At 72.0% G+C, this 49131-nt stretch carries 47 protein-coding genes (1 of these 47 cut by a window edge); 22 read left to right on the top strand and 25 right to left on the bottom strand.

The window, feature by feature from the left end; translation table 11 throughout:
- Positions 1 to 96: 96 nt before the first annotated feature.
- On the bottom strand, positions 97 to 942 hold the full coding sequence (locus ACFV8H_RS18250; RefSeq protein WP_380400890.1) for a hypothetical protein: 846 nt from the start codon (positions 940 to 942) through the stop codon (positions 97 to 99).
- Between the two features lie 238 nt (positions 943 to 1180).
- On the opposite strand from ACFV8H_RS18250, the gene bioB reads away from it, so the two are divergent.
- From bioB to ACFV8H_RS18230, 4 genes are all read left to right on the top strand, one after another.
- Positions 1181 to 2410 carry a biotin synthase BioB gene (gene bioB / locus ACFV8H_RS18245; protein ID WP_380400888.1) on the top strand — a complete coding sequence of 410 codons (1230 nt, stop codon included), beginning with the start codon at positions 1181 to 1183 and terminating at the stop codon, positions 2408 to 2410.
- 47 nt (positions 2411 to 2457) lie between these two features.
- The gene (locus tag ACFV8H_RS18240; RefSeq protein ID WP_380400886.1) at positions 2458 to 3762 is read left to right on the top strand and encodes an adenosylmethionine--8-amino-7-oxononanoate transaminase; all 1305 of its coding nucleotides are present in this window, start codon (positions 2458 to 2460) and stop codon (positions 3760 to 3762) included.
- Entirely contained in the window at positions 3759 to 4499 is a 741-nt protein-coding gene (gene bioD, locus ACFV8H_RS18235) for a dethiobiotin synthase (protein WP_380400884.1), read from the top strand. Before ACFV8H_RS18240 ends, bioD begins: the two co-directional genes overlap by 4 nt.
- Before the next feature lie 72 nt (positions 4500 to 4571).
- A complete protein-coding gene (locus ACFV8H_RS18230; protein ID WP_380400883.1) occupies positions 4572 to 5018 on the top strand; it encodes a hypothetical protein in 447 nt (148 codons plus the stop codon).
- Between the two features lie 43 nt (positions 5019 to 5061).
- Here the strand turns inward: ACFV8H_RS18230 and ACFV8H_RS18225 are convergent, their stop codons facing one another.
- Positions 5062 to 5388, bottom strand: coding sequence for a putative quinol monooxygenase (locus ACFV8H_RS18225; RefSeq protein ID WP_380400881.1), 327 nt, complete (start codon positions 5386 to 5388; stop codon positions 5062 to 5064).
- Positions 5389 to 5484: 96 nt separating this feature from the next.
- On the opposite strand from ACFV8H_RS18225, the gene ACFV8H_RS18220 reads away from it, so the two are divergent.
- Positions 5485 to 5808, top strand: a complete 324-nt coding sequence (locus tag ACFV8H_RS18220) for an ArsR/SmtB family transcription factor (RefSeq protein WP_380400879.1) — start codon at positions 5485 to 5487, stop codon at positions 5806 to 5808.
- A gap of 34 nt (positions 5809 to 5842) precedes the next feature.
- Here the strand turns inward: ACFV8H_RS18220 and ACFV8H_RS18215 are convergent, their stop codons facing one another.
- From ACFV8H_RS18215 to ACFV8H_RS18190, 6 genes are all read right to left on the bottom strand, one after another.
- Positions 5843 to 6112: a hypothetical protein gene (locus tag ACFV8H_RS18215; RefSeq protein WP_380400877.1), complete on the bottom strand. Its 270-nt coding sequence runs from the start codon at positions 6110 to 6112 to the stop codon at positions 5843 to 5845.
- Positions 6113 to 6400: 288 nt separating this feature from the next.
- Positions 6401 to 6886, bottom strand: a complete 486-nt coding sequence (locus ACFV8H_RS18210; protein WP_380400875.1) for a DUF6086 family protein — start codon at positions 6884 to 6886, stop codon at positions 6401 to 6403.
- Between the two features lie 12 nt (positions 6887 to 6898).
- Entirely contained in the window at positions 6899 to 7909 is a 1011-nt protein-coding gene (locus ACFV8H_RS18205) for a hypothetical protein (RefSeq protein WP_380400873.1), read from the bottom strand.
- A 229-nt stretch (positions 7910 to 8138) separates the two neighbouring features.
- Positions 8139 to 8564, bottom strand: coding sequence for a hypothetical protein (locus tag ACFV8H_RS18200; RefSeq protein ID WP_380400872.1), 426 nt, complete (start codon positions 8562 to 8564; stop codon positions 8139 to 8141).
- A gap of 260 nt (positions 8565 to 8824) precedes the next feature.
- Positions 8825 to 9439: a GNAT family N-acetyltransferase gene (locus ACFV8H_RS18195; RefSeq protein WP_380400895.1), complete on the bottom strand. Its 615-nt coding sequence runs from the start codon at positions 9437 to 9439 to the stop codon at positions 8825 to 8827.
- 23 nt (positions 9440 to 9462) lie between these two features.
- Positions 9463 to 10869, bottom strand: coding sequence for a hypothetical protein (locus tag ACFV8H_RS18190; RefSeq protein ID WP_380400870.1), 1407 nt, complete (start codon positions 10867 to 10869; stop codon positions 9463 to 9465).
- Between the two features lie 305 nt (positions 10870 to 11174).
- Here ACFV8H_RS18190 and ACFV8H_RS18185 point away from each other — a divergent pair, with 305 nt between their 5' ends.
- The 9 genes from ACFV8H_RS18185 (at position 11175) to ACFV8H_RS18145 (ending at position 19642) form a co-directional block, all read left to right on the top strand.
- The gene (locus ACFV8H_RS18185; RefSeq protein ID WP_380400868.1) at positions 11175 to 11432 is read left to right on the top strand and encodes a hypothetical protein; all 258 of its coding nucleotides are present in this window, start codon (positions 11175 to 11177) and stop codon (positions 11430 to 11432) included.
- Between the two features lie 84 nt (positions 11433 to 11516).
- Positions 11517 to 12257, top strand: a complete 741-nt coding sequence (locus ACFV8H_RS18180; protein ID WP_380400866.1) for a hypothetical protein — start codon at positions 11517 to 11519, stop codon at positions 12255 to 12257.
- Positions 12258 to 12259: 2 nt separating this feature from the next.
- Positions 12260 to 13564 carry a UDP-N-acetylglucosamine 1-carboxyvinyltransferase gene (locus tag ACFV8H_RS18175; protein ID WP_380400865.1) on the top strand — a complete coding sequence of 435 codons (1305 nt, stop codon included), beginning with the start codon at positions 12260 to 12262 and terminating at the stop codon, positions 13562 to 13564.
- A gap of 2 nt (positions 13565 to 13566) precedes the next feature.
- Complete coding sequence (locus ACFV8H_RS18170; RefSeq protein ID WP_380400863.1) at positions 13567 to 14610, top strand: serine hydrolase domain-containing protein; 1044 nt, start codon at positions 13567 to 13569, stop codon at positions 14608 to 14610.
- A gap of 11 nt (positions 14611 to 14621) precedes the next feature.
- Positions 14622 to 15656 carry a UDP-N-acetylmuramate dehydrogenase gene (locus ACFV8H_RS18165; protein ID WP_380400861.1) on the top strand — a complete coding sequence of 345 codons (1035 nt, stop codon included), beginning with the start codon at positions 14622 to 14624 and terminating at the stop codon, positions 15654 to 15656.
- 26 nt (positions 15657 to 15682) lie between these two features.
- Positions 15683 to 15853: a hypothetical protein gene (locus ACFV8H_RS18160; RefSeq protein ID WP_380400859.1), complete on the top strand. Its 171-nt coding sequence runs from the start codon at positions 15683 to 15685 to the stop codon at positions 15851 to 15853.
- A complete protein-coding gene (locus tag ACFV8H_RS18155) occupies positions 15850 to 16413 on the top strand; it encodes a peptide deformylase (protein WP_380400857.1) in 564 nt (187 codons plus the stop codon). The genes ACFV8H_RS18160 and ACFV8H_RS18155 overlap by 4 nt, the downstream gene beginning before the upstream one ends.
- Positions 16414 to 17679: 1266 nt before the next feature.
- Positions 17680 to 18981 carry a GNAT family N-acetyltransferase gene (locus ACFV8H_RS18150; RefSeq protein ID WP_380400856.1) on the top strand — a complete coding sequence of 434 codons (1302 nt, stop codon included), beginning with the start codon at positions 17680 to 17682 and terminating at the stop codon, positions 18979 to 18981.
- A gap of 175 nt (positions 18982 to 19156) precedes the next feature.
- Positions 19157 to 19642 (top strand): hypothetical protein, encoded by a 486-nt coding sequence (locus ACFV8H_RS18145; RefSeq protein WP_380400854.1) that lies wholly within the window; start codon positions 19157 to 19159, stop codon positions 19640 to 19642.
- Between the two features lie 82 nt (positions 19643 to 19724).
- Here the strand turns inward: ACFV8H_RS18145 and ACFV8H_RS18140 are convergent, their stop codons facing one another.
- The 3 genes from ACFV8H_RS18140 to ACFV8H_RS18130 form a co-directional block, all read right to left on the bottom strand.
- Positions 19725 to 20084, bottom strand: coding sequence for a hypothetical protein (locus ACFV8H_RS18140; protein ID WP_380400852.1), 360 nt, complete (start codon positions 20082 to 20084; stop codon positions 19725 to 19727).
- A gap of 501 nt (positions 20085 to 20585) precedes the next feature.
- Positions 20586 to 20813, bottom strand: coding sequence for a hypothetical protein (locus ACFV8H_RS18135; protein ID WP_380400850.1), 228 nt, complete (start codon positions 20811 to 20813; stop codon positions 20586 to 20588).
- Between the two features lie 8 nt (positions 20814 to 20821).
- A complete protein-coding gene (locus tag ACFV8H_RS18130; RefSeq protein ID WP_380400848.1) occupies positions 20822 to 21046 on the bottom strand; it encodes a hypothetical protein in 225 nt (74 codons plus the stop codon).
- A gap of 204 nt (positions 21047 to 21250) precedes the next feature.
- On the opposite strand from ACFV8H_RS18130, the gene ACFV8H_RS18125 reads away from it, so the two are divergent.
- Both ACFV8H_RS18125 and ACFV8H_RS18120 read left to right on the top strand, forming a co-directional pair.
- Positions 21251 to 22297: a Scr1 family TA system antitoxin-like transcriptional regulator gene (locus ACFV8H_RS18125; RefSeq protein WP_380400846.1), complete on the top strand. Its 1047-nt coding sequence runs from the start codon at positions 21251 to 21253 to the stop codon at positions 22295 to 22297.
- A gap of 27 nt (positions 22298 to 22324) precedes the next feature.
- Entirely contained in the window at positions 22325 to 25189 is a 2865-nt protein-coding gene (locus tag ACFV8H_RS18120) for a BTAD domain-containing putative transcriptional regulator (protein ID WP_380400844.1), read from the top strand.
- Here the strand turns inward: ACFV8H_RS18120 and ACFV8H_RS18115 are convergent.
- The 3 genes from ACFV8H_RS18115 to ACFV8H_RS18105 all read right to left on the bottom strand — a co-directional run bounded on the left by ACFV8H_RS18115 (position 25173) and on the right by ACFV8H_RS18105 (position 29197).
- Positions 25173 to 25391, bottom strand: a complete 219-nt coding sequence (locus ACFV8H_RS18115) for a hypothetical protein (protein WP_380400842.1) — start codon at positions 25389 to 25391, stop codon at positions 25173 to 25175. The two genes, ACFV8H_RS18120 and ACFV8H_RS18115, sit on opposite strands and share 17 nt — an antisense overlap.
- 253 nt (positions 25392 to 25644) lie before the next feature.
- A complete protein-coding gene (locus ACFV8H_RS18110) occupies positions 25645 to 26052 on the bottom strand; it encodes a hypothetical protein (RefSeq protein WP_380400840.1) in 408 nt (135 codons plus the stop codon).
- Positions 26053 to 26137: 85 nt separating this feature from the next.
- Positions 26138 to 29197 carry a hypothetical protein gene (locus ACFV8H_RS18105; protein ID WP_380400838.1) on the bottom strand — a complete coding sequence of 1020 codons (3060 nt, stop codon included), beginning with the start codon at positions 29195 to 29197 and terminating at the stop codon, positions 26138 to 26140.
- Positions 29198 to 29409: 212 nt separating this feature from the next.
- On the opposite strand from ACFV8H_RS18105, the gene ACFV8H_RS18100 reads away from it, so the two are divergent.
- Positions 29410 to 30927 carry an aminopeptidase P family protein gene (locus tag ACFV8H_RS18100; protein WP_380400836.1) on the top strand — a complete coding sequence of 506 codons (1518 nt, stop codon included), beginning with the start codon at positions 29410 to 29412 and terminating at the stop codon, positions 30925 to 30927.
- 57 nt (positions 30928 to 30984) lie between these two features.
- Here ACFV8H_RS18100 and ACFV8H_RS18095 read toward each other — a convergent pair whose 3' ends face one another.
- From ACFV8H_RS18095 to ACFV8H_RS18060, 8 genes are all read right to left on the bottom strand, one after another.
- Positions 30985 to 32385, bottom strand: coding sequence for a pyridoxal phosphate-dependent aminotransferase (locus ACFV8H_RS18095; RefSeq protein WP_380400834.1), 1401 nt, complete (start codon positions 32383 to 32385; stop codon positions 30985 to 30987).
- 299 nt (positions 32386 to 32684) lie between these two features.
- Positions 32685 to 33149, bottom strand: a complete 465-nt coding sequence (locus ACFV8H_RS18090; RefSeq protein ID WP_380400832.1) for a GNAT family N-acetyltransferase — start codon at positions 33147 to 33149, stop codon at positions 32685 to 32687.
- An 83-nt stretch (positions 33150 to 33232) separates the two neighbouring features.
- The gene (locus ACFV8H_RS18085; protein ID WP_380400830.1) at positions 33233 to 33904 is read right to left on the bottom strand and encodes a class I SAM-dependent methyltransferase; all 672 of its coding nucleotides are present in this window, start codon (positions 33902 to 33904) and stop codon (positions 33233 to 33235) included.
- A gap of 70 nt (positions 33905 to 33974) precedes the next feature.
- Complete coding sequence (locus tag ACFV8H_RS18080) at positions 33975 to 35243, bottom strand: sugar ABC transporter permease (protein ID WP_380400893.1); 1269 nt, start codon at positions 35241 to 35243, stop codon at positions 33975 to 33977.
- Positions 35244 to 35314: 71 nt separating this feature from the next.
- Positions 35315 to 36094 carry an ATP-binding cassette domain-containing protein gene (locus ACFV8H_RS18075; protein ID WP_375886383.1) on the bottom strand — a complete coding sequence of 260 codons (780 nt, stop codon included), beginning with the start codon at positions 36092 to 36094 and terminating at the stop codon, positions 35315 to 35317.
- A 92-nt stretch (positions 36095 to 36186) separates the two neighbouring features.
- Entirely contained in the window at positions 36187 to 37317 is a 1131-nt protein-coding gene (locus ACFV8H_RS18070) for a sugar ABC transporter substrate-binding protein (protein WP_380400828.1), read from the bottom strand.
- Between the two features lie 181 nt (positions 37318 to 37498).
- A complete protein-coding gene (locus ACFV8H_RS18065) occupies positions 37499 to 38905 on the bottom strand; it encodes a sensor histidine kinase (protein WP_380400826.1) in 1407 nt (468 codons plus the stop codon).
- An 85-nt stretch (positions 38906 to 38990) separates the two neighbouring features.
- The gene (locus ACFV8H_RS18060) at positions 38991 to 39668 is read right to left on the bottom strand and encodes a response regulator transcription factor (protein WP_375886375.1); all 678 of its coding nucleotides are present in this window, start codon (positions 39666 to 39668) and stop codon (positions 38991 to 38993) included.
- Between the two features lie 125 nt (positions 39669 to 39793).
- Between ACFV8H_RS18060 and ACFV8H_RS18055 the strand changes: the two genes are divergently transcribed.
- Together ACFV8H_RS18055 and ACFV8H_RS18050 are read left to right on the top strand one after the other, a co-directional pair.
- Positions 39794 to 40483 (top strand): PepSY domain-containing protein, encoded by a 690-nt coding sequence (locus ACFV8H_RS18055; RefSeq protein ID WP_380400824.1) that lies wholly within the window; start codon positions 39794 to 39796, stop codon positions 40481 to 40483.
- A 1-nt stretch (position 40484) separates the two neighbouring features.
- The gene (locus tag ACFV8H_RS18050) at positions 40485 to 41306 is read left to right on the top strand and encodes a hypothetical protein (RefSeq protein WP_380400822.1); all 822 of its coding nucleotides are present in this window, start codon (positions 40485 to 40487) and stop codon (positions 41304 to 41306) included.
- A gap of 124 nt (positions 41307 to 41430) precedes the next feature.
- Here ACFV8H_RS18050 and paaK read toward each other — a convergent pair whose 3' ends face one another.
- Positions 41431 to 42765: a phenylacetate--CoA ligase PaaK gene (paaK, locus tag ACFV8H_RS18045; RefSeq protein ID WP_380400820.1), complete on the bottom strand. Its 1335-nt coding sequence runs from the start codon at positions 42763 to 42765 to the stop codon at positions 41431 to 41433.
- Positions 42766 to 43042: 277 nt separating this feature from the next.
- Between paaK and ACFV8H_RS18040 the strand changes: the two genes are divergently transcribed.
- From ACFV8H_RS18040 to ACFV8H_RS18030, 3 genes are all read left to right on the top strand, one after another.
- On the top strand, positions 43043 to 44641 hold the full coding sequence (locus ACFV8H_RS18040) for a hypothetical protein (RefSeq protein WP_380400818.1): 1599 nt from the start codon (positions 43043 to 43045) through the stop codon (positions 44639 to 44641).
- Positions 44642 to 44666: 25 nt separating this feature from the next.
- Entirely contained in the window at positions 44667 to 44969 is a 303-nt protein-coding gene (locus tag ACFV8H_RS18035; RefSeq protein ID WP_380400817.1) for a hypothetical protein, read from the top strand.
- A 343-nt stretch (positions 44970 to 45312) separates the two neighbouring features.
- Positions 45313 to 46476, top strand: coding sequence for an ROK family protein (locus ACFV8H_RS18030; protein ID WP_375886360.1), 1164 nt, complete (start codon positions 45313 to 45315; stop codon positions 46474 to 46476).
- Between the two features lie 10 nt (positions 46477 to 46486).
- Here the strand turns inward: ACFV8H_RS18030 and ACFV8H_RS18025 are convergent, their stop codons facing one another.
- Together ACFV8H_RS18025 and ACFV8H_RS18020 are read right to left on the bottom strand one after the other, a co-directional pair.
- Entirely contained in the window at positions 46487 to 46912 is a 426-nt protein-coding gene (locus ACFV8H_RS18025; RefSeq protein WP_380400815.1) for a hypothetical protein, read from the bottom strand.
- Between the two features lie 31 nt (positions 46913 to 46943).
- Positions 46944 to 49131 carry the 3' end of a DUF6531 domain-containing protein gene (locus tag ACFV8H_RS18020; RefSeq protein WP_380400813.1) on the bottom strand. Its footprint extends 5414 nt past the window's final position, so the window shows 2188 of its 7602 coding nt (coding positions 5415-7602); its start codon lies off the right edge, out of view — the gene reads right to left on this strand; it ends in the stop codon at positions 46944 to 46946.

The following is a 49131-nucleotide window of genomic DNA, read 5'->3' as shown; positions in this document are numbered from 1 at the left end:
GTGTACCGGATCGGCGGCTGACCTGCGCCTCTACAACGGCCAGGGGCCCGGCGCGCGATCCGCGCCGGGCCCCTGGCCGTTCGTCACACCGCCGCTCTACATCCAGACGAACGGCTGCCCCGCCGCGTAGGACAGCGCGCGGGTGGCCTCGTCCAGGTTCGGTTCGCCGCTGCCGGTGGAGGTCGGCGTCGGGCCGGTGGCGCCGGGAGTGCCGGGGGCGGTGGCGCCGGCCGGGCGGGAGCTGGCGACGGTCACGTAGTGCCCGACCGCCTCGATCCGGGCCTCGCTGCCGGGCTTGCCGCCGCCGGACTGCGCGGGCGCGATGTTGGTGTCGGCGAGGATGAAGGCGACCGCGCCGGGCTTGGAGCGCAGGGCGTCGGCGGCCTTGGCGGCGGTGGACGGGTCGGCGAAGCGCAGCAGGGTGACGCTGGAGAGCACCGGGCGGTCGACACCGGTGAAGCTGACCGTCAGATAGGCCTGGCAGCCGCTGTCCTTGAGCAGCTCCTGGGTACGGTCCTGGAGCACCTCGTCGCACTTCTCGCCCTGCCGGATGCCGTTGCGCCGGGCCTTGTAGCCGATCGCCTCGACCGGGCGCTGGGCGGGGAACAGGTTGTCGGCGTTGAGGCCCTCGGGGTCGGTGGTGGGCGGCGGGGAGCCGACGACGGGGGGCGTGCGGGCGGAGTCCGCCTTGGACGGGCCCAGGCCGGGTATGTAGTCGCCGGGCGTGGGGCGGGTGATGACCCAGCCGCCGGCCACGACCACACCGATCACGACGACCCAGCCGACCGCCCGGCGGCCGGTCAGCCGCGGGCCGCGCCTGCGGGCCGCCGCCGTGGCGCCCGCGGTACCCCCGGTCCCTCCGGCACCCCCGCCGGTCCGCTGTCCTGCCCGGCCGTCCTGGCCCTCTCCCGGAGTCGGGGTGCGCTCCCCCTGCGTGGTCATGGCGCAGATTCTAAGCATCCGCCGAGTGGCCCTGGTCACTGGGTCGGGCGCTTGTCGATCTTCCCCCGCCCCGCCTCCGACCTACCCGCTGGTAACCGTCCGCCGACGCCGCCGTCAAGCGCGTGACCAGCGCCGACGCCGTGAGCTTCGACACTGTGGCAATCGGCACATCCTTCCGGGGATCTTCTGGTGGGTTTGCTCTGGCGCCATTCGAGCGCCAGCAGGCAGGATCGGCCCCATGGATCTGCTCGATACCCTCACCGCCAAGGGCCTGCGCGGCGAAGTCCCGACCCGCGAGGAGGCCCTGGCCGTCCTCGCCACCACCGACGACGAGCTGCTCGACGTGGTCGCCGCGGCCGGCAAGGTGCGCCGCCGCTGGTTCGGCCGCCGGGTCAAGCTCAACTACCTGGTGAACCTCAAGAGCGGGCTCTGCCCCGAGGACTGCTCCTACTGCTCGCAGCGGCTCGGGTCCAAGGCCGAGATCCTCAAGTACACCTGGCTCAAGCCGGACCAGGCCGCCGACGCCGCCCGCGCCGGGGTGGCCGGCGGCGCCAAGCGGGTCTGCCTGGTCGCCAGCGGCCGCGGCCCGACGGACCGTGACATCGACCGGGTCACCGACACCATGGCCGCCATCAAGGACGCCGACCCCGAGGTCGAGATCTGCGTCTGCCTCGGCCTGCTGTCCGACAACCAGGCCGAGCGCCTCAAGGCGGCCGGTGCCGACGCCTACAACCACAACCTCAACACCTCCGAGAACACCTACGGGGCCATCACCAAGACCCACACCTACGCGGACCGGGTCGACACGGTGCAGAAGGCGCACGGCGCCGGCCTGTCCGCCTGCTCCGGCCTGATCGCCGGCATGGGCGAGACCGACGAGGACCTGGTCGACGTGGTGTTCGCGCTGCGCGAGCTCGGCTCGGACTCCGTCCCGGTCAACTTCCTGATCCCCTTCGAGGGCACCCCGCTCGCCAAGGAGTGGAACCTCACCCCGCAGCGCTGCCTGCGCATCCTGGCGATGGTCCGCTTCGTCAACCCCGACACCGAGGTGCGGATCGCCGGCGGCCGCGAGGTCCACCTGCGCACCATGCAGCCGCTCGGCCTGCACATCGCCAACTCGATCTTCCTCGGCGACTACCTGACCAGCGAGGGCCAGGCCGGGCAGACCGACCTCGACATGATCAAGGACGCGGGCTTCGAGGTCGAGGGCGCCGGCGAGGCCACCCTGCCCCGCCACCGCGCCGACGTCGCCGCCGCTGCCACCGGCTCCGGTTGCGGCACCGCGGCCTCGGCCTGCGGCAGCGGCGGCGGCTGCGGGCCCTGTGGCGGGCACGAGCACGCGCCCCTCGCCGGGACCGCCCCGGCCCCGGCCTCGGAGGGCGCGGACGGCGCGAACGGCGAGCTGCGCGACGACCTGGTCAAGGTCCGCCGCCGCGGCGCCGGCACCGAACTCGCGCCCAACGCCTGACCCGCCCGACCCGCCTGACCCTCCAGCACCCTCCGGAGAGACCCACCATGTCCCAGCTGTCCGCGGACACGCTGCTCGCCCTCGACCGGGCGCACGTCTGGCACCCGTACGGGCCGATGCCCGGCACCGCCACCCCGTACGTGGTCGAATCCGCCGCGGGCGTCCGCCTGCGCCTGGCGGAGCCCGTCGCGGGCGGGCGGCGCGAACTGGTCGACGGCATGTCGTCCTGGTGGGCGGCGATCCACGGCTACCGCCACCCGGTGCTGGACGAGGCGGTGCGCGAGCAGCTGGGGCGGATGAGCCATGTGATGTTCGGCGGGCTCACCCACGAGCCCGCCGTCCGGCTGGCCGCCCGCCTGGTCGAGATCACCCCGGAGCCGCTCCAGCACGTCTTCCTCGCCGACTCCGGCTCGGTCGCGGTCGAGGTCGCGATGAAGATGTGCCTCCAGTACTGGCAGTCCACCGGCCGGCCCGGGAAGCGCCGACTGCTGACCTGGCGCGGCGGCTACCACGGCGACACCTTCCACCCCATGTCCGTCTGCGACCCCGACGGCGGGATGCACCACCTGTGGGGCGGGGTGCTGCCCGGGCAGCTCTTCGCCCCCCAGCCGCCGGCCGGCTTCGACGCCCCGCTCGACCCCGGATACGCTGCGGAGTTCGAGGAGTTGATGGCCCGTCACGCCGACGAGCTGGCCGCCGTCATCGTCGAACCGGTGGTCCAGGGCGCGGGCGGCATGCAGTTCCACTCCCCCGCCTACCTGCGGATGCTGCGCGAACTCTGCGACCGGTACGGCGTGCTGCTGGTCTTCGACGAGATCGCCACCGGCTTCGGCCGCAGCGGCACCCTGTTCGCCGCCGACCACGCGGGCGTCTCCCCGGACGTGATGTGCCTCGGCAAGGCGCTCACCGGCGGCTACCTCACGCTGGCCGCCGCCCTGTGCACCGGCGAGATCGCCGACGGCATCAGCCGCGGCGAGATGCCCGTCCTCGCCCACGGCCCGACCTTCATGGGCAACCCGCTGGCCTGCGCGGCCGCCAACGCCTCGCTGGACCTGCTGCTCGGGCAGGACTGGGCGGTCGAGGTCAAGCGCATCGAGGGCGGGCTGCGGGACGGCCTCGCGGCGGCGGCCCAGGTGCCGGGCGTACGCGACGTACGGGTCCAAGGGGCCATCGGCGTCGTGCAGTTGGACCACCCGGTGGACGTCCCGGCGGCCACCGAGGCCGCCGCCCGGGCGGGCGTCTGGCTGCGCCCCTTCCGGGACCTGATCTACACCATGCCCCCCTATGTGACGGAGGACCAGGACGTGGCACGCATCGCTGCCGCCGTGACCGCCGCGGCGGTGGCCGGATGACCGCGCGCATCCTGTTCGTGACCGGCACCAACACGGACGTCGGCAAGACCGTCGCCACCGCGGCCCTCGCCTCGGCCGCCCTGCACGGCGGCCGCAAGGTAGCCGTGCTCAAGCCCGGACAGACCGGCGTCGCGCCGGGCGAGCCGGGCGACGCCGCCGAAGTGCGGCGCCTGGCAGGCGAACTGACGATCCGTGAGCTGGCGCGCTACCCCGAGCCGCTGGCCCCCGACACCGCCGCCCGGCGGGCCGGGATGCCCTACCTCTCCCCCGCCGAGGTGGTCGCCGAGGTCACCGACCTCGCCGCCACCCACGACCTGGTGCTGGTCGAGGGCGCGGGCGGCCTGCTCGTCCGCTACGACGACGAAGGCCGCACGCTCGCCGACCAGGCCCGGGCCGTCCGGGCGGCGGGCCTGGACGCCGAGGTGCTGCTGATCGCCTCCGCCGGCCTGGGCACCCTCAACATCGTCTCGCTCACGGCCGAGGCCCTGGCCGCCCGCGAACTCCCGCTCGCCGGCGTCGTCATCGGCTCCTGGCCCGCCGAGCCCGGCCTCGCCGAACGCTGCAACCTCGCCGACCTGCCCCGCTCGGCCGGCGCCCCGCTGCTCGGCGCCCTGCCGGAGCGGGCCGGCGCGGCCGAGGACTTCGCGGCCCTCGCCACCGCCTCCCTGGCCCCCACGCTGGGCGGCCGCTGGAACGCGGAGCACTTCGCACACGTCCATCGGCCGGAACGGCCCTGACTTCGCTCGATGGAGTGATCCTGGCACCCGAATTGCAGATTCGGGCACCGGATGCTCAATAGCGTTGCCCGCATGACAGACGGGCTGAGCATGGACGAGGCCCTCCGGGCCTTGGCCGCCCTGGAGGCGGCCTGGAAGGACGACGACGAGGCGCTGGTCGCCCTCGCGACGGGCACGGCCGGGGAACGGTCGCTGCCGGCGCTGGTCGCCGCCTACGGCGAGCACGCGATGGACACGCTGATGGCCCTGGCCTTCGGGCTGCGCTCCAGCATGAGCGACGAGGAGATCGCCGAGCTCTCGGACGCCGTCAGCGCCAACATCGGCGCCCGGATGAGCGCCCTGCTCACCCAGACCCTCAAGGCCTGGGGCACCCTCACCCCGGCCGGCGACCTCACCATCACCAAGGTCATCGCCCACACCGTCATCGACGCGATGCGGGCCGTGACGGAGGACCCCAACAAGACCGAGGTGCTGCCACTGCTGGCGACCTTCCGCAACTACGCCCTCAACGGCGTCTGAGGAGCGGTCGGGGCCATGACCCCGCCGAGCGGCGGCGCCACGTTCATCGGGCGAGGGTGGAACGCCCCTCGTACGGGCTGTGCATGGTGAGGTAACGGATCTCCAAGTCCCGCTCCAGGTAGTCCATTCGGTGTTCCCAGAAGTCCCGGAGGTGCGGGAGGGCGAGGTGGGCGTCGAGGTCCTCCTGACTGCGCCAGGCCTCGTAGAAGACGAACACGCCCGGCTCGTCCCGGTCCTCGTGGAAGTGGTACTCGAGGCAGCCGGGTTCCCGGCGGGTCGGCTCGACGAAGGAGAGCAGGAGCCGGCGCAGGTCCTCCGCGCGCTCGGGCTTGGGGCGGGCGGTGCCGACGAGGGTGAAGGGCTGGTCCACAGGGGTCTCCGATCCAGAGGTATGACATTCGTCGTACCTCCCGTACGGTAGGGCCGCAGCAAGGTACGATGCAAGCCGTACCTGGAGGTGGTCACGATGCCCGACGACGAGGGGCACCCCGCACCGGAGGAGATCGAGCTCGGCAAGGTGCTGAGCGCGCTGGCCGACCCGCTACGCCGCCGCGTGGTGCGGGAACTGGCCGCCGGACCCGCCGGCGAGGCCCGCACCTGCAGTTCCTTCCAGCTGCCGGTCAGCAAGGCCACGGTCACCCACCACTTCCGGACCCTCCGCGAGGCCGGCCTCGTCCGCCAGGTCGACCGGGGCAACAGCCGGATGGCCACCCTCCGCCGGACCGACATCGAGCAGCGCTTCCCCGGCCTGCTGGCCCTCCTCACGGCGGAGGACGCGCCGGGCGGATGACCGATCGCCGGGCGGGCCCGGGCCCGGGCCCGGGTCAGCGGCGCTGGGTGGCGGGGCCGAAGCAGGCGACCAGGAAGCACAGGACGGCGGCGACCGCGGCGACGACCGGGCCCGCCTGCATGGACGGGGCGAAGCCCCCACCGTCCTGGAGCACCTTGTGGAACTGCACCAGCGAGCCGACGGCGGCCCCGGCCACCCCGGCCGCCAGCAGCAACGACAGCCCCGCCAACCGGACCTCCCGCGTGAGCAGGCGCAGCACGGACAGGCCGACCAGCACCAGGCCGAGCCACTGCAAGGCACCCATCCAGACATCGGCGCCGTCGGTCAACTCCCCCACCCACCGCGGGCTGTTCAGCAGATCGAAGCCGGACCACGACAGGTCACCGCTCTCCCCACTGTAAGAGGCCCACGGCAACGCCAGCGAGCCCACGGCCCCACCCGCGAGCAGCAACACCGCAACAGCATTGGCCCGGGACCCACCGGGACGCGACCGAGGAGCATACGACGGCTGCGGAGGCACAGTCATGCCCCCGAGGATCCGCCAACCCCCTTAGCCGGTCAAGGTGTTGAGCGCCGATCCCGTACGACCTCGTCAACGCGCCATGGCTCGGTCCAACTCGTGCACCTTCCTGCGCAGTTCCTCTCCCCAGGTCCATTGCTCCTCACTGCCGGATCCAGCAACGGTCATGGGGATCTGCACGTCTCGAAGGTCAGCAGCAGAAGTAGGGCCGGGCGGCTCTTCCCAGTGGATCTCGGCGCCTGCCCGCTCGGCGAGGGCCAGCGTCGTGAGGACGAATCCCTCGGTCAGAGCGCGCACGACGGCATGTCGAGTCCGTCGGTGCCGAGCCAGGATCGCATTGGCGAAGACCCCGAGCACGGCTGGTTCGATCTGACATTCGTCCGCCTCCATCGGGCCGATGCCGGACGGGAGGCCGAGTTCCTCCTCGAAGATCTCCACCTGGCGGAGGAACAACCGGGATGCCCCAGTGGACGGATTCCAGAGGGGGCCTTCGTCGCCTCGTGGTCGCCGCTTTGGTTGCAGTTGCCTCGGCGGTCGCCGGAGTTCACCGCCAACCACCCGACCCGGGCCTCACGAACCGTGACGCCAGAGCTTCATCACATGCTCAGCCTTCTCGGGCCCGTACATCGCGACGAAGGGCGCCGCGAAGGCGACAACTTCTGCCAGCGTGCCCGTCGTACCGGACAACCCCCACGTGCTCACCCACCAGAGGATGAGCACACCAGACACCGCACAACCGAGCGATCGGAAGCGCTCCCAGTCCCTGGCCGGGGACTCGACCAGCTTGTCCTCTGGGTAGAGGGCAGCGAGCTTCCCAGATGAGAAATTCTCCGAGATTGTCGCCAACATCGTGGCAAGCTCACGGCGCCCCTCCTCCGGCGACGTATCGATCTTGAGCTCTGCGGCGTACAGGGTGGCCGCGACACGGGCCCCATGGCGCTTGATCTGCCGTCGCCGGGCCTTGGCGAGGTGCAGGTGACTACGGTGCATCCGCAGCAAAGCCCGCCCCGCAGCATTGACTGTGGTGGAGACCGTAGGAACAGCCAGGAGGCCGTTGGGCCCCTCAAGGACGAAGCCCGGGGGGTTCGAGTTCGTGTCTATACGCACAGCTCGCTGCATGCCGGCATCCAACGCGCACGCGATGATTGCATTCGCGCATTTGACTGGTACGGCATTTCGAGGAAAGAGCGCAAAAACGCCGTATGGCGACCGGGACGCCATCCAGTAGATCAACACGGCGCCCATCACCGCTCCGATGGCCCGTCCAAGTGCCAGATGATCAAGTACCCGGCGAGGGAAGTCCGGGTCTGCGGCCTGCAGAAGGCCGACTTGCACGCCTACCCAGTCGACCGCGCTCAGGCAACCAAGGGCAAGACTCCGACTTGGCGAAGCGGAACCACCAGCGCTTGGGAGCACGGCAAACCCCACTGGAGCCACCATGACCAGCATGAGTGCCGCCTCGCCTCGTGACGAGTCGGACAGCTTTTGACCCGTTGCCTCCATCTGAAGGTCACGAATCCCCAACCCATCCAGGGCACGGAGCATATCGGCCCACCTCTTGCGGGCCATCGAATCCGTCATGCGACGCCACCTGGCGCGCGGGGTTCGAGCAACGCGAACAGCTTGTGACACAGCTACCTCCCCCGGCTCCTTGCTGCCGCAATAACCGCGCACAGTCTCACACAATGGAGCTGTCCGGACCGGGAGTTCACGACAAGCCAGTTCAGGTCAATCCGGATTGTGGCCGCACGTAACAAGGGTCCAGCGTCCAACCGGGCAGGGAGGTTGGAACCTGGACCCTCGACCGCGACTACCAGTCGCTGGTGTCGCCGAACTTCCCGGGGTTCCGGGCTCGGTCGGCGGCCTGCTCCACCGCCTCCGCGAATGCCGCCGCGACGGCGGACTTGTCCGTACCGCAGACCTGGGCCTCGACGAGTTGCTCAGGGCTGGGTCTGCGGGCCGTACGCCAGGACATAGAGCGATCGGTGTAGAGGTCTGCCCCGAAGTCCCAGGCGGCCACCGACCACTGCTCAGGCAGCGACAGGTCCACCCGCTCACCGCCTGGGCGGAACACCGCGTAGGCGTGGAAGACGACCTGCTGGTCGGACTCGCAGTCCCGAACCGCCCGAGGTCCGCCGGGGCCTTCTTGGTCCCACTTCTCCTGCTCCCAGACCTCGACCTCGGCTGGGTGGCCGTGCCGTTCCCGGATTCCAGTACTCGACGAGAGCCGGGGCATGCTGGTCGAGCCGGAACGGAACGAGCCTCTGGCCGACGTTGGCAACGAAGACCGCCGCCTGTCCCGAAACGGGCGCCGACGACGCTGGCCGGGCCGATCCACAGGACCCGCGCCCACTGCTGCCGCAGTAGAGCCAGCAGAACCCGTCGACCCACTGGTTGCCGTCGTCGGTGGTGGGCGGGGCGGGTACGCCGCCCCGCGCGAACTCGGCGATGCCGGGGATCACCATGTATGGCACGGCCAGCTCGGTCACCGCGGGTTCACCTCCCCGGTACGGTCTCGCCGCCAGGCGGGGCGGTCGATCGGTCGAGCGCGCTCGTCGTGTCGAGCCCGCCGATCGGTGTCCACTCATGCTCCAGGATCGAGTAGATGATCGAGTCGCGCCAAGCACCACGGACGAAAACGTGGTCGCGGATGCGACCGTCCTCGGTCATACCGGCGCGCAGGAGCGTCCGTGCGGATGCTTCGTTGAGTGGGGCGCGGGCGGCCCAGATGCGGTGCAGACCAAGGACGTTGAAGCCGAACGCGCACAGCAGGCGGACGGTCTCGGTGCCGAGTCCCTTACCCCACTCGGCGGCGTGGAGGGCGAAGCCGATGGTGGCGGCCTCCTGCGGCTCGGTGGCCAGGCGGGCATACCCGATCAGCCGGTGTTCGCCGAGGCGGGTGATGGCCAGGCAGTACTCGGTCCTGGGGCTGGCGTTCGCGGCGGCGATGGAGCGGTCCGTGATCGCCTGGACCTGCTCGCGGGTGCGGGGTTCGAAGCTGAGGTGCCGGGTGGCCTCGGGGTCGCCATAGACGGCCAGGAGGTCGTCGGTGTCCTCGGGTTCGACTTCGCGCATCGCCAGGCGGGGGCCGGCCAGGTGAACTGGGTTCATGGCCGCGGAGCCTACCTGCGCGTTCACCGGATGAGGACGGACGTCGGGCTGGCGGTGAACGCCTCGATCTCATCGCGCAGGTCGGCCGCCACGCCGGTGGCCCGTCGACCGCCGGAGGGCAGCGCGGCGTGGACGCGCTGGGCACTGCTGGTGATGCCGAAGTTCCGCTGCTCGACGGGGAGGTCGAGCACGGGGCGGACGGCCTCGGCGGCTCCGTCGATCTCGCCGCGGGCGAGGCGGGCGAGCGCGAGGTCGCTCTGGGCGCCGGCCTCGTCGCCGAAGGCCCATTCCTCCTCGGAGGCGGTGCGGTAGGCGGTGACGGCGGCCTCGGACTGGCTCTCACCGAGGGCGGCGTCCTCGCCGAGCTGCACGGTGGCCTCGGCTACGTAGTAGAGCTGGCGGGGCTCCGGGAAGGTCATGATGCCGCCGAAGCCGTCCAGGTCGTCGGGCTGGACGGTGGCGCGGGCATCCTCTGCGCGCTGGATGGCGGCGCGGGTGGCCTCCCCGTCACCGAGGAGCGCATGGGCGCGGGCGGAGAGACAGGCCAGCCACACGCTGGTGGTGCCCCGAACGCTGCCGGCAGCAGCCTGCCCGAGGTCGGCATAGTCGGCGGCCTCAGCCGGGCGGCCGGCCCAGTAGGAGATGAGCGACTGGAGCGAGCGGACCCAGGCGCGCATGGCGTGGTGGTCCGCGTTGTCGGCGCAGACGAAGGCGGTGCGGGCCTGCATCATCGCGGCGCTCGGGTTGCCCAGGTCGTGGCTGGCCTTGGCGAGCATGCCGGAGGTGATCCCGGCGAGCAGGTACAGCTCGCGGGCCTGCAGGGGCTTGACCCGGCCGTGCTCCAACAGCCGGAAGGTGAGGTCCTGGACCTCGACCAGGTCGCCGAGCAGGGTCGGCAGCGCCAGCTTCGGGTAGGCGACGGTCAGCCGCCGGACCTCGTCGTGGATCTGTCCCAGAGTCTCCGGGCCGATGCTGCTGCCCTCCGCCATCGCGGTGAACCGAAGTGCACGACGAGCCGCCATTGCGACCTGCCTTTCCAATTCCGTGGTGCCCGCGTCGAAGCGGGTCTCGCTGTTGGACGGGCCACCAGCAGGCAGTACCGCTGCCTGCTCGGAGGGGAGAAGGACAGGGACCGGCCGTGGCGGCGGGACGACGAACGAGGCGGCGGTTGCGGGCGCAGGCAGCGAAGCGGCCGGTGCGGGCGCGAGAAGCTGCGCGACGCTGACACCGAACATGGCCTCCAGCACTCGGCACTGATCCGGGTAGGGGCGGGTCTTCACCGCGCCGCCGTACCAGCGCTCGAACTGCCGCTTGGAGACCGACAAGCCCCGGAGCCGGGGGTCGTTCTCCTGCTCGGCGGCCGAGTTCGCCGTCGCCTCGAACCGGAGGCGGAAGGTCTCGTAGACCTGCCAGTGCCGCTGCAGCGTCAAGACCCTTAAGAGCGTTGGAGTTTCGACCACTGCGGATCCTCTCCGTCCCCGTTCGTCTGCTCTGACGATAGCCATGGTCAGGCGGCAGGAAACACGTTCGAGGATCGTACGGGCCAGATGACGGCAGCCATGACGGTGGTCATGACGCACGATGTCGTCTGCCGCGCGAACCAGCTCCGGTGACGACGCCGCCACGACGGCGGCGATGTCGTATCCATGCCCAATCCCCCGCCGCCATGCTGAACAGCCTTCGCAATCCGCGCACAACCGACAGCGAAGCGTGAGATCGAGGTGGGAGGGATCCGATGGACAACGCCACGACCGAAGGCACCGCCGAAGCGCGGTCCCTGGCGGATACCGAGACGACCGCAACTGCCGAAGAAGGCCGCCTCACTCGCACCGGGCGTGGCCCGGGTCTGACCGTCCGCACTTTCAGCGTCGCCCAGGACGGCACCCGCTACGACGACTCCGGCGTGACCAGCGCCTACCCGGGCCCCGACGAGTACGTCGCCCGGATCAAGGTCTGGCCCGCCTGCACTTGCCCGCAGCATCGCGCCGGCTGATCCGCGCGAGTCGCACCCACCAACACGGGGGCGCAACAACGCCCCAACCCTTTTCCACTCGCTCGCCCGAGAGGAGAACCAGCCATGCACCGGCTGACCGACGCGCCCGCGCTGCACACCGAACTGGAGCGCATCGACTACCGCACCACCCCCGCGTACTACATCGACACCGAGCAGATCACCGACCCGGTGGTGCTGCACCTGCTGAGCCGCTGCCCGACCGTTTTCGGCATCAAGAAGGCCATCACCGACCTGCTGGCCGGCAGCCTGGACATCCCGCTGCCGGAGGCCACCGGAGCCATCGAGCCCGGCGCCACCGTTCGGGGCCACGTGATCGTGGCGCCCGGAGCCGTCATCGCCGAAGGCGCGTACGTCACCGGTCCTGTGCTGGTCTGCCCCGGCGCGGTGATCGAGGCCGGCGCCCGGGTGCGCGACAACACCGTCGTCGGCCCCGGCTGCCGCATCGGCTTCGGCGCCGAGGTCACCCGCTCCTTGCTGACCGAGGGCGTCTTCATGAAGCACACCAGCTTCGTCGGGGACTCCGTGCTCGGCCTCGGCGTCAACATCGGCGCGTTCGTGTCCACCACCGGCCTGCGGGTCACCTCCGGGCCGGTCACCGAACCGGCCACCGAAGAGGTCTGCGCTCACCTCGACGGCCGGCGAATCGCCACCGGCCAGACGAAGTTCGGCGCGGTGATCGGCGACGGCGTGATCGTTCCCGCCGGCACCGTGCTCCAGCCCGCCACCCTGATCGGCGCGCACACCCTGCTCTATCCGAAGACCCAGGTCGGGGGTTTCTTCCCGGCCGGAAGCCAGGGAAGGTGACCATGCCCACCACCGACACCACGACGACGACCGGCCAGCGGGCCGTGCGGATCACCGGCGGCCGGCGCCTGGCCGGTACCGCCGCCGTCCAGGGCAGCAAGAACATCGCCTTGCACCTGTACGCCGCCGCGATCCTCGCTGACGACCCGCTCACCCTGGCCGGCGCACCCGAGATCCTGGACACCCTGGTAGTCGCCGACATCCTGCACCGCACCGGCACCCGCGCCACTGTGACCGGAGACGAGTTCGCTACCCGACCGGCCGACTCCTACTTCTCCGTCATCCCGGACGACCTCGGACGGCGCATCCGCACCACCGCAGTGATGGGCGGAGCTCTGCTGGCCCGCGCCGGCAAGGTCACCTTCCCCACCCCCGGCGGGGACGCCTTCTGCGCCCGCTACATCGACCGGCACCTGGCCGCGATGGAAGCCGCCGGGGCCGAGGTCGAGGTGAACCGGGGCCGGGTGCGGGCCCGCTTCACTGGCAAGCGCCTGCCGTTCGTCACCGACGCCGAGACCCGCTCGTGGGGGCCGAGCCTGGGTGCGACGGTCACCGCGATGCTGCTGGCCGCCCGCACCCCGGGCACCTCCGCGATCCTCAACCCCAGTGTGGAGCCCGAGGTCACCCACACCGCCGCCCTGCTCTCGCAGGCCGGCGTCGGCATCGAGTGGCGGGGCAGGACGGCCCTGAACGTCACCGGCACCGACCGCATCCGGGGCGGGGTGTTCACCGTGCCGCCGGACCGGCTGGAGGCCGCCACCCTCGCGCTGGCCGCCGCCATCACCGGCGGCACCGTCCATCTGGACGGCTTCCCGCCGGCCGCGTTCCCGGACGGGCTGGTGTCGGTGTTCGCCGACGCCGGAATCCAGCTCGACCCGCTGGACGGCGGCACGACCGTCAGCACCCCGGCCGGGCCTCGGCCGGTGCATATGGCCACCGGCCCGCACCCCGGCTTCCCGACCGACGTGCAGCCGCAGCTGACCGCCTTCCTCACCCAGGCCGAGGGCGCCTCCCGCATTGACGAGCGGATCTACACACAGCGCGACACCCACCTGCCGGCCCTGGCAGCGTTCGGCGCGGCCGTCAACGCGACCGGCTCGGTCATCACCGTCCGGGGCCGGTCCGCCCTCACCGGCGCCGGCGTGGCCGGGGAGGACATCCGGGCGGTGACCGCTCTCGTGATCGCCGCCCTCGCCGCCGAGGGCACCTCTACGATCCGAGGGATGTATCACCTGCGGCGCGGATACGGCAGCCTGCTGCCGAAGTTGGCCGCGCTCGGTGCCGACCTGACGATCGACCAGGAGTAGCCGTGACCAACGCCGCGCTGTGGAAGCCGAACGCGCTCGCCGACCTGCGTGAGTGCCTGGACCTGATGACCGCTGACGGCTCCGTGCCCGGCGGAGTCATCGCCCACGGCACCTTCGACACCGAGCCCGGCTACCTGGCCTCCGGCGTCGTCGCCCCCGAGTGCGGCGACGCCCGGCCGGGGCCGGACACGGTGTACGACGCGGCCTCGCTGACCAAGGTCCTGGCCACCTGGTCCCTGGTCGGTACCTCCCTTATGGGCGACTTCACCCTGGACACCCCGGTCCGCGACCTGCTGGCCGGCATCCCGGCCGAGGCGCCCGGCGGCCAGGTGACGGTCAGCCAGATCTTGGCCCACACCTCCGGCCTGCGGGCCGACACCCGCCTCGACCAGTACCGGAACCATGCCGAGCCGCTCGCCGAACTGATCTGCGGGGAGCCGCTGATCGCCGATCCCGGAGCCGGTCACCGCTACATCAACCGCGGCTTCATCCTCCTCGGCCTGGCCCTGGCCCACTACCGATGCCGGCGCCTGGACGAGCTGGCGTCCGAACTCTGGCAGGGCCTCGGCATGACCAGCACGACCTACGGACCGGTGCCCCGCTCCGCTCAGGTCGCCCCGACCGAGCAGCGGCTGACCGGCGGGCCCCGGCTGTGGGGCATGCCGCACGACGACAACGCCGCCCTGCTCGGCGGAGTCGCCGGCCATGCCGGGGTGTTCACCACCCCGGCCGACCTCGCCACCTTCGCCACCCATCTGCTGTCCTCGCACGCCACCGGCGGGCCCCTGGGCCGCTGGCTCGCCTACAGCCTGCGGCCGCAGGCCGAGATCGAGCCGGGCCTCGACCGTGGCCTGGCCTGGATCCTCGCCGACGAGGGCCGGGTCGCCTACCACCACGGCTTCACCGGCACCAGCCTCTACCTCGCCCCGACCACCGGCCGCTACCTGACCATCTGCACCAACGCCGTCTACCACCACCAGGACAACCGCACCCGCCTCGCCCCGCTGCGGAGCCTCGCCCTGAAGGCGATCACCGACGAATCCTAGGAGGCCCACCCGTGCCCAGCACCACGCTCGCGTCCCTCACCACCCTGCGGCTCGGCGGTCCGGCCAGCGACGTCCTGCAGGTCGCCGACCCCGACGACTGGTTCGAACTGGTCCGCACGATCGGCGACCGGCAGGAGGACGCGCCCCTCACCCTCGGCCACGGAAGCAATGTCATCGCCTCCGACACCGGCCACGAGGGCACCGTCGCCGTGATGAACACCCGGGGTATCACCGTGAAGCGGGTGGCCGACGACACGGTGGCCGCGACCGTCCAGGCCGGCCACCCGCTCGCCGACCTCGTCCAGTGGGCCGCAGCCGAACACCTCGCCGGAATCGAGTGCCTGGCCGGAATACCCGGCACGGTCGGGGCCGCACCCGTCCAGAACGCCGGCGCCTACGGCCAGCAGGTCTCCGACACCCTCGACCACCTCACCGCCTGGGACTGGGACATGGGCCGCCTGCGAACCCTGCCCGCCCAGGCATGCCGCCTCCGCCACCGCGACAGCCGCTTCAAGAACGACCCCGGCCGCTGGACCATCCTCACCGCGACGTTCCACCTCACCCGCTCACCGGCTGCCCCGATTACCTACCAGCCGCTCGCCGACGAACTCGGCGTCCACGTCGGCGCCCGACCGCCCGTGGCCGAGGTGACCGCCGCCGTCCTCGCCAACCGCCACCGCCGCGGACTCCTCCTCGACCCCCACGGCCCCGACGCCCGCCAGGCCGGATCGGTCTTCCTCAACCCACCCGTCACCGCCGCCCAGGCCGCCCGTTGGTCGGCTGCCGACTGCCCGGTCCACACCGACAGCGACGGGCAGCTGCGGGCCAGCGCCGGCTGGCTGCTGGAGCACACCGGCTACCGGCCCGGCTACAAGATCGCAGACGGCATCCGCTGCTCGGAACGCCGCACCCTCACCCTCACCGCCCACGACGGAGCGACCGCAACGAGCTTCACCCAGGCCCTCACCGAACTCTCGGCGCAGGTCGAGATCGCAACCGGGATCAAGCTCCGGCCCGAGCCGACGTTGGTCGGCGCCTGGGCATAAGGAGTCCTGTAGGAACCAAGACCTCCATGACCGCCGAGACCGTGCCCCTCTGCACCGTCATCAGCAGCCACGGCGACGGCAGGCGTCGGCACTTCACCCGAGGCACCGGCGACCCACCGCTGCACGCCTGTTACCGCCCCGAATGGCGCTTCCGCGCCGCCCCCAACAACCAGCAACAGACCAAGGAGACAAGGTGATCGAGGTGCGGCCCAGCCAGCAGATGCAGTCCCTCGGCGTCGTCCAACAGGGCACGCCCATCCTCAACCGCCCCGCCGAGCCCTTCGACCTCCCGGCCGAACGCGCCGTCGCCCAGGCAGTGATCGACGAACTGTTCACCGCCGTCGACCGGATCGGCCGCGTCCACTCCTTCGCCAAGGGCATGGGTCTCGCCGCCCCACAGATCGGCATCCCCCGCGCAGCCGCCCTCGTCCTGCCCCCGACCGCCGGCGCCGAGCCGATCATCCTGCTCAACCCGAAGATCACCGCCGTCTCCGAGGAGACCGACGAACAGTACGAGGGCTGCCTCAGCTTCTTCGACGTCCGCGGCTTGGTCCCCCGCCCACTCCGCATGGACGTCACCGCCACCACCCTCGACGGCACCAGTACCACCGTCACCTACGAGTTCGGCCTCGCCCGCCTCATCGCCCACGAGATCGACCACCTCGACGGCCACCTCTACACCGACCGCATGCGCCCCGATGTCCACCCGATCCCAGTCGAGGAGTACCGAGGGACCGGCTCGACCTGGGCCTACTGAGCACGGCGTCGCACTGAGGTTGGCTACCTCCGTTCGCACAGCATGGCCGACCGCCGCATTGGTTTGCGAACATCAAGCAGCGAGCAGGATCGAGCCGGTCGTGTGTCGCACGTCTCGCAAGAGGTTCTGTTTGAAGCCGTCCCACAGCAAGTCTCGTTCCAGCAAGCCAACCAGCCCGCCAGCCGAGGATGCCCTCCGCCGTCCCCTCGCGAAGGCGCCCCCGGAGCAGCGCAAGCTCCCGGATGGCAGCGCCACAGAGACACTCCTGATCAGCATGATCCGTGAATGGAGCGAGATCGGCGGAGGCTACGTCCGGTGCGAGATGATCGGTGGTCGGCGGGTTCGCCTGTCCGACGACTCGTGCGTCATCGGCGACTACCGCACGACGGGCCTGAGCACGGACATGTGTGCGCTCAGTGACCACGCAGCAGCTCGGCTGTTCGCGTCTGGCTACGAGGGCCTGGTCTCCAATAACGCACCGCCAGTAAGTACTTGGATCGCACCACAACGCTGGTCGACGCGATCCCCGTCATGCTCGCCGTCCTCGACCGCAAGTTGACCGGCAACGCCGCGATCCTAAGCTGGTACCTGCGAACTCCGCGTTCGCCTGGGCTCTGCCTCCACCACTCGGCCGGTGACGGAGTCCCCTTCTGTGGATCGACCAGTTGTGCCGACGCCGCCCCGGACAGCGCGTGCGACTGCACCTGCAGAGGAAAGAACCACAGCCCTGGCAGGGGAGTGCTCCGCCCTCCACAACCCAAGCGACCTGACTGGCCCTCGATGCCAATGCCTCGGTGGCAGTCGGGCTTTGGCACCGTGGAGGTCGACCCCGCAGACCGCCGCGTCGCCGAGCGCGATCCCTCCAGCCGACACGGCGCTCGTGTACGTCCGCCCTCGGCAGCTCAGGCCAGCAGAGCGGAAGGCGCCTCGGCAGAACGATTCTGACGAGCAACCTGAACCGCAGCGTGGTCTTGTTCGCCCGCTCGATAGCGTCCCGTTGGCCGATCCACTGCGAGGTGACGGACAGGGGGATGCCGGCAAGAACGGTCAAGAAGGAGTCCTCCGGTCAGCTCGGAACTTCCCGTACGCACCCCCGCTCAAGAACGTGCACAGAACCTTGAAGCAGCTCCAGACTGGCACCCGGGTTTCGCCAGACCATCCACTCGCGGCGTCCGTCGGGCAGGATGGGACACCAATGAGAGGCCGGAGCGCCGCTGATCCCGGCTGCTGCAGTGATACGAAGCCACTGGATGGGGTGGAGAATTCATGGTCAATCAAACGATCTACCTCGACCTCGACCGACGCGATCGACGTTCTCGGAAGATCCATGTTCGGGCCTACCGGTGGTTCGCCACGGTCGACCTCGACCGCGACGGCTACGTCGATGCCCTGACGGCGCGAGGAGACGACCCCAGTTTGCCGGCCGACTACACGGAGGCGGTCAACAGGGCGTACAGCACGTCCATCGACCGACTTTGGTACGACGGCTATACGGGCAGCTTCCTTTGGAGCGGTGGACCAAGCTCGGTCACCCTGCACGTTCCCTTCCCCCATGTCCGGGCTGTGGTCGAAGCGCTGCGCCTTGCCGAGCTCGACCACGACTACACCGGGCTTCACACACTTGCCGACCAACTGGTGCTCCCCGTCGAGGACTGGCTTGCCCCTGGCGAACGGGAACTGGTCCGTGGAATCGATTTTGCGCCCCCACCCAACGCGTTCCTGCGCTTCCTGCGCGGCAAGGCTCAAAAGCTCGGAGTGCGCCTCAACGGTCGCGCGACTTCCGGCAGCGTGTGGGTTCGCCCGACGCTGCCGCCTGTAGAGAAGCAGAGGCGGGAAATCTTCCCCGAGCGGTACTCCGAATCCGTAGACCGATGGACCGGGTACGTCGAACGGGATGACGTGCCTTTCCGGCCTTGGGTGGGCAGCAGAGGTCAAAACCTCAGTTACGGCGCGGTTCCCGTCCAGTTCCGCCGTGTTGAGACACCAACCAGCGTCGCCTGCCGGTGCGGGATGAGCCTGCAAGATGCATGGGACCGAGGGAAGGAGCACTCCATCCACCACGCGGCTTGGGCGCTCGGCATCCAGGTGCCCAAGAACCTGGAGTGGCGGACCAACTTGGCCGTTGTGACGACCGAGTCACCGATCGCTTGGCGGAAACTGGCCTACCAGGTGGCGCGGGTACCGCAGAGGGAAAACCACTATGACTTCAACTCTTGGTCCTACCTTGAGGAGCCTGAGCCGACCCCGGATAACGTGCGGGCGTACCTATTGGAGGCCAACGGGTACGTCATCGGATACCTGACTGCCGACGACACCAGCCAACACGTCCGTTGGGATCTGATCGCCAAGTCGAAGCATGGCGGCCGGGATGACACCCTACGCCCGCGCGTCGGCCTAATCTGGGTGGCAGACGTATACCGTCGACAGGGTATCGGTGCCACGCTCGTACAGGCCCTCGCCGATGACTTCGGGTGCCCAATCGCCGACGTGTCCTGGCAGAGCCCCCTCAGTGAATCCGGTCGACACCTCGCACGTCGAGTCTCGCCCGAGGGCATCTGGGTCAGCTGACATGCCAGGAGCTCCGCATCTGGAGCTCCCTTATACCTTGTCAGCCAAGCGGCCCGAACACTGGTGTCGGTCGCCTTCTCGAAGGCCGCACATCTCGTCCCAGTCGCGCTGACCTCACACATCCGAATCGGCTGGTGGGGCTACGATCGATCCACTCGACTACTGGAGGGGCAACATGGTCGGAGACCAGGAGCGAACCTGCGGGCGGCCGACGCGCGCCGGCAAGCCGTGCCGCGTTCGCATATCCGGCTCGGATGTCGCCTGCGGTACGCACGCGACGGACGAAGATCGCGCAATAGCGAAGGCGCATCAACAGGGCTGGAGCGAGGGGTACAAGGTCGGCTGTGAGTCTGGAGCCAGTTCATCAAAGCTGAAGATCGAGTGGCTGGAGCGGCGGGTCAAGGAACTCGAGCAGCGGATCGACGAGGCCACTCGCATCTACGAACTCGGCGGTGATCAGGTCGTAGATGTCGGTGGGTACGCATACCGGTGGCGAGGTGGTGATCACCTCAACGTGGGCGACCGAGTACTGCTTCCGGAGAACTACGTGAGCCGTATGAAGAACGGCCCGGGACCGGTGATTGGTGTGGTCACTGCGCTGGGTACGACGTATCGGGGCGCGCTCTCCTCCATCATCGGGCGGGCGCCGGCGGAGGCGTAGAACACACCGGTAGCCCTGAAACGATCTCCTGAGTCGTGCGCCCCGACCGCGCTTGGTCGGGGCGCACATCACGTCTTGCGACCTACTCGTCCAGTTCCTGCAGCGGGATCGGCGCGTCGAAGACATCAACAACGAACTCCGAAGTCCCGCTGCCTTCGAAGTCTTCGTCGCGGTTGCTGTGAAGCAAGCTGTGGACCCTGACCCAGTGCCCCTCCGCGCTTGCGGTCGCCGCTGCCTTGAGCGCGCCGCGGACTGGCCCGTGGCCGCCAAGCAGCTGCTTGCTGGTCCAGGTGCTCAGAAGCTTCACCTCTGCCGGTAGCTCCCACGAACGCGGCTCAGCGCTGGCCGGCACGGAGACCTCATCGCTGAGCAACTGGACCACCCAATCGACATCGCCGTCCGTACCGCGCTCGTTCGACATGCGGATGCCGAGCCCGATCATGTAGGCGCCCTCAAGGTAGTCCTCGAGCTCATCGTCGATCTTGCTGAAGTAGACGGCATGGCGGACGATGTCGATCGGCCCGTATTCGGTGAATGTGCCTGCCTCAGGTGCGCACTTGTCCTTGAGCCTGCATAGCCCTGCGGGGCTACCAAGGTGCGGTCAGAACAGCAACGGGGTTGCCCGTCCTCGTCACGGACCGCGACCAGTCCTGGTTGCAATTCTGGTTGCATTCACCCCCGCCCGGGGGCGTTCAGTGCCCGACCGGCGCTTCATTCGACCGCAGGTCGGGACACCTACGGCTGCCCCCGGGCAGCCGTACGAACATTTGCTAGGCGTGCACCCTCAACCATCCTGCGGCGATGGAGAATCCACCGGTGGAGGCAGCAAGGAAGGTGAGGGCGAACACCAGGGCGTCGGCCGTCGAGGACATGGTGGCGGGGATCGCCAGGAGGACGAGGCCCGCGAGGAGGAAGCTCCCGACGGCGATGGCACCGGCGGCGGCTACGGTCGCATACCCCTGCGGAGGACGACGACCAGGCGCTCGATGACGTCCGGCCGGGCCGCGCCGAGGTCGATCAGGAGGACACCGGTTTCCTTGACGAGGCGCCAGTCGATGCCGAGGGAGGGGAGTTTCACCTCGGCGGCGTGCAGGACGGCCTGGAGGTCGTCGAGGATGTCGGCCGCGTTGCGACGGTCCTCGGCCGTGATCTTGTCGATCATGCTGCTCATGGGGCATCTCACAGTTCGGTGTTCGTGATCCAACGCGCTTCGGTGTCCCACTCGATGCCCCCGCCGAGGGGCCGGAGGAAGACGCTCCCGTGCTGCCACCCCATGAAGGCGGCCCAGCACCCGGAGCGGACGTCGAAGACCCGCTCGCCGATGGCGGAGGGGCGGTAGGGCTCGACCGGCGGCGCTACCCGTCGCGCGGGCGGCGCCGCCGGGGCGATGACGTGGTCGGCCAAGCCGGCCTCCGGGATGGAATCGCCGCACCGGGGACACCGGCAGGGCGGAAAGCTCCGCTGGAGGATGATGCTTTCGCCAGATTGAGCGTTAGTCATATCCACGGAATAACTCCCTCTCTGTTGTTAACCCCTCACCAAGGGTGGCCAATTGCGCTTAGCATCGGAAGAGGTTCACTTTGACATCCGGCACTGTGGAATGGCGTGATGACCATGGCGCAGCAGGAACTTGAGCAGACCCCCACCCCGAACGAGGCCATCGGCGAGCAGCTCCGCCGCTTCCGCAAGGCGAGGGGTCTCACACAGGTCCAGCTCGGGAAGCTGATCAACTACAGCGACTCGCTGATCTCCCTGATCGAAACAGGGGAGCGCCCCGCCCCGCTCAAGCTCCTCCGACGAGCCGACAAGGTGCTCGACACCTGCGGAGCGCTTGAACTCCTGTACTGGAGCACGAAGAGCAGCACTCTGATCGGCGGATTCGTCGCCTACCTCGAACACGAGGGCAAGGCCACTGCCTTCAAAATCTACGAGTTGAACGTCATTCCCGGATTGCTCCAGACACGCGGATATGCCGCAGCGATCATCCACGCCGAAGCCCGACGGGGCGAGATCCCCCAGGACAAGGTCAGCGAACGCCTGAATGTCCGAATGGCGCGGCAAGCCGTTCTGTATCAGGATCCCGCTCCCTCCTTCCACATCGTCATGGAGGAGAGCTGCCTGCGGCCTGTCGGTGGACCCTTCGTCATGGCCGAACAGCTTCGTCGCCTGGAGAGCGTTGCCGCGATGCCGCATGTCACGCTGCAGATCGCACCGTCCAGCCTCGGCGAGAACCTCCCGACGGTATGGCCGTTCACGCTCCTGGCCTCTCCGAAGCACACGTGGATGGCCTACCTTGAGACCATCCAGCGGGGCTACGTCGAGCGTGAGGACGAAGGCGAGATCCGCTCCCTCGCAAGGACTTACGATTGGCTACAGGCCCAAGCCCTCTCATGTGCGGACACTCTGGCTCTCATCCGCACGCGTCTCAAGGAGTTCCACGCCATGTTCCCCATCGCGGCCGCCAAGCCCGGCTCCTGGCTGAAGTCCTCCTACAGCAGCGGTGGTGGCAACTGCATTGAGGTCGCCCCCGGCCACCCGGGCATCCTCCCCGTGCGTGACAGCAAGGACCCTGCTGGCCCGCAGCTCGCCTTCGGCACGGACGCCTGGGAGTCCTTCATCGCCGGGATCAAGTCCGGCGAGTTCGGCTCCGTCTGACTCCGCCGCCTCACAGGGGGAAACGCCTTGCGGCCAGTTGCTGATCCGGCTCCGCTGGAGTTCGCCTTACTCGGCGCGCTGCGGGTGCAGCGCGCCGGGATGACCATCGAGCTGGGGGCTCCTCGGCAGCGGGCGGTGCTGGTGTCGCTCCTCCTGCGGCCGGACTCCGTCATCGCGACCGACCAACTGGTCGACGACTTATGGGGCGACGAACCGCCCGGATCTCCCGTCGTCGCCCTCCGCTCCTACATCTCCCAGCTGCGCAAGCTCCTTGAGCCCGTACGCGAGAAGCCCTCCCTCCTGCTCTCCCAGTCCGGTGGCTACCGGATCGCGGTCGATCCGGACCGCATCGACCTCTGGCGCGTCAGGCAGCTCCATGAACTCGCCGGGAGCCACCCGCACCAGGCCCGGGAACACCTCTCCGACGCTCTCTCGCTCTGGCGCGGCGAGCCGCTCGCCGACCTGCCCGGCCCCCTCATGGAGCGCGAACGCCAGCGCCTCGCCGAGCTGCGCCTCACGCTCCAGGAGGAGCGTTTCGCGCTCGACCACTCCCCCGATCACCTCCGGGAGTTGGAAGCGCTCGCCGCCGAACACCCCTTCCGTGAACGCCTCCAGGCCCTCCTCATCCGCAGTCTCCACCGCAGCGGCCGCACCGCCGAGGCCCGCACCGTCTACGCCTCGCTCCACTCCCGCCTGATCGAGCACCTCGGGATCGAGCCCGGGCCCGAGGTCACCGCCCTCCGCCAGGAGTTGGATCCTGATCAACTCCCCAATGATCCGGCCCACTTCACCGGTCGACAGGCCCACGTCGCCGACATCGCCCGCGCCTTGACCGACCGCACCACCAGCACCGGCCTGCGCCTGGTGACCGTCACCGGCATGGCCGGCGTCGGCAAGACCGCCCTCGCCGTGCGCGCCGCCCACGCCCTGCGCCCGGACTTCCCCGACGGCCGTCTCCACGCCGACCTACGGGGTGCCGACCTCGTCCCCGCCAGCGCCTCCGACGTCCTCGCCGACTTCCTGACCACTCTGGGCATCCGCCCGTCCGCCGTGCCCCAGGACCTCCCCGGCCGCGCCGCGCTCTTCCGCACCGTCACCACCGGCAAGCAGCTGCTCATCCTCCTCGACAACGCCCGGGACGACGCCCAGCTCCAACCCCTCCTCCCCGGCTCCTCCGACTGCGCCGTCCTCGTCACCAGCCGCACCGCGCTGCCCGGCATCCCGTCCGTCCTGCGGATCGCCTTGGACGTGTTCAGCCCCCAGGAGGCGATCGGCCTCCTCGACTCGGTCATCGGCGCCGCCCGGCGGTCCGCCCAGCACTCCGACGCCGAGCACCTGGTCGAGGCCTGCGGCCGCCTCCCGCTGGCCCTGCGGATCGCCGCCGCCCGGCTCGCCGCCTCCCCGGACCAGCCGATCGCCGACCTCCTCCGACGCCTGGCCGAGGACCGGGAGGGCCTCGCCGAGCAGGTCTTCGCGCTCAGCTACCGTCTCCTCCCCCCACCTCTGGCCACCGCCTTCCGCCAATTCGCCTGGGTGGAGCCGGACATCGCCCTGGCCTCGGCCGCCGCCGTCCTCGACCTGCCCGAGCACGAGGCGGAGCACCTCGCCGAGGCGCTGGTCGACCAGGCCCTGCTGGAGTCGGTCGGCCCCGGCCGCTACCGCTTCCACGACCTGGTACGGGCCTTCGCCCGCCGGACGTCCCTGCGCCTCGACGAGGCCGAACGCACCACCGCCCACCACCACCTGCTGGCCCTGCTGCTCACCCGCGCCCGTACGGCCTTCGCCCTCGCCGTCCCCGGCGACCCGGTCGCCGACGTCTTCGGCGGACCGGCTCCCCACCCGGTCTTCACGGACCTGCCGGACGCCCGCCGCTGGGCCCGGGCGGAGACCCCCGGTGCCGTCGCGCTGGCCGCCGCCGTCGCCTCGGGCGCCCCGGATCCCACCGCCGTGCGCTCCGCCGTCGACCTGCTGGTCGCCCTGAGCCCGCTGGGCCTGGGCGCCTTCGCCGGGCGGGCGGAGGAGGCGGCCCGCCTCCTCGTCGCCGCCTCCGAGGGCTGCCGTGACCGCGCCGCCGAGGGCCGCGCCCGGTTCCTGCTCGGCACCGTCCTGCTCGGCCGGGCCCGGCTGGACGAGGCCGCCGAGCAGGCCCGCGAGGCCGCCCGGGCCTGCCAGGAGGCGGACGACCCGGCCGTGCTCCGGCAGGCCCTCAACGACCTGGGCCTGATCGCCCAGGCCCAGGCCCGGCACGAGGAGGCGATCACCGCCTTCGACGCGGCGGCGGCCCTCGCCCACCGCCTCGGCCACCGTTCCGGCGCGGTGGCCAGCACCGCGAACGCCGCGCTGTCCCGGGTCCGCAGCGGTCACGCCGGAGAGGCCGCGGACACCTGCCGTCGGCTGCTGTCCGAACCGGGCGGCGCCGACGCGGCGATGACCGCCTACGTGCACTACGTCCTCGGCCTCGCCCACCAGGAGCTGGGCCAACTCGAGGACTCCGCCGATCAGTTACGCACCTGCGTGGACCGCGCGGGCCACGCCGGGGACCAGGACCGCGAGTCGGCGGCCCGGAGCCGGCTGGCCGAGGTGCTGCGCCTGCTCGGGCGGGTCGAGGAGGCTGTCGACGAGGCGACCCGGGCCCTGCGGCTCGCAACGCGAGGTGGGCGACAGCGCGAACGCGCTCTCGCCCACCTGGTGTTGGCCCATGCGGTGGCCGCCCGCGGCGACCACCGCACCGCCCGTACTCACGCGGCGCAGGCGCACCGACTGCTCAGCGGCCTGGGCGCCCCGGAGTCCGCCGACGCCCGGTCACTGCTGACGGCGCTGGCCACCGCCGACGGGTCCGTCACCGCCGACGGATCGGCCGCCCCCGCCGGAGCGGTCACCTCTGCCAGATGATCAACCCCGTCCCGTTCCAGGCGACCTTGTTCGCCAGGCACTGCACGTCCGCCGACCCCCCGCAGGCCGACGGCGGTGCGGCCGGCGAGCCGTGCCGTACGGGATCCCCCGCCGCCACGGCGAACAGCCCGGACACCCCCGCCAACACCACCGCACCGGCAACCGCGGCACGGGCCCGGCGGGCCGCCATGCTTCGTAACACTTCCTGCTCCTCGCTCACGTGGGACTGCTGGACTCAAGCGCCCGCACGTTCGCAGCACCCGGTAGACAGCCGGTCAACACCCTGCCCCCGCGGCCCCCGGGCGGACGTTGGCAGTCCGTCTACCGCCCCTCGTGATCATTGAGCCCGGCACCGGGCCGCACCGGAGGCGTCAGGGAATCCCCGCCCTGACGCCTCAGCGGTGTTCAGCGCCTCGGCGGCCCGCTCTCAGCAGCCTCCGCTCGCTGGCCCCTGCTCAGTGCCCTTCCTCGACCGGGAACGCCCCGGTGGCCCAGTGCAGTCGCGCCGGGCCGCTGCTCGGCCGGTCGTGGTGCAGGTGGCGGCGGCCCTCGCCGAGCGGGCCGAGGTCGAGCGGGGCCAGGGTGCCGACGGCCAGGGCGGTGGACTCCTGGCCGGTGAGCGGTACGACCGTCAGGTAGGAGGCGTCGTCACCGCCCGACCAGTCGGTGAACTCGGTGCGGATCCAGCCGAACCGCTGCGCGCAGGCCAGGCAGCGGCGGATGGACACCGAGAAGTGGGGGTCGGCCACCACGGCCGCCTCGTACGCGAAGCCCTCCCGCTGGCGCGCCCAGACCGCCTCCGGGTCCTCCCCGTAGCACGCCGCGCAGCCGAACGCCCAGTACCCTCCGGCCCTTCCGCTCACACCGGCACCCTTCCCTCGTCGCGCTGCTCCGTCCGGGCCCGTCCGGTGGTGGTCCGGCCGGGCCCGCCGTTCAGCCTACAAACGCTCAGCCCCAGTTGCCGACCAGCGGCTGGTCGCCCCAGTTGCCGAAGCGGGTGCCGTAGACGGTCAGGGTGCCCTCCTTGGACGAACCGTAGAAGCTGCGGTCACCGGGCCGGTAGACGCCGAAGGTGTCGGTGCCGGTTCCGTCCCAGTCGCCCTTGATCGGGATGTCGCCGGTGTTGCCGTACTGGAAGGTGTGGTCGGCCTGCCCGCCCGGCGTGTTGGTGTCACGCAGGTAGAACGTCCGGCTGTTGGGATCGTAGGCACCGATGGTGCTGCGGCCGCTGCCGCTCCAGTTGCCGACCAGCGGGGTCCACCCGGGGTTGCCGAACTTGAGCGAGTAGGTGGGGTTCGCGTTGTCGTCGCTGAGGTAGAAGGTCTGGTCGCCGGGGCGGTAGACGCCGACGGTGGTGCGGCCGGTGCCGCTCCAGTCGCCGACCACCGGGAGGTCGCCGGTGTTGCCGTACCGGTACGTGCTGGTGCTGCCGTCCGCCTTGGACAGGACGAAGGTGGACGTCGCCCGGTGGTAGACGCCGATGGTGTCGGTGCCGGGGCCGTTCCAGTGGCCGGTCAGCGGGACGTCGTCCGCGTCGGTGAACAGCGCCGAGGTGCCGGAGGCGCCGAGGAAGACGTCGTTGTGGCTGTTCTCGCTGACGCTGCGGTCGCCGGGCCGGTAGATGCCGACGCCGGAGGCGGCCGGGGTCGGCGTGGCGTTGATCACCGCCGTGCCGATGGCGCGCTGGCGCTGGGTGGTGAGCGGCCATTCGGCGCCCTGCTGGGAGTTGAGCCAGCGGAAGTTCTGGAGGTAGACCACCCGGGGGTGCTGGGCGGCGATGGCGCGGTAGTCGGCGTTGTTGGCCGCGATCTGGGCGTCCGAGAACGGCCCGCAGGCCCCCAGGCCCTGGCTGAACGACTCCGGGAACATCACCAGGTGCTGGTCGGGCGAGGCCAGGGCCCCCTGCAACGCGGCCAGTTCCTGTTCCAGGGTGCCGCGGCCGGGGCAGTAGTCGTCGAAGCCGACCAGGTCGACGCCGCTCGGCACCGGCGAGGTCAGGTGGGCCGTGTCCGTGGTGTAGGCCAGCATCTTGCCGGGGAAGGCGTCCCGGACCTGGTTGACCTGGGTCTGCACCTGGCCGGCGTCGAAGCCGTGGTAGTAGGGCTCGTCCAGGGTGTAGATCGCGGACAGCTTGTCCAGGTTGCCGCCGACCCGGGTGGCCAGCCCGGCCAGCGCCGCCGGGGCGTCCGGGTTGGGCTTGCTCACCGGCCAGTTCGGGGTGGCTGTCGCGACCTGCATGCTGACGTCGATGACGCAGGAGGCGGGGCGGCAGTAGTCCAGGAAGCCGGCGTAGCGCGGGTCGCTGAGGTCCTGGCCGATGAAGTTGTTCATGTTGGTCCAGGGGAACAGCTCGGAGCTGTGGTCGACGCTCTGGTTGTCCTTGTCCGGGTCCATGACGTCGAAGTAGCCGTAGTAGTCCAGCCCGCCGAGCATACTGACCCGCAGGTCGTCGGCCGTGGTGACGGTGCCGGGGGTGCTGCGCTGCGCGCCGAGGTGCAGGTAGCCGTCCCGGGGCAGGGCGGCCGGGGTCTGCCCGGCGAAGACGGTGGTGCCGTCCACGGTGACGACGGCCTGCCGGGCGGCGCCGACCGCGAGGGTGAGCGCGACGTCGTGGGTGCCGGAGCCGGCCGGGACGGCGGCGCTCAGCAACGGCAGCGGCGTACCGCCCTGGTAGAGCGTGAGCGTGCCGTCGGCCTGGAGCCTGAGGCCGAGGGCGACGTCGTCGGTGTCCACCGCGCCGGTGGCGCCGGAGGCGTTGCTGACCAGCAGGGTCGCGGCGTCGGTGCCGCTGGTGCGGCCGACGGCCGGGGTCAGCCGGGCGTGCACCGTGTAGGAGCCGGACAGGTCCGCGGTGGCGGGCTTGTTCAGCCGGACGGCGGCGGTGCCCTGGGGGAAGGACAGCGCGTCGGGCGCGGCGGGGCTGTTGACCCGCACCGAACCCGCCGGGGGCGTCGCGGCCAGGCCCTTGGTGCCGGACACCGCCGTGTAGTTGGCCGAGACCAGGGTCGGCTGGCGGGCGCTCAGGTCGTCGTTCAGCCCGTCGTCGCTGCCCGCCGGAGCGCCGTCGAAGGTGTCCATGAAGGGCTTCGCCGCGGCCGTCGCGGCGGCGTCGATCCGGCTGACGTTCACACCCGTGCCGTTGCCGTCGCCGAAGGTCGTCAGCTCGCCCGGGCCGGACAGGTACGCCCCCAGGGAGAGGAACGCGCTGCTCGGCCAGCGGTTGACCGACCCGGGGCCGGTGACGGTGAACGCGGTGCCGTTGACCGTCAGGGTCACCGCCCGGTCCGCGCCGGTCGACACCTTCACCGAGACCGCGTACCGGTCGGCCGGGGCCACCGAGCCCTGCCAGAACGGGGTTTCGCCCCCGCCGCCGTGGAACAGCGCCAGCTTCCCGGCCGAGGTGACCGTCAGCCCCAGGTCCACGTCGCCGCTGGTGACGTACCCGTTGGCACGGTGGCTGCGACTGAGCACCAGCGAGGCCCAGTCACCGCTGGAGGTGTCCCCCACCGCCGGATCCACCACCGTGGAGACGGTGTACGTCCCGTCGGTGTCCGCGATCACCGGAGCGCCCAGCATGACCGCCGAGATCCCGGTGGTGAACACCAGCCGGTTCGGCTGGTCCGGGGTGCTGACCTGGACGTACGAGGAGTCCGGCGCCACCGAGGTGTCCCAGCGGCCGGAGGTCCTCGTCCAGGAGACCGTCCGGGCGCTGCCCTGCTGGCGCTGGTCCAGGCCGACGTTCAACCCGCGCAGCGGCGCGGTGTTGAGCGCCGGGCTCTGCCGGAACGAGTCGGCGAACGGGCCCGCGGCCGTGAGGTTCACCGGCACCGGGGGTGCGGCGGTGGGTGCGGCGGTGGGTGCGGCTGCGGGTGCGGCTGCGGGTACGGCGGCGGGTACGGAGGTGAGGGCGGCGGCGGGTACGGCGGCGAAGCCCGCCGGTGCCACGGCCAGTCCGACCAGCACCGCCGCGGCCGTCAGGCCCCGGCCGGTGCGTCTTGTGAGTGTCACCGAGTCAACTCCCGGTCGTCGGAGCGGTCGGCACCGGGTCCGGGCCGCCGCAGGGGCGAGCGGCCCGGGCGTGCTCCCGCACACCGGTCCCTCCCCCCGCCGGGATGGTAGGCGATGTGTGCGAACGGCCGTGGCCGGTTACCGGATTCGGTACCGGCCCCTTCTCTTCGGACGCCGTTCGATATACGGTACACAACGCTTGTTACGTACCCATGTGCCAGGCAGGTCGGCGCGACGAGGCGCCGCATCTCCCCGCCCCCTCTGGAGAGTCCGCTGTGACCGAGCCCACTGACGCCACCGAAGCCACCGAGACCATCAAGTACCGCAAGAACGGCCTCACGCGCGGGGTGACCGAGGAACTCGCCGAGAGCATGAAGCGCGGCTGGGCCGACACCGAGCGCCACGCCCTCGAAGCGATCCCCCAGGCCGCCCACACCGAGCGCCGCCGGGCCGCGCTGTCCGCCGCCTTCCCCGGTGAACTGCTGGTGGTCCCGTCCGGCAACCCCAAGGTTCGGGCCAACGACACCGACTACCCGTTCCGCCCCTCCTCCGACTACGTCTACCTGACCGGCGACCAGTCCCAGGACGCCGTCCTGGTCCTGGAGCCCACCGGCGCGAGCGGCCACCGCGCCGTGCTCTACCTGCGCAACCGCTCCGACATCGAGAACGGCGAGTTCTGGCTCGACGGCCACGGCGAACTGTGGGACGGCCGCCGCAACAGCCTCACCGAGAGCGAGAAGCTGTTCGGCCTGCCCTGCCGGGACGTCCGCACCGCGCACGCCGACCTGGCCGCCACCACCGCCCCGGTCCGGGTGCTGCGCCGGCACGACACCGGGGTCGAGGCCGCCGTCGGCGGCCGCGCGAACCCCGAGCGCGACGCCGAGTTCGAGGTCTTCCTCTCCGGCCTGCGGCTGGTCAAGGACGAGTTCGAGATCGCCCAGCTGCGCCACGCCTGCCAGGCCACCGCCCGCGGCTTCGAGGACGTGGTGCGCGTCCTGGGCACGGACGCCGCGACGCCGGAACGCCTGATCGAGGGCACCTTCTTCGTCCGCGCCCGCCTGGAGGGCAACGACGTCGGCTACAGCACCATCGCCGCCGCCGGGCCGCACGCCACCACCCTGCACTGGGTGCGCAACAACGGCCAGGCCCGCCCCGGCGACCTGCTGCTGCTCGACGCGGGCGTGGAGACCGACGAGCTCTACACCGCCGACGTGACCCGCACCCTGCCGGTCTCCGGCCGCTTCACCGACATCCAGCGCAAGGTCTACGACGCGGTGCACGCCGCCCAGGACGCCGGCATCGCCGCCGTGAAGCCGGGCGCGGACTTCCGCGACTTCCACCGCGCCGCCCAGCGCGAACTGGCCGAACACCTCACCGCCTGGGGCCTGTTCGGCGACCTCACCGCCGACAAGGTGTACCAGCTGGGCCTGCACCGCCGCTTCACCCTCGCCGGGACGGGCCACATGCTCGGCCTCGACGTCCACGACTGCGCCCACTCCCGCGCCGAGGAGCACGTCGACGGCACGCTGCTGGCGGGCATGGTGCTCACCGTCGAACCGGGCCTCTACTTCCAGCAGAACGACCTGACCGTGCCGGAGGAGTACCGGGGCATCGGCGTCCGGATCGAGGACGACATCCTGGTCACCGAGGACGGCAACGAGAACCTCTCCGCCGACCTCCCCCGCGCCTCCACCGAGGTCGAAGCCTGGCTGGCCGCCCTGCGCGGCTGACGACCTGCGACCAACCGCCGCTGGGCGGCCCCGGCAGCGCGCCGGGGCCGCCCGCGGTCACTTCAACGCGCCGAGCGCCGTGGCCACCCGCCCCACCGCGTCCACCACCTCCTTGGTCGGAGCGGCGGTGAAGCAGAGTCGGAAGAACCCCGGCACGGGATTGTGCATCACCCCGCCGGGCAGCAGGGTGACCTCGGTGGGCTTGGCCGCGAGGTACTCGAACAGCCACTTCTCGTTCGGGTCGAGCCCGTCCGCCCTGATCACCGGCAGCTCCGGGTGGTTCCGCGCCGCACGCTTGCCGAGGTACTCGGTGAGGTCCAGCCAGAAGAACATCGCGGAGTTGTCACCGTCCCGGTGCACGTACTCGATCCCGGCGGCGTCCAGCGCGCCCTTGACCGCGCGGAAGCTCTCGCTGAGCAGCCCCGGGTACGTCTTCATCGCGTACGTCGTGTAGCGCTCGCCGTTGTGGTGGGCGCTGAGCAACTCCCCGATGACGTAGGTCTTGAGCGAGTCGAACGGGGTGAACCAGGGCAGCGGGTGGGTCCGCTCGGCCGGGTCGGTGCTGCCCAGCATGGCCCGGTGGACGGCCTTGTTCTTGGAGACCACGAAGCCGGTGCGGAAGCCGGACAGCCCGAAGTCCTTGGCGAATCCCCACACCACGTGGATCCGCTCGGCGAACCCCGCGTACGCCCCCAGCGTCACCGCGCTGGTGAACGGCGTCGCGGAGCCTTCGAGTTGGGAGTGGCAGTAGATCTCGTCGGAGATGATGTGCATGTCGGTGTACGCCATCGCCCAGGCGTAGATCTGCTCCAGCAGCGCCCGGTCGTAGTTGACGCCCAGCGGGTTGTGCGGGTTGGTGAGGACGAGCAACCGGGGGCGGTGGCTGGCCTTCTGCCGTGCCTCGTAGGCCTCGACGATGAGGTCCAGGGTGAGCCGGTAGCGGTTCTCGCCCTCGGTGGGCAGGTTCACCGGGACGCACTTGAGCTTGGGCCGCTCCTCGAAGGACCAGTTGAAGCCCTGCCAGTACGGCGCCGGGATCAGCACCTCGTCCTTCGGCTTGAGCGCCGGCGTGCCCGCACCCTTGCGCATCAGCCCGAAGGCGATGCACTCCAGCGCGGAGGAGACCCCGGCGCAGCCGAAGACGTCCTTCTCCGAGACGGTGTCGTGGAACGCCCGGCCGAGCAGCTCCGCGACCTGCCGGCGCAGCTGCGGGGTACCGGCCGAGGCCATGTACTGGATGTTCCGCTCGGGGATCAGCTTGATCTTCTTGAAGACCTCGGTGTCCATCGACTGCTGGTACAGCAGGACGTTCTCCGCGACGGACAGGTTGATCGTGGTGTCCGACGCCAGGTGCTGGTGGTAGAAGGCGAGGGCCTGCTCGAAGTCGGTCAGGCCGGCCAGGACGTCGGCGGCGGCCTCGGGCGAGTCGAGCCGGAGCCCGTTCTCGGTCATGGTCATGGGGGTCCCCTGTCGGGAGGGTGGGGGGTCGGAGGTGCGTACCAGAACGTGACCGTTCGTATCCGCACCGGCCCCAGCGGACCACGCCCGGCGGACGGCCGCCAACGTTCGGCGGCCGTCCGGACGGCGTTCCCACCACGGCCGTCCCGGTGGTCCACTCGGGTCACCCCCGAGCCGCTCAACCCCGGTTGCCGACCGGCGGTCGACCGGGTCGCCGAAACGGCTGCCGAAGCGGGCCGGACGGGGGGCACCGCCCGGGGGCCGCATCCGCCCGAACCTCCCGCCAGGGACGAGGAGCCCTAACTCGCTCCGCCCGCAAGGGGCTTGACCCAGCGGGTCCACTGCGGTTCGGGGTGGTAGCCGGCGGCCTGCCAGGTGCGGTGGCCGAGGGCGTTGTCGTCCAGCACCATCGCGTCGGCGCGGCGGCCGCCGAGTGCGGCGAAGCGTTCCTCGGCGGCGGCCAGCAGGGCGGCGCCGATGCCCCGGCGGCGGTGGTCGGGGTCGACGGCGAGGCGGTACAGGTGGCACCGCCAGCCGTCCCAGCCGGCGATCACGGTGCCGAGCGGGGTGGCCGGATCGTCGGCCGCGGCGGCGACGATCAGGCACTGCGGGTCCCGGGCGAGCAGCGCGGCGACGCCCGCCGCGTCGTCGGTGATGCTGGTGCCCTTGGCGGCCCGGGCCCAGAGGGCGAGCAGGACGGGGATCTCCTCGGGCCGGGCGGGGCGCAGCACGATCTGTTCGGCGGTGCCGGTCTGTTCGGTCATGCCGGTCTGTCTAGCAGCGGGCCAGGCCGGGCCGCCCGGAATTCCGGGGCGTGGACGGCCCCCCTGGTGGGAACGGCCGATGGTCAGCCCAGGCGCCACACCGTGGTGGTCTTGACCGAGGCGTCCTCCAGGTCCGCCACCACCGGCACCTGGTAGGCGGCCACTGCGGTGAAGCGGTCCCGGGGCAGGTAGGCCCGGCCCGGGTCGCCGACGATGACGGTGGCGCCGCGGGCGGCGGCCCGTTCCAGGAAGGGCAGGAAGCGGGCGGCCATCTCCCGTTCGTAGAACACGTCGCCGGCCAGTACCACCTCGGCCGGGGCGCCGTCCCCGTCCACCAGGTCGACCAGCGCGCCGTCCACCCGTACGCCGTTGGCCTCGGCGTTCAGGCCGATGGCGGCGACCGCGTAGGCGTCGATCTCGGCGGCCCGCACCTGCGTCGCGCTGCGCAGTGCGGCCGCCACGCCGACCAGTCCGGAGCCGGCCGCGATGTCCAGCACCGCCCGGCCGTCGACCAGTTCGGGGTGGTCCAGCACGTAGCGCGCGACCGCGACCCCGCCGGCCCAGGCGAAGGCCCAGAACGGCGGCGGCAGTCCGGCCCGGCCGCGTTCGCTCTCGGTGGTCTCCCACAGCGCGATGGCGTCCTGCGCCATGTGCAGGCGGATCTCGGGCACGAAGGGGACGGGCGTCAGCTCGGTCTCCCGCAGGATGAACGCCTGATCGGTGTCCGGTCGATGAACTCGCAGCTCACTCGGCATGCCCGCAGCATAGGGCCCGCCGGACCCCGCTCACGCCCGGTCACGCCCGCTCACGCCCGCTCACGCCCGCTCACGCCCGCCCGGCGGCCCGCTGGGTGCGCCGGGCCAGCGAGTCGACCACGACGGCGGCCAGCAGCACCGCGCCGGTGATCATGAACTGGATGGCGTTGCTCAGGCCCTGGATGTTCATCCCGGACTGGATCGAGCCGATCACCAGCGCGCCCAGCAGCGCCGACCAGGTCTTGCCGCGCCCGCCGAACAGACTGGTGCCGCCGATGACGGCCGCCGCGATGGCGTTCATCAGCAGGTTGCCGCCGCCGGAGGTCTGGCTGGCGGACTGGATCTGCGCGGCCAGGAACAGGCCGCCGATCCCGGCCATGGTGGAGCAGATGGCGAAGACGCTGATCCGGATCCACGAGACGTTGATGCCGGCCCGGCGGGCGCCCTCGATGTTGCCGCCGAGCGCGAACACCTGGCGGCCGTACGTGGTGCGGCGCAGCACGAAGTCCAGCACCACGATGAAGATCAGGAAGATCAGCAGGGCCAGCGGCAGCCCCTTGTACTGGTTGAGGGTGTAGGCGGCGAGGAAGGCGATCACCGCCAGCAGCACCGTCCGCAGCACGATGTCGGTGACCGGCCGGGACGGCACGCCCGCGGCCTGCCGTCGCCGGGCGTCGACCAGCGAGGCGAACAGGAACAGCAGCACGCCGACGGCCGCCGCGCCGTACGCGGCGATCTGCTGGCCGTAGATGGTGCTGTAGAGCCGGGAGACGATGTCCTTGCCGGAGAGGTTGACGGTGCCGCTGGCGCCGAGCACCTGGAGCATCAGGCCGTTCCAGCCGAGGTTGCCGGCCAGGGTGACGACGAAGGCCGGGACGCCGATCTTGGCGAAGAAGAAGCCGTGGATCGTGCCGACGATCGCGCCGCCGACGATCGCGGTGATCAGGGCGACCCACTGGTTGACGCCGTTGGTGACGTTCAGGACGGCGAAGATCGCCGCGCACAGGCCGCTGACCGAGCCGACCGAGAGGTCGATCTCGCCGAGCAGCAGCACGAAGACCACGCCGATCGCGATCATGCCGGTGCCGACGATCTGCTGGGACAGGTTGGAGAGGTTCTGCGCGGACAGGAAGGTGCTGTTGAGGCTGCCGAACACCGCCCAGATCACGATCAGGGCCAGCACGACGGGCAGCGAGCCCAGTTCGCCGCTGCTCATCCGGCGGCGGAACTCGCCCAGGTAGCCCTTGACGCCCTCCTGGCGGACGATCAGCCGGGGGTCGACTGCGGGGGTGGCCTCCGGGGCGACCGGGACGGGCGCGTTGACGCCGCCGGTGGGCATGGAGTCCTCGGGCAGCGGGGGGCGGTGGCGTTCGGGTTCGCCGCCGGGGGTGTTCCCGGGGGTGTGGTCGCTCACTGGGACCCCTCCTGACCGCGGGCCCTGCGGCGGGTCACGGCGTTGTCCGTGGCGCCGGTGATGGCCGAGATGATCTCTTCCTGGTTGGTGCCGCGCCGGTCGAAGACGCCGTTGTTGCGGCCGAGGCGCAGCACCGCGACGGTGTCCGCGACGGCCATCACGTCCGCCATGTTGTGGCTGATCAGGATGACGCCGTGGTCCTGCTCGCGCAGCCGCTCGACCAGGTCGAGGACCTGGGCGGTCTGCTCGACGCCGAGGGCGGCGGTCGGCTCGTCCAGCATCACGACCTTGGGCGAGCCGATCAGGGCGCGGGCGATGGCGACGACCTGGCGCTGGCCGCCGGAGAGCGAGGCGACCGGGATCCGCACGCTGGGGATGCGGATGGAGAGGGTGTCCAGCAGCGTCCGGGAGCGCTTCTCCATGGCGACCTCGTCGAGGATGCCGAAGCGCCGGATCTCGCGGCCGAGGAAGAGGTTCCCGACCACGTCGAGGTTGTCGCACAGCGCGAGGTCCTGATAGACCGTGGCGATGCCCAACTGCTGGGCGTCCTGCGGCCGGTGGATGCTCACCGGCCGGCCCTGCCACTCGATGGCGCCGTCGTCGGGCTGGTGCACCCCGGCGATCGACTTGACCAGGGTGGACTTCCCGGCGCCGTTGTCGCCGACCAGGGCCAGCACCTCGCCGGTGTGCACCTCGAGTTCGATGTCGGTGAGCGCCTGGACGGCGCCGAACCGTTTGGAGACCCCGCGCAGGGCCAGTACGGTCTCACCTGGCACAGTGACCAACTCCCTTGCCCCGCCTCCGTGGTGGAGGCGGGGCGGTTCGGATTCCGGGCCGCCTACACACGCCGCCTACTACTGGCCGCCTACTACTGGAGGCCGGCGCTCTTGCAGGCGTCGGCGTAGTCCGGGGTGCAGATCTGGGCGACGGTGTACAGGCCGTCCTGGACCACGGTGGTCTTGATGTTGTCCTTGGTGACGACGACCGGGGTGATCAGGTTGGCGGGCACCTTGTTGCCGCTGCCGTTGGTCACGGTGGTCGGCACGAGGCTGGCGTCCAGCGCCTTGCCGGAGGCCAGGGCGACGGCCATCTGCCCGGCGATGTCGGTCTCCGGCTTGAACGGCTTGTAGATCGTCATGGTCTGGCTCCCGGCCACGATCCGCTGGATGCCGTCGAGTTGGGCGTCCTGGCCGGTGAGCGGGACGCTCAGGCCGGCCGCCTTGAGCGCGGTCGCGACACCCGCGGCCATGCCGTCGTTGGCCGAGTAGGCGCCGACCACGTTCGGCCCGCCGATCGCGGTGATCGCGGCGGCGGCCTCCTGGTTGGCGGTGTTCGGGTCCCACTGGGGGGTGTCGTACTCCTTGCCGATCTTGAGCTTGCCGTCGATCGCGCTGTGCGCGCCGGCCTTGAAGTCGGCCGCGTTGGGGTCGGTCGGCGAGCCGTTGATCATGAAGATCTCGCCCGCGTTCGCCTTGCCGCCGACCGCCGCGACCAGGGCCTGGCCCTGGAGCTCGCCGACCTTGTGGTTGTCGAAGGACACGTACGCGTCGGCCGGGCCTTGGGCCAGCCGGTCGTAGGCCAGCACCTTGACGCCCGCGTCGTGGGCCTTCTGCACGGAGGACTGGATCGACTTGGCGTCCACCGCGTCCAGGATCAGCACCTTGTCGCCCTTGGTGAGGGCGGTGTCCACCTGGGTCTGCTGGAGGGTCGCGTCCTGGTTGGCGTTGTAGTAGTCGATCTGCGCGTCCGGCGCCAGCTCCTTGATCTTCTTCTCGATCAGCGGGCGGTCGAACTGCTCGTAGCGGGTGGTCTTGGTCTCCGGCAGCAGCAGGCCGATCCGCACCGCGCCGACCGCGGCCGTCCCGCCACCGCTCGCGGCGGCGGAGCCCGACGAACCGCCGCCCGACGAGGACTGCTTGGCGCTGCCGCAGGACGCCGCGCCGAGGCCGAGGGAAACCACTGCGGTCACCGCGAGGACGCGGCGGAGCCTGATACTCATCGGGAAGCCTCTCCGATTGAATCCGCCCCCCTGCCCTCCGAGTCTGGGAAGCCATCAGCGCCTCCACGACCCAGGTGCGCCAAACGGGCGTGCCGGCGGTCGTCGGGCCGCGGCTCGTCGGGCCGCAGCTCGTGGGGCCGCAGCTCGTGGGGCCGCGGCCCATCGGCACCCGGTGCGGTCGCTACTCCCCCGCCAGCGGCAGCGCGGCGGTGAGCCGGGCGCCGGCCTCCGTCGGGGTGACGGTGAGGGTGCCCCGGTGGTGGCGGGCGATGTCGCGGGCGATCGGCAGGCCCAGGCCGCTGCCACCGTGGTCGCGGGAGCGGGCGTCGTCGAGGCGGGTGAAGCGTTCGAAGACCCGCTCCCGGTCGGCGGGCGGGATGCCGGGCCCGTCGTCCTCGACGTCCAGCAGGGCGAGGCCGCGCCCGGGGTCGGCGGCCAGCCGCACGTGCACGGTGGTGGCGGCGTGCCGCTCGGCGTTGTCCAGCAGGTTGGTGAGCAGCCTGCCCAGCCAGAGCGGGATGCCGTCGACGGCGACCCCGGGGGCGAGGTCGGTGGTGCGGCGGTGCGGGCCGGGCGGGCGGGCCAGCACGGTGGTGGCGACCAGCTCGGTGAGGTCGGTCCGCCGGTGCGGGCGGTCGTCGGTGCCGCCGGCGTCGAGGCGGGCGAGCAGCAGCAGGTCGGTGGCGAGGTTCTGCAGCCGGTCGGTGTCCTCCAGCGCGCCGTGCACCAGCTCGGCGCGGACCGCCGGGTCCGGGTGGGTGTCGGCGACCTCCAGCTGGGTGCGCAGCACGGCGAGCGGGCTGCGCAGTTCGTGCGAGGCGTCGGCGATGAACTCGCGCTGGCGCCGGCCGGAGGCCTCCAGCCGGTCGAGCATCGCGTTCATGGTGGCGGCGAGCCGGGCGATCTCGTCGGCGGTGCCCGGTTCGGGGACGCGGCGGTGCAGGTCCTGGCCGGTGATGGCGTCGACCTCGGCGCGGATCGCCTCCACCGGCCGCAGCGCCTGCCCGGTGACCTTCCAGGTGACCACCACCCCGGTGAGCAGCAGCAGCGGGCAGGCGACGGCCAGGCCGGCCTGGGTGATGTCCATGGCCTCGTCGGCGGCGCGCAGCGAGGCGCCCGCGTACACGGTGACCGGGCCGGTCGGGGTGTCGGCGGTGACGGCGGCGAGCCGCTGGCGGTGGTGCTCGTACAGCGGGTCGACGTCGTCGGTGGTGTGCGAGCCGGTGCGCCCGGCGACGGGCAGCGCCGGGCGGCCGGCCAGGTTGGGGCTGGCCGCGAGGACGCTGCCGCGGGCGTCGACGACCTGGAGGAAGTCGGTGCCGTGGGCGGCGTGCAGGACGGGTGCCAGCCGTCCCTGGGCGGCGAGTTGGGCGACCGATTCGGCCTGCTGCCGGGTGGCGGAGGTGGCGGAGGCGACCAGGTCGGCGCGGACGGCGGCGAGCAGTCCGGCCCCGGCCAGGACGAGGGCCGCGGCCAGCACCGTACCGGCGGCCGCGGTGGCCCGGGCGCGCACCGTCCTCGGGACGAACCGGCGGAGCGCGGAGGGCAGTCGGCGCAACCGGCGGAGTACGGACGGCAGTCGGCGCATCCGGCGGAGTACGGAGGGGACGTGCCGCAACCGTCGGAGTGCGGAGGGGAGTTGCCGCGGTCCGGGGCGGCGGGAGCGGCGCACCTCAGCCGCCGGCCGGGTCGAGCCGGTAGCCGGCGCCGCGCATGGTCTGCAGGGCGGCCCGGCCGAAGGGCGCGTCGATCTTGCGCCGCAGGGCGTGGACGTGCACCTCGACGATGCTCGGGTCGGCGTCGTGGTGGGCGTCCCAAACCTGGTCGAGGATCTCGCGCTTGGAGACCACCGTGCCGGCCCGGGCGGCCAGGTGCTCCAGGATCGCGAACTCCCGGGCGGTCAGGTGGGTCGGGGTGCCGGCCCGGGTGCAGGTGCGGGCGTTGGCGTCCAGCACCAGGTCGCCGAGGGTGTGCAGCCGGGGGCGCTGCTGGTCGATCCGGCGGTGCAGGGCGCGCAGCCGGGCGAGCAGGACGACGAAGGAGAACGGCTTGGCGAGGTAGTCGTCGGCGCCGGTGTCCAGGGCCTCGGCCTCGTCCCACTCGCCGTCCTTGGCGGTGAGCATCAGGATCCCGGCCCGGCAGCCGGCCTCGCGCAGCCGGGCGCAGACCCGGTAGCCGTTGAGGCCGGGCAGCATGATGTCGAGGACGATCACGTCGTAGGGGTGGCGCTCGGCGAGGGCGAGGCCCTCGGGGCCGTTGTGGGCGGTGTCCACGGTGTGGCCGTCGGCCTCCAGGCCGCGCCGCAGCGCGGTGGCCATCCGCTGTTCGTCCTCCACGACGAGTATGTGCATCCGTTCAGGGTGCCAGGCCGCCGTGAGCGATCTTGCGGCGGCTTAAGCGTGGGTTCAGGTGCGGTCCGCCATGATCGCCGGGCGCGGAGCGCAGCGCCGCACTTCCCAGGCAAGGAGCACGCCCGATGACCGATCCCCAGTCGTCCTTCACCCCGTCGTCCGGTGAGGAGCCGGAGGTCCCCGAACTGCCGCCGCTGTCGCCCCGGCGCCGTCGCGCGCAGCGGCTGCGCGCCTGGGCGGGCGGCAAGGAGCGCCGGCTCGCCGCCGGGGTGGTGACGGTGGCGCTGCTCGGCGCGGGCGGGCTGGCCGTCGCGGTGGCGGCCCACGAAGGGCACGGGGAGGGTGGCCGCGGGCACCGCGAGGCGGCGGCCTCGGCCGAGGACGGCGCCGGGCGCGGGGACGGGCACGGCGGCGGACGCGGGCAGGAGCAGGGGCGCGGACACGGGCACGGCAAGCAGCGCGGCGGCGAGGACCAGCAGCAGGGCCAGGGCCGGGAGGGCGGTCACGGCCGGACGCAGGGCCAGGGCCGGATACCGGGCCAGGCGCCCGCCCCGCTGCCCTCGGTCGGCGCCTCCACCGCCCTCGACAAGGCCCAGGCCGCCGTGCCGGGCGGCCGCGCCGAGTCGCTGCGCCGGATCACCGAGCAGGGCGGCGGCGCGGCCTGGGCCGTGTCGGTCGTCGGCCAGGACGGCGTGCGCCACCTGGTGACGGTGGACGGCACCAGCGGTGAGCTGACCTCCAACACCACCGTCGGGAACGCCGCCGCCGGGAACGCCGGCGCCACCGGCAACACCGCCGACGGCGCCGAGGGCTGACATGGCCCACACCTCGACGACCCGCCCCGCCCCCGACCGCCCCGCCCCGGGCCGGCCCCCGCGCTCCGCGCGCTCCGGCGGGAGCAAGGTGCCCGCCGTGGACGGCTGGTTCTGGCTGGTGAAGGTGCTGACCACCGGCATGGGCGAGACGCTCTCCGACTTCCTCGCCAAGACCTTCGACCCGGTCCTGGCGGTGGCCGCCGCCGGGCTGCTGCTCGCCGTGGCCCTGCTGGTGCAGCTGCGGACCCGGCGCTGCGTGCCCGGGCTGTACTGGGCGGTGGTCGTCCTGGTCAGCGTGTTCGGCACGATGGTCGCCGACGTGGCGCACGTCGCGCTCGGCGTCCCGTACGCGCTGTCGGCCGGCTCGCTGGCGGTGGCGCTGGCGGTGCTGTTCCTGCTCTGGCACCGGGTGGAGGGCTCGCTGGCGATCGACCGGGTGACCGGGCTGCGCCGGGAGCTGTTCTACTGGTCGGCCGTGCTGGTGACCTTCGCCCTGGGCACCGCGCTGGGCGACCTGACGGCGGCCACCCTGCACCTCGGCTACCTGGTGGCCGGGCTGGGCTTCGCGCTGCTGATCGCGATCCCGGCGGTGGCGGCCCGGTCCGGCTGGGTGGGCCCGGTGGCCGGTTTCTGGTGGGCGTACGTGCTGACCCGTCCGCTGGGCGCCTCCTTCGCGGACTGGCTGGGCGTGGGCGCCGACCGTGGCGGCATCGGCCTGGGCACCGGCCCGGTCAGCCTCGCCCTGGCGGTGCTGATGGCGGTGTCGCTGGCGCTCGCCGCGCGGGCGCACCGTCGGGCGGCGGCTGGACTCTCCGCCCACTGAGCGTCTACATTGCTGTAGACGTCGGAGGCGCACGGCATCACCCCCCGGACAGCCGTGCGCCTCCGGCCTCCCCGCAGGCCCCTGCTCCCCGCAGGACACCGCCCCCGCAGGCCCCCGCGGCCCTTCACCCCCGCGCGTCGACCACCCGCTTGATCTTCCCGACCGAGCGCTCCAGCGTGTACGGGTCCACCACCTCGACCGAGACCGTCACGCCCACGCCGTCCTTGACCGCCCGGACGATCTCCGCCCGCGCCGCCTCCCGCAGCCCGGCCGCCGCCTCCGGGCGGGCCTCCACCCGGACGGTCAGGTGGTCCAGCCGCCCCTGCCGGGTCAGCCGCAGCTGGAAGTGCGGGGCGACGCCCGGGGTGCGCAGCAGGATCTCCTCGATCTGGGTCGGGAAGAGGTTCACCCCACGCAGGATGATCATGTCGTCGCTGCGCCCGGTGACCCGCTCCATCCGCCGGAAGGCCGGCCGTGCGGTGCCGGGCAGCAGCCGGGTGAGGTCACGGGTGCGGTAGCGGACGATCGGCAGCGCCTCCTTGGTGAGCGAGGTGAGGACCAGTTCGCCGCTCTCCCCCTGCGGGAGCACCTCGTCGCCGAGCGGGTCCACCACCTCCGGGAGGAAGTGGTCCTCCCAGATGTGCAGGCCGTCCTTGGTCTCCACGCACTCCTGGGCGATCCCGGGGCCCATCACCTCGGAGATGCCGTAGATGTCGACGGCGTGCAGGTCGAGCCGCTCCTCGATCTCGCGCCGCATCTCCTCCGTCCAGGGCTCGGCCCCGAAGATGCCCACCCGCAGCGAGCCGGCGCGCGGGTCCAGGCCCTGCCGGTCGAACTCGTCCAGCAGGGTGAGCAGGTAGGACGGGGTGACCATGATGATCTCGGGGCGGAAGTCCTGGATCAGCTGGACCTGCCGGGCGGTCATCCCGCCGGAGGCCGGGATGACGGTGCAGCCGGCCCGCTCGGCGCCGTAGTGCGCGCCCAGGCCTCCGGTGAACAGCCCGTAGCCGTACGCGATGTGCACCTTGTGCCCGGGCCGGCCGCCGGCCGCGCGGATCGAGCGGGCCACCACGTCGGCCCACACGGAGAGGTCGTTCTCGGTGTAGCCGACCACGGTCGGGCGCCCGGTGGTGCCGCTGGAGGCGTGGATCCGGCGGACCTGCTCCATCGGGACGGCGAACATCCCGAAGGGGTAGCCCTCGCGCAGGTCGGCCTTGGTGGTGAAGGGGAAGCGGGCGAGGTCGTCCAGGGTGCGGCAGTCCTCGGGGTGCACCCCGGCGGCGTTGAACTTGCGGCGGTAGAGCTCGACGTGGTCGTAGGCGTGCCGCAGGGTGGCCCGGAGCCGGTCGAGCTGGTGGGCGCGCAGTTCGTCGACGCCCATCCGCTCGCCGGCATCCAGGAGCGCTGGCGGAATCGGCTCCCCCAGGCGTCGGTCGGGGTCGGACGCACGGCCGGTCATCGTCGCTCCTTCGCAGGTCGGACGGGACTGGGAGCCCTACCGATCGTTCGGTCAGGGCAAGCCCAGGCCAAGTAATCCAGCACCCGAACCACCTGTCAAGGGATCGCACGGCGTTCCCGGAATGTGCAGTTCCGGTGCGTTCGTACCGGGTTCACCCCCGTCGCTTGATTGGCTGATATGAAAATCATTACGGAACTATTACCCGGGGGCCCCACCCATCGGCCCGCACCCATGGTTCAGTGGTGCGGCTTCTCCCCCGCACCCCGGAGTGATCACCTTGGCCTCGACCCCTGCGCTGGTCAGCGCGCTGCGCGAGCTCGGCGACCGGCCCGCCGTCGTCGCCGACGGACGCGCGATCAGCGGCATCGGCCTGCTGCTCGGCGTCTCCCCGCCCGGCGGCCTGCCCCGGGCCCTCGCCGAACGCGTCGCCGCGCACGCCGCCCTGCCGCCCTCCACCGCCCGCGCCGCCGAGGAACGGCTCCGGCACTGGGCCGGCGTCCTCGGCCCGGCGCCCATCCGGCACACCGTGCTGCACCCGGTCACCGACCTCGCCGTCGAACTCGCCCTCGCCACCCTGCTGGCCGGCGGCACCGTGCACTGCCCCGACCCCGCCCTGCCCCCCGAGGAGCAGCTCACCGCCCTCGCCGCCGGCGGGACCACCCACCTCAGCCTGCCCTCCGCCCTGCTCTGGCAGCTCAGCCGGCACCCCGGCCTCGCCGACCACGACCTCGGCGCGCTCCGGCTCGTCCTCCACGTCGGCCCCGAACCCCGGCAGGACGACGTCTACGCCGCCGTCGACGCCCTGGGGGCTGTCCTCGCCCACGTCCGCGCCCCGCACAGCCAGGCCGAGGCCGCCGACCGCCGCCTGCGCGCCGACGCCCGGACCGCCACGGCCGCCGCCTGGAAGCACAGCATCGGCGTCACCGCCGAGCAGGTCAGCACCTTCGGCGCCCACCTCGACCGGGCCGTGCTCACCACCCTGCTGCACACCCTCCAGCAGACCGGGATCCTCACCGAACCCGCGCCGGGGACCGACCCGGGGACCGACCCGGGGCCGGGCCCCGATGCCACCCCGGCCCCGGCGCGCTCCGAGGCCGAACTCCTCGCCACCGCCCTCGTCACCCCCGCCCAGCGCCCCCGGGTCGGCCGCTGGCTCGACGCCCTCGCCCGGCACGGCCTGATCGCCCACCGGGACGGCGGCGCCCAGGGCCCGCTCTACCACGGCGCCCCCGAACTCGGCCCCGCCGCGGTCCGGGAGGCCTGGCGGCCCGCCGCCGACACCTGGGCCGACGGCCTCGGCAGCGCCGCCGTCCTCGACCGGGTCAGACGCGGCGCCCTGCGCCTGCCCGGCCTCCTCACCGGCGACGAGGCCCCCCGCCCCGCCGCCACCCCCGTCCGCTGGGCCGCCGCCCGCGGCTACCTCGGCACCGCCCTCGGCGCCCTCGTCCGCGCCACCGCCGAGGCCCACCACGGGCCGCGGCCGCTGCGCGTCCTCGAACTCGACCGCGACGGCACCGAGACCGCCGTCGCCCGCGCCCTCGCCGCCCGCCCCCGGCAGAACGCCGACCACCACCTCGCCCCCGACGGCGGGCGCTACGACATCGTCGTCGCCTCCGCCGCCGGACGGCCCGAGGAGGAGGTCCCGGCCCTCGTCGACCTGCTCGCCCCCGGCGGCCGGCTGCTGCTGCTCGCCCCCGTCGCCGAACAGCTCGACCTGCTGATCACCGGCGACCCGCGCGGCCTCACCGCCCACCCGGCCGAGCACTGGCAGTCCGCCCTCACCGCCGCCGGCTGCCCCACCGTCCTCACCCTCCCGGAGGCCGGGCACCCGATGGGGCTGCTCGGGCAGGGGTTGTTCGTCGCCCGGGTCGACTGACGGAACCATCGTTACGATCGGGCGCATGGCCGCTTCCACTTCCGCTTCCGCCTCCGTTTCCGTTGCCGCCTCCGTGCGCTCGATCCGCTCCCGGGCCTCCCTCGGCTCGATCGGCTCCATCGGTTCCATCGGCTCGCTGCTGTCGATCGGCTCCGTCGGGTCCGTGCTCTCCATCGGCTCCGTCGGCAGCGTGCTGTCCATCGGCTCGGCCGGGTCCGTGGTCAGCGCGTTCTCCGCCTGCTCCTGGCTGAGCGTCGGCTCGCTGCTGTCGGTGCGCTCCCGGTGGTCCGTGCGGGGCCGGCGCCCGGGGCGGGGACCGAGGCAGTGACCCGGGCGCGGACCCGGGGACGGACCCGGGGACGGACCCGGGGACGGACCCGGGGACGGACCGTCCGTGGCCGACCGGTGAAGCACGGGTCACGTACCGCCACCCGATCCGTACCATTTCGATACCGAAGCCCAGGTGAGCTGCGGGAATCCTCGCCGCCCGGGGCGCTCCCCGGGTAGGCTCCGGCTTGTCCTCCGGGCCTCCGTACGGGCGGCCGTGCGCCGCCCGTTCCACGTTCCGTGTTCCGTGTTCCGGGGGGCAGACCCCCGCGGGCCGTTCGGTGGGCTCCGCGGACTCGACACCGCGCGCCAGGGCAGTCGCGCGAACGGCGAAGGGCATCGCATTGGCGGATCGGCTCACCGGAGGAGACTCCTCGCTGCTGCGGCGGATCAACGCCGCGGTCACGCTACGGGCGCTGCGGACCGGCCACTCCGTGACCCTCACCCAACTCGTCGGCGAGACCGGGCTCTCCCGGCCCACCGTCGAGGGCGTCATCGAGGGGCTCGTCGACACCGGCCTGGTCGCCGAGGTCGAACAACCCCGGGAGGACGGCCAGTCCGGCACCGGCCGCCGCGGCCGCCCCGCCCGCTGGTTCCGCTTCCGGGCCGAGGCCGGACACATCCTCGGCATCGAGATCGGCGTCCACGACATCCGGGTCATCCTCGCCGACCTCACCGGCGAAGTGGCGGGCAGTCACTTCAAGCCCGTCGACGAGACCCTCGACGCCGAGGAGCGGCTCACCGCCGTCCGCACCGCCGTCGCCGAGGTCCTCCGCAAGGCGGGCATCTCCCGCGACAACCTGTGGTCCGTCGGCATCGGCACCCCCGGCATCGTCGACCGCGAGGGCACCGTGCAGCTCGGCACCGCCATGCCCGGCTGGACCGGCCTCGACCTCGGCGCCCGGCTCCGGCGCTCCTTCCGCTGCCCCGTCCTGATCGAGAACGACGCCAACCTCGCCGCCATCGCCGAACACTGGCAGGGCGCCGCCGTCGGCGCCGACGACGTGGTCTTCGTGATGGCCGGCCTCAGCCCCGGCGCCGGCTCCCTCATCAACGGCAAGCTCCACCGCGGCTACGGCGGCGCCGCCGGCGAGATCGGCGCCCTCCACCTGCTCGGCCAGGAGGTCACCCCCGAGAAGCTCCTCTCCACCACCGGCAAGCCCCTCAACCCCCTGGACGAGGCCGCCGTCGCCCGCGTCCTGCGGCTCGCCCGCGAGGGCGACGAGGTCGCCAAGGTCGCCATGGACCGCTTCCTCACCAGACTGGTCCAGGGCGTCGCCGCCCTGGTCCTCGCCATCGACCCGCAACTGGTCGTCATCGGCGGCTGGGCCGCGGGCCTCGACGGCGTCCTGGAGCCCCTGCGCGAACGCCTCGCCCAATTCACCCTCCGCGCCCCCGAGGTGGCTCTCGCCGCCCTCGGCTCGGAGGTCGTCTCGATGGGCGCCCTGCGGGTCGCCCTCGACCACGTCGAGGACCAGCTCTTCGCGGTGGACCCGCCCCGGGTGTGACGGCGGGCGGCTACGGGGCGGCGTAGTCCGGGTCGGTCAGGTCGATGGTGAGGGTGTTCCCCCAGTTGTTGGTGAACGTCGCCCGTGGCCAGTCGACGTCGATCCGGACGAACTCGTTGGACAGCAGGTGCACGACCCAGACCAGGTTCTGGTCCGCATCCAGCCTGGCGAAGAAACCATCGGAGCCGTGGCTTCCTCCCCCGCTGCACAAGTACCCCGCCCTGCCCGGCAGTTCGACCTCCGCCCAAACGGCGGGCGAGGTCGTCCAGTCCGGGTCGTCCGCCAACAGGGCGTCGAGGTCCAGCGGTTCACCCAACACGTAGTTCGCCAGGGTCGGGGATTCGCAGTCCGCCTCCCGCGACGTCCCGTCCGCCCGGAACAACCCGCACTCAACGGGCACTTCACCCGAGCGCCACAGCTCTACGATCCTCGTCATGATCAGCCCTTCGAACAGTCCGGATTCGCGGTCAGTTCCCCACCCCGTTGATCGGAAGTGGGCGTTCGTCCAATCCCTGGCGAGGGACCCTACCGCCCTGCTCAAGGTTGCGGCGGTCGTTGAAACGCTCTTCGAACGCCTCCTCCCAGGTCTTTCCCTTCGGGCCCGCGGCACACGGATCCACCCTGATGATCGCTGCCGGCCCGCCGAACTCGCGCGCCGCGTCGAGCCGACGGTTGTCGAAACTCACCAACTGGCCGTCGACCTCGATCACCCGTAGCGCGGTTCCCGGTCGTGTCCAGTCCCACCGGCCGGCGGCCATCGCCTGGGCGTAGTTGTTCGGACTGATGGTGCGCTGCGAGAAGTTGATCGTCGCCGGGTCGACCCATTCCAGCTCACCGAACTCCTGGCCCTCCGGCCCCGGCGTGCAGCTCGGAGCCTCCGAACCGCCGCCCTTGCCGCCCTTGCCGCCCTGGCCCGCGTCGGCGGGTTGGGGGGTGGGGTCGAGGGCACCGGCGGGGAGTTTGCCGGCGGCGGCCGCGGCGGCGCAGGCGTCGGCGGGGCCGCCGCTGCCGCAGGCGGCGCCGGGGTCGGCGGCGTGGTCGGGGTGGGGGTCGGGGCTGCTGGTGTCGAGGGGGGTGGGGAGTTGGACGGGGCTGCTGAGGTCGATCAGCAGCTTGCTGAGGGTCTCCCACAGGTGGCGGACGCTGACCTGGGGGCCGCTGCCGGTCCAGGAGCCGTCCGAGTAGTGGGAGGTGACGAAGGTGGTGTCGGTGATCCAGGTGTCGGTGCGGGTGTACAGGTAGGTGTCGTCCCACCAGTGGCTGGTCTCGGTGCGGACGTCCTCGGTGGTGGTCCAGCTGGTGCCGGTGAGGTGCGGCGGGGTGCTCTGCGGGGCGGGCGGCCGGGGTGCGGGGTTGGTGGCCTTGACCGGGGTCGGCTTCGGCACGCCCCGGTTGCCGGGGTTGGTGGTGGTGACCGGGCCGGGGCGCTGGACGCGCGGGTCGTCGCGGGGGTCGTAGCGCGGGGTGGTCTCGGTGCCGGAGGCCGGGCTGAGGCTGCCGTCGGCGTTGACCACCTCGTAGACGAGGTAGCCGGCCACCGCCACCGCGATCACGGTGCCGACCACGATCGCGGCCACGCACCCGGCCGCACAGGCGGCCGCGGCGCCGGCCACCTCGCCGACGGTGGCTCCGACCGCGACCACCTCGGCTCCGGCTGAGGCCAGCGCCTCGACGGCGACCGCCCCGGCCGTGTCGGCGCCGGTGGCGACGGCCCCGGCGACGGTCCGCAGGGCGGTGCCGCCGAGGTTGAGGGCGCCGCGTTCCAGGGAGCCCAGGACCCGGGTGATCTCCCCGAGGCCGGGGATGTCGCCGATGCCGAAGTGGCCGGACGGGTCCCAGGTGCTCGCCGGGTCGGCGTTGCCGTAGGCGAAGCGGTTGGTGGCGGCGGCGGAGCCGAGGCCCGGGACGCGGTCGTCGGCGGAGGTGAAGGTGCCGGTGCCGGGGCTGTACCAGCGGGCCTGGGCATGGACCCGGCCGGTGGCCGGGTCGGTCCAGCCGCCCTGGAAGCCGAGCGCGGGCGCGGTGCCGGTGCTGCCGGTCGGCTTGCCGAAGGCGTCGTAGCCGCGCCCGGAGGTGAGCGCTCCGCTGCCGGTGTCGGTGCTGCCGAGGACGTCGTGGTGGGCGTTGGTGAGCAGCGCGGCGCCGGTACCGCCGCCGCTGGGGCGGGCGGCGAGCGGGGTGCCATCGAGGGCGCGGGCGTAGGCGAAGGTGCCGTCCGAGTCGGGTTCCCGGGCGAGACCCGGGTAACTGAACGCGGCGGGTGCGGCGAGGCCCGCTCCGGCGGAGGTGAGCCGGTCGAGGGCGTCGTAGGCGTAGCTGCGGCCGTCGACGCCGGTGAGTCGCCCGAGGGCGTCGTAGCTGCTGGCGCTGCTCGCGGTGACGGCGCCGGTGGCGTTCTTGGTGGTGCTGGTGGCGAGGGTGCCGCGTGGGGTGAAGGTGTAGCTGGTGGTGCTGCCGTCGGCGCCGGTGGCGCTGGTGAGCCGGTTACGGGGGTCGTAGGCGGCGGTGCCGGTGCCGGTGGTGGTGTGCTGGGCGGCGGTGCCGGTCCAGTCGACGGTCCCGGTGCGGTTGCCTGCGGCGTCCCAGCCGTAGTCGGTACCGGTGTTCTTCGTGGTGTCGGCGACCCGGGTGAGCCGGCCGGCGCCGTCGTAGCCG

The organism is Kitasatospora sp. NPDC059827 (genome assembly GCF_042731675.1).
GTDB lineage: Bacteria > Actinomycetota > Actinomycetes > Streptomycetales > Streptomycetaceae > Kitasatospora.
The sequence above is the reverse complement of the archived record's forward strand: the minus strand, read 5'-3'. Positions and strand labels throughout refer to the sequence as shown.

What these genes read in the sequence shown, in the direction of transcription:
- ACFV8H_RS18100 (WP_380400836.1), top strand. Translation starts at nt 29,410, where the DNA reads ATGTGCCAGGCAGGTCGGCGCGACGAGGCGCCGCATCTCCCCGCCCCC.
- ACFV8H_RS18135 (WP_380400850.1), bottom strand. Translation starts at nt 20,813, where the DNA reads ATGAGCAGCATGATCGACAAGATCACGGCCGAGGACCGTCGCAACGCG.
- paaK (WP_380400820.1), bottom strand. Translation starts at nt 42,765, where the DNA reads ATGACCGGCCGTGCGTCCGACCCCGACCGACGCCTGGGGGAGCCGATT.
- ACFV8H_RS18185 (WP_380400868.1), top strand. Translation starts at nt 11,175, where the DNA reads ATGGACAACGCCACGACCGAAGGCACCGCCGAAGCGCGGTCCCTGGCG.
- ACFV8H_RS18240 (WP_380400886.1), top strand. Translation starts at nt 2,458, where the DNA reads ATGTCCCAGCTGTCCGCGGACACGCTGCTCGCCCTCGACCGGGCGCAC.
- ACFV8H_RS18055 (WP_380400824.1), top strand. Translation starts at nt 39,794, where the DNA reads ATGACCGATCCCCAGTCGTCCTTCACCCCGTCGTCCGGTGAGGAGCCG.
- ACFV8H_RS18060 (WP_375886375.1), bottom strand. Translation starts at nt 39,668, where the DNA reads ATGCACATACTCGTCGTGGAGGACGAACAGCGGATGGCCACCGCGCTG.
- bioB (WP_380400888.1), top strand. Translation starts at nt 1,181, where the DNA reads ATGGATCTGCTCGATACCCTCACCGCCAAGGGCCTGCGCGGCGAAGTC.
- ACFV8H_RS18095 (WP_380400834.1), bottom strand. Translation starts at nt 32,385, where the DNA reads ATGACCATGACCGAGAACGGGCTCCGGCTCGACTCGCCCGAGGCCGCC.
- ACFV8H_RS18080 (WP_380400893.1), bottom strand. Translation starts at nt 35,243, where the DNA reads ATGCCCACCGGCGGCGTCAACGCGCCCGTCCCGGTCGCCCCGGAGGCC.
- ACFV8H_RS18125 (WP_380400846.1), top strand. Translation starts at nt 21,251, where the DNA reads ATGACCATGGCGCAGCAGGAACTTGAGCAGACCCCCACCCCGAACGAG.
- ACFV8H_RS18215 (WP_380400877.1), bottom strand. Translation starts at nt 6,112, where the DNA reads ATGGGTGCCTTGCAGTGGCTCGGCCTGGTGCTGGTCGGCCTGTCCGTG.
- ACFV8H_RS18195 (WP_380400895.1), bottom strand. Translation starts at nt 9,439, where the DNA reads ATGAACCCAGTTCACCTGGCCGGCCCCCGCCTGGCGATGCGCGAAGTC.
- ACFV8H_RS18220 (WP_380400879.1), top strand. Translation starts at nt 5,485, where the DNA reads ATGCCCGACGACGAGGGGCACCCCGCACCGGAGGAGATCGAGCTCGGC.
- ACFV8H_RS18025 (WP_380400815.1), bottom strand. Translation starts at nt 46,912, where the DNA reads ATGACGAGGATCGTAGAGCTGTGGCGCTCGGGTGAAGTGCCCGTTGAG.
- ACFV8H_RS18085 (WP_380400830.1), bottom strand. Translation starts at nt 33,904, where the DNA reads ATGCCGAGTGAGCTGCGAGTTCATCGACCGGACACCGATCAGGCGTTC.
- ACFV8H_RS18035 (WP_380400817.1), top strand. Translation starts at nt 44,667, where the DNA reads ATGGCCGCTTCCACTTCCGCTTCCGCCTCCGTTTCCGTTGCCGCCTCC.
- ACFV8H_RS18200 (WP_380400872.1), bottom strand. Translation starts at nt 8,564, where the DNA reads ATGCCCCGGCTCTCGTCGAGTACTGGAATCCGGGAACGGCACGGCCAC.
- ACFV8H_RS18180 (WP_380400866.1), top strand. Translation starts at nt 11,517, where the DNA reads ATGCACCGGCTGACCGACGCGCCCGCGCTGCACACCGAACTGGAGCGC.
- ACFV8H_RS18145 (WP_380400854.1), top strand. Translation starts at nt 19,157, where the DNA reads ATGGTCGGAGACCAGGAGCGAACCTGCGGGCGGCCGACGCGCGCCGGC.
- ACFV8H_RS18140 (WP_380400852.1), bottom strand. Translation starts at nt 20,084, where the DNA reads ATGATCGGGCTCGGCATCCGCATGTCGAACGAGCGCGGTACGGACGGC.
- ACFV8H_RS18065 (WP_380400826.1), bottom strand. Translation starts at nt 38,905, where the DNA reads ATGCGCCGACTGCCGTCCGTACTCCGCCGGTTGCGCCGACTGCCCTCC.
- ACFV8H_RS18175 (WP_380400865.1), top strand. Translation starts at nt 12,260, where the DNA reads ATGCCCACCACCGACACCACGACGACGACCGGCCAGCGGGCCGTGCGG.
- ACFV8H_RS18160 (WP_380400859.1), top strand. Translation starts at nt 15,683, where the DNA reads ATGACCGCCGAGACCGTGCCCCTCTGCACCGTCATCAGCAGCCACGGC.
- ACFV8H_RS18070 (WP_380400828.1), bottom strand. Translation starts at nt 37,317, where the DNA reads ATGAGTATCAGGCTCCGCCGCGTCCTCGCGGTGACCGCAGTGGTTTCC.
- ACFV8H_RS18150 (WP_380400856.1), top strand. Translation starts at nt 17,680, where the DNA reads ATGGTCAATCAAACGATCTACCTCGACCTCGACCGACGCGATCGACGT.
- ACFV8H_RS18230 (WP_380400883.1), top strand. Translation starts at nt 4,572, where the DNA reads ATGACAGACGGGCTGAGCATGGACGAGGCCCTCCGGGCCTTGGCCGCC.
- ACFV8H_RS18090 (WP_380400832.1), bottom strand. Translation starts at nt 33,149, where the DNA reads ATGACCGAACAGACCGGCACCGCCGAACAGATCGTGCTGCGCCCCGCC.
- ACFV8H_RS18050 (WP_380400822.1), top strand. Translation starts at nt 40,485, where the DNA reads ATGGCCCACACCTCGACGACCCGCCCCGCCCCCGACCGCCCCGCCCCG.
- bioD (WP_380400884.1), top strand. Translation starts at nt 3,759, where the DNA reads ATGACCGCGCGCATCCTGTTCGTGACCGGCACCAACACGGACGTCGGC.
- ACFV8H_RS18250 (WP_380400890.1), bottom strand. Translation starts at nt 942, where the DNA reads ATGACCACGCAGGGGGAGCGCACCCCGACTCCGGGAGAGGGCCAGGAC.
- ACFV8H_RS18205 (WP_380400873.1), bottom strand. Translation starts at nt 7,909, where the DNA reads ATGACGGATTCGATGGCCCGCAAGAGGTGGGCCGATATGCTCCGTGCC.